The 57,671-nt window shown below is 53.6% G+C and carries 55 protein-coding genes and 7 tRNA genes (2 of these 62 cut by a window edge); 48 read left to right on the top strand and 14 right to left on the bottom strand.

Annotation, left to right across the window (positions count from 1 at the left end):
- The 5 genes from kdpD to potE form a co-directional block, all read left to right on the top strand.
- Positions 1 to 298, top strand: partial view of a two-component system sensor histidine kinase KdpD gene (gene kdpD, locus BH714_RS02405; RefSeq protein ID WP_014169155.1) — the final stretch only. The gene continues 2,390 nt to the left of window position 1, outside the view; the window shows 298 of its 2,688 coding nt (coding positions 2,391–2,688); the start codon falls outside the window, past its left edge; it ends in the stop codon at positions 296 to 298.
- Complete coding sequence (gene kdpE, locus BH714_RS02400) at positions 295 to 972, top strand: two-component system response regulator KdpE (protein ID WP_014169154.1); 678 nt, start codon at positions 295 to 297, stop codon at positions 970 to 972. The genes kdpD and kdpE overlap by 4 nt, the downstream gene beginning before the upstream one ends.
- A gap of 277 nt (positions 973 to 1,249) precedes the next feature.
- Complete coding sequence (gene speFL / locus BH714_RS23965; protein ID WP_106503839.1) at positions 1,250 to 1,354, top strand: leader peptide SpeFL; 105 nt, start codon at positions 1,250 to 1,252, stop codon at positions 1,352 to 1,354.
- 256 nt (positions 1,355 to 1,610) lie between these two features.
- Positions 1,611 to 3,809: an ornithine decarboxylase SpeF gene (gene speF / locus BH714_RS02395; RefSeq protein ID WP_020884975.1), complete on the top strand. Its 2,199-nt coding sequence runs from the start codon at positions 1,611 to 1,613 to the stop codon at positions 3,807 to 3,809.
- On the top strand, positions 3,806 to 5,119 hold the full coding sequence (gene potE, locus BH714_RS02390) for a putrescine-ornithine antiporter (RefSeq protein ID WP_014169152.1): 1,314 nt from the start codon (positions 3,806 to 3,808) through the stop codon (positions 5,117 to 5,119). Before speF ends, potE begins: the two co-directional genes overlap by 4 nt.
- Before the next feature lie 70 nt (positions 5,120 to 5,189).
- Here potE and pgm read toward each other — a convergent pair whose 3' ends face one another.
- Together pgm and seqA are read right to left on the bottom strand one after the other, a co-directional pair.
- Positions 5,190 to 6,830: a phosphoglucomutase (alpha-D-glucose-1,6-bisphosphate-dependent) gene (gene pgm / locus BH714_RS02385; RefSeq protein ID WP_020884976.1), complete on the bottom strand. Its 1,641-nt coding sequence runs from the start codon at positions 6,828 to 6,830 to the stop codon at positions 5,190 to 5,192.
- 24 nt (positions 6,831 to 6,854) lie between these two features.
- Positions 6,855 to 7,403, bottom strand: a complete 549-nt coding sequence (gene seqA, locus BH714_RS02380) for a replication initiation negative regulator SeqA (RefSeq protein ID WP_020884977.1) — start codon at positions 7,401 to 7,403, stop codon at positions 6,855 to 6,857.
- A 183-nt stretch (positions 7,404 to 7,586) separates the two neighbouring features.
- Here seqA and ybfF point away from each other — a divergent pair, with 183 nt between their 5' ends.
- From ybfF to fur, 4 genes are all read left to right on the top strand, one after another.
- The gene (gene ybfF / locus BH714_RS02375) at positions 7,587 to 8,360 is read left to right on the top strand and encodes an esterase (RefSeq protein ID WP_020884978.1); all 774 of its coding nucleotides are present in this window, start codon (positions 7,587 to 7,589) and stop codon (positions 8,358 to 8,360) included.
- Between the two features lie 128 nt (positions 8,361 to 8,488).
- Positions 8,489 to 8,776: a LexA regulated protein gene (gene ybfE / locus BH714_RS02370; protein ID WP_014169148.1), complete on the top strand. Its 288-nt coding sequence runs from the start codon at positions 8,489 to 8,491 to the stop codon at positions 8,774 to 8,776.
- A gap of 155 nt (positions 8,777 to 8,931) precedes the next feature.
- Entirely contained in the window at positions 8,932 to 9,462 is a 531-nt protein-coding gene (fldA, locus tag BH714_RS02365; protein WP_008501067.1) for a flavodoxin FldA, read from the top strand.
- A 288-nt stretch (positions 9,463 to 9,750) separates the two neighbouring features.
- The gene (gene fur, locus BH714_RS02360; RefSeq protein WP_014169146.1) at positions 9,751 to 10,197 is read left to right on the top strand and encodes a ferric iron uptake transcriptional regulator; all 447 of its coding nucleotides are present in this window, start codon (positions 9,751 to 9,753) and stop codon (positions 10,195 to 10,197) included.
- Between the two features lie 108 nt (positions 10,198 to 10,305).
- Here fur and chiQ read toward each other — a convergent pair whose 3' ends face one another.
- From chiQ to nagE, 4 genes are all read right to left on the bottom strand, one after another.
- A complete protein-coding gene (gene chiQ / locus BH714_RS02355) occupies positions 10,306 to 10,635 on the bottom strand; it encodes a ChiQ/YbfN family lipoprotein (protein ID WP_040019004.1) in 330 nt (109 codons plus the stop codon).
- 47 nt (positions 10,636 to 10,682) lie between these two features.
- Positions 10,683 to 12,080, bottom strand: a complete 1,398-nt coding sequence (gene chiP / locus BH714_RS02350; RefSeq protein ID WP_040016940.1) for a chitoporin ChiP — start codon at positions 12,078 to 12,080, stop codon at positions 10,683 to 10,685.
- 446 nt (positions 12,081 to 12,526) lie between these two features.
- Entirely contained in the window at positions 12,527 to 14,194 is a 1,668-nt protein-coding gene (gene glnS / locus BH714_RS02345) for a glutamine--tRNA ligase (protein WP_040016939.1), read from the bottom strand.
- A 169-nt stretch (positions 14,195 to 14,363) separates the two neighbouring features.
- A complete protein-coding gene (gene nagE / locus BH714_RS02340) occupies positions 14,364 to 16,313 on the bottom strand; it encodes a PTS N-acetyl glucosamine transporter subunit IIABC (protein WP_040016938.1) in 1,950 nt (649 codons plus the stop codon).
- Between the two features lie 326 nt (positions 16,314 to 16,639).
- On the opposite strand from nagE, the gene nagB reads away from it, so the two are divergent.
- From nagB to BH714_RS02280, 12 genes are all read left to right on the top strand, one after another.
- A complete protein-coding gene (nagB, locus tag BH714_RS02335) occupies positions 16,640 to 17,440 on the top strand; it encodes a glucosamine-6-phosphate deaminase (protein ID WP_008501061.1) in 801 nt (266 codons plus the stop codon).
- 55 nt (positions 17,441 to 17,495) lie between these two features.
- On the top strand, positions 17,496 to 18,644 hold the full coding sequence (gene nagA, locus BH714_RS02330) for an N-acetylglucosamine-6-phosphate deacetylase (RefSeq protein ID WP_014169141.1): 1,149 nt from the start codon (positions 17,496 to 17,498) through the stop codon (positions 18,642 to 18,644).
- Positions 18,645 to 18,652: 8 nt separating this feature from the next.
- Positions 18,653 to 19,873 carry a DNA-binding transcriptional regulator NagC gene (gene nagC, locus BH714_RS02325; RefSeq protein WP_014169139.1) on the top strand — a complete coding sequence of 407 codons (1,221 nt, stop codon included), beginning with the start codon at positions 18,653 to 18,655 and terminating at the stop codon, positions 19,871 to 19,873.
- A gap of 45 nt (positions 19,874 to 19,918) precedes the next feature.
- Positions 19,919 to 20,671, top strand: coding sequence for a ribonucleotide monophosphatase NagD (gene nagD, locus BH714_RS02320; RefSeq protein ID WP_020884984.1), 753 nt, complete (start codon positions 19,919 to 19,921; stop codon positions 20,669 to 20,671).
- 249 nt (positions 20,672 to 20,920) lie between these two features.
- On the top strand, positions 20,921 to 22,585 hold the full coding sequence (asnB, locus tag BH714_RS02315; protein WP_010428626.1) for an asparagine synthase B: 1,665 nt from the start codon (positions 20,921 to 20,923) through the stop codon (positions 22,583 to 22,585).
- 227 nt (positions 22,586 to 22,812) lie between these two features.
- Positions 22,813 to 22,889, top strand: a tRNA-Met gene (locus tag BH714_RS02310).
- Positions 22,890 to 22,897: 8 nt separating this feature from the next.
- Positions 22,898 to 22,982, top strand: a tRNA-Leu gene (locus BH714_RS02305).
- 23 nt (positions 22,983 to 23,005) lie between these two features.
- Positions 23,006 to 23,080 (top strand) — tRNA-Gln (locus BH714_RS02300).
- A 32-nt stretch (positions 23,081 to 23,112) separates the two neighbouring features.
- Positions 23,113 to 23,187 (top strand) — tRNA-Gln (locus BH714_RS02295).
- Positions 23,188 to 23,204: 17 nt separating this feature from the next.
- Positions 23,205 to 23,281, top strand: a tRNA-Met gene (locus BH714_RS02290).
- A 44-nt stretch (positions 23,282 to 23,325) separates the two neighbouring features.
- Positions 23,326 to 23,400: transfer RNA gene (locus BH714_RS02285), tRNA-Gln, on the top strand.
- A gap of 36 nt (positions 23,401 to 23,436) precedes the next feature.
- A tRNA-Gln gene (locus tag BH714_RS02280) sits at positions 23,437 to 23,511 on the top strand.
- A 95-nt stretch (positions 23,512 to 23,606) separates the two neighbouring features.
- Here the strand turns inward: BH714_RS02280 and ubiF are convergent.
- Positions 23,607 to 24,782 (bottom strand): 3-demethoxyubiquinol 3-hydroxylase, encoded by a 1,176-nt coding sequence (gene ubiF, locus BH714_RS02275; RefSeq protein ID WP_040016937.1) that lies wholly within the window; start codon positions 24,780 to 24,782, stop codon positions 23,607 to 23,609.
- 136 nt (positions 24,783 to 24,918) lie between these two features.
- Between ubiF and miaB the strand changes: the two genes are divergently transcribed.
- The 10 genes from miaB to rihA all read left to right on the top strand — a co-directional run bounded on the left by miaB (position 24,919) and on the right by rihA (position 35,127).
- Positions 24,919 to 26,343, top strand: coding sequence for a tRNA (N6-isopentenyl adenosine(37)-C2)-methylthiotransferase MiaB (gene miaB / locus BH714_RS02270; RefSeq protein WP_020884986.1), 1,425 nt, complete (start codon positions 24,919 to 24,921; stop codon positions 26,341 to 26,343).
- A gap of 164 nt (positions 26,344 to 26,507) precedes the next feature.
- On the top strand, positions 26,508 to 27,554 hold the full coding sequence (locus BH714_RS02265; RefSeq protein ID WP_020884987.1) for a PhoH family protein: 1,047 nt from the start codon (positions 26,508 to 26,510) through the stop codon (positions 27,552 to 27,554).
- Positions 27,551 to 28,018 (top strand): rRNA maturation RNase YbeY, encoded by a 468-nt coding sequence (ybeY, locus tag BH714_RS02260; protein ID WP_040016936.1) that lies wholly within the window; start codon positions 27,551 to 27,553, stop codon positions 28,016 to 28,018. Before BH714_RS02265 ends, ybeY begins: the two co-directional genes overlap by 4 nt.
- A gap of 89 nt (positions 28,019 to 28,107) precedes the next feature.
- The gene (gene corC, locus BH714_RS02255; RefSeq protein WP_040016935.1) at positions 28,108 to 28,986 is read left to right on the top strand and encodes a CNNM family magnesium/cobalt transport protein CorC; all 879 of its coding nucleotides are present in this window, start codon (positions 28,108 to 28,110) and stop codon (positions 28,984 to 28,986) included.
- Between the two features lie 5 nt (positions 28,987 to 28,991).
- Positions 28,992 to 30,530 carry an apolipoprotein N-acyltransferase gene (gene lnt, locus BH714_RS02250; RefSeq protein ID WP_040016934.1) on the top strand — a complete coding sequence of 513 codons (1,539 nt, stop codon included), beginning with the start codon at positions 28,992 to 28,994 and terminating at the stop codon, positions 30,528 to 30,530.
- Positions 30,531 to 30,861: 331 nt separating this feature from the next.
- Entirely contained in the window at positions 30,862 to 31,767 is a 906-nt protein-coding gene (locus tag BH714_RS02245) for an amino acid ABC transporter substrate-binding protein (protein WP_020884991.1), read from the top strand.
- Between the two features lie 155 nt (positions 31,768 to 31,922).
- Entirely contained in the window at positions 31,923 to 32,663 is a 741-nt protein-coding gene (locus BH714_RS02240; protein ID WP_020884992.1) for an amino acid ABC transporter permease, read from the top strand.
- Entirely contained in the window at positions 32,663 to 33,337 is a 675-nt protein-coding gene (gltK, locus tag BH714_RS02235) for a glutamate/aspartate ABC transporter permease GltK (RefSeq protein ID WP_014169128.1), read from the top strand. The genes BH714_RS02240 and gltK overlap by 1 nt, the downstream gene beginning before the upstream one ends.
- Positions 33,337 to 34,062 (top strand): amino acid ABC transporter ATP-binding protein, encoded by a 726-nt coding sequence (locus BH714_RS02230; protein WP_014169127.1) that lies wholly within the window; start codon positions 33,337 to 33,339, stop codon positions 34,060 to 34,062. The genes gltK and BH714_RS02230 overlap by 1 nt, the downstream gene beginning before the upstream one ends.
- Before the next feature lie 120 nt (positions 34,063 to 34,182).
- A complete protein-coding gene (rihA, locus tag BH714_RS02225; RefSeq protein WP_040016929.1) occupies positions 34,183 to 35,127 on the top strand; it encodes a pyrimidine-specific ribonucleoside hydrolase RihA in 945 nt (314 codons plus the stop codon).
- A 79-nt stretch (positions 35,128 to 35,206) separates the two neighbouring features.
- Here rihA and BH714_RS02220 read toward each other — a convergent pair whose 3' ends face one another.
- Positions 35,207 to 35,689, bottom strand: a complete 483-nt coding sequence (locus BH714_RS02220; RefSeq protein ID WP_025204671.1) for a zinc ribbon-containing protein — start codon at positions 35,687 to 35,689, stop codon at positions 35,207 to 35,209.
- A 214-nt stretch (positions 35,690 to 35,903) separates the two neighbouring features.
- Between BH714_RS02220 and leuS the strand changes: the two genes are divergently transcribed.
- The 14 genes from leuS (at position 35,904) to lipA (ending at position 50,867) form a co-directional block, all read left to right on the top strand.
- Entirely contained in the window at positions 35,904 to 38,486 is a 2,583-nt protein-coding gene (gene leuS / locus BH714_RS02215) for a leucine--tRNA ligase (RefSeq protein WP_052445438.1), read from the top strand.
- A gap of 14 nt (positions 38,487 to 38,500) precedes the next feature.
- Positions 38,501 to 39,070, top strand: a complete 570-nt coding sequence (lptE, locus tag BH714_RS02210) for an LPS assembly lipoprotein LptE (RefSeq protein WP_040016927.1) — start codon at positions 38,501 to 38,503, stop codon at positions 39,068 to 39,070.
- A complete protein-coding gene (gene holA, locus BH714_RS02205) occupies positions 39,070 to 40,101 on the top strand; it encodes a DNA polymerase III subunit delta (RefSeq protein ID WP_040016926.1) in 1,032 nt (343 codons plus the stop codon). Before lptE ends, holA begins: the two co-directional genes overlap by 1 nt.
- On the top strand, positions 40,094 to 40,759 hold the full coding sequence (gene nadD / locus BH714_RS02200) for a nicotinate-nucleotide adenylyltransferase (RefSeq protein ID WP_040016925.1): 666 nt from the start codon (positions 40,094 to 40,096) through the stop codon (positions 40,757 to 40,759). The genes holA and nadD overlap by 8 nt, the downstream gene beginning before the upstream one ends.
- Positions 40,760 to 41,029: 270 nt before the next feature.
- Positions 41,030 to 41,347, top strand: coding sequence for a ribosome silencing factor (rsfS, locus tag BH714_RS02195; protein ID WP_003858696.1), 318 nt, complete (start codon positions 41,030 to 41,032; stop codon positions 41,345 to 41,347).
- A gap of 3 nt (positions 41,348 to 41,350) precedes the next feature.
- On the top strand, positions 41,351 to 41,818 hold the full coding sequence (gene rlmH / locus BH714_RS02190; protein WP_003858701.1) for a 23S rRNA (pseudouridine(1915)-N(3))-methyltransferase RlmH: 468 nt from the start codon (positions 41,351 to 41,353) through the stop codon (positions 41,816 to 41,818).
- Between the two features lie 28 nt (positions 41,819 to 41,846).
- Complete coding sequence (gene mrdA, locus BH714_RS02185) at positions 41,847 to 43,748, top strand: peptidoglycan DD-transpeptidase MrdA (protein ID WP_014169119.1); 1,902 nt, start codon at positions 41,847 to 41,849, stop codon at positions 43,746 to 43,748.
- Positions 43,749 to 43,750: 2 nt separating this feature from the next.
- Positions 43,751 to 44,863 (top strand): peptidoglycan glycosyltransferase MrdB, encoded by a 1,113-nt coding sequence (gene mrdB, locus BH714_RS02180; protein ID WP_014169118.1) that lies wholly within the window; start codon positions 43,751 to 43,753, stop codon positions 44,861 to 44,863.
- Positions 44,864 to 44,879: 16 nt separating this feature from the next.
- Entirely contained in the window at positions 44,880 to 45,992 is a 1,113-nt protein-coding gene (gene rlpA / locus BH714_RS02175; protein ID WP_025204674.1) for an endolytic peptidoglycan transglycosylase RlpA, read from the top strand.
- 139 nt (positions 45,993 to 46,131) lie between these two features.
- Positions 46,132 to 47,343, top strand: a complete 1,212-nt coding sequence (dacA, locus tag BH714_RS02170) for a D-alanyl-D-alanine carboxypeptidase DacA (RefSeq protein ID WP_014169116.1) — start codon at positions 46,132 to 46,134, stop codon at positions 47,341 to 47,343.
- A 105-nt stretch (positions 47,344 to 47,448) separates the two neighbouring features.
- Complete coding sequence (ybeD, locus tag BH714_RS02165; RefSeq protein ID WP_003858718.1) at positions 47,449 to 47,712, top strand: DUF493 family protein YbeD; 264 nt, start codon at positions 47,449 to 47,451, stop codon at positions 47,710 to 47,712.
- Between the two features lie 95 nt (positions 47,713 to 47,807).
- Positions 47,808 to 48,449, top strand: coding sequence for a lipoyl(octanoyl) transferase LipB (lipB, locus tag BH714_RS02160; protein ID WP_020885000.1), 642 nt, complete (start codon positions 47,808 to 47,810; stop codon positions 48,447 to 48,449).
- Between the two features lie 291 nt (positions 48,450 to 48,740).
- Positions 48,741 to 49,694 (top strand): YbeF family transcriptional regulator, encoded by a 954-nt coding sequence (locus BH714_RS02155; RefSeq protein ID WP_040016924.1) that lies wholly within the window; start codon positions 48,741 to 48,743, stop codon positions 49,692 to 49,694.
- Positions 49,695 to 49,901: 207 nt separating this feature from the next.
- Positions 49,902 to 50,867, top strand: a complete 966-nt coding sequence (lipA, locus tag BH714_RS02150; protein WP_025204675.1) for a lipoyl synthase — start codon at positions 49,902 to 49,904, stop codon at positions 50,865 to 50,867.
- Positions 50,868 to 50,948: 81 nt separating this feature from the next.
- Here lipA and tatE read toward each other — a convergent pair whose 3' ends face one another.
- Positions 50,949 to 51,152 carry a twin-arginine translocase subunit TatE gene (gene tatE, locus BH714_RS02145; RefSeq protein WP_014169112.1) on the bottom strand — a complete coding sequence of 68 codons (204 nt, stop codon included), beginning with the start codon at positions 51,150 to 51,152 and terminating at the stop codon, positions 50,949 to 50,951.
- Positions 51,153 to 51,278: 126 nt separating this feature from the next.
- Positions 51,279 to 52,067 (bottom strand): deaminated glutathione amidase, encoded by a 789-nt coding sequence (locus BH714_RS02140; protein WP_040016923.1) that lies wholly within the window; start codon positions 52,065 to 52,067, stop codon positions 51,279 to 51,281.
- A 67-nt stretch (positions 52,068 to 52,134) separates the two neighbouring features.
- On the opposite strand from BH714_RS02140, the gene crcB reads away from it, so the two are divergent.
- Positions 52,135 to 52,518, top strand: a complete 384-nt coding sequence (gene crcB / locus BH714_RS02135; protein WP_040016922.1) for a fluoride efflux transporter CrcB — start codon at positions 52,135 to 52,137, stop codon at positions 52,516 to 52,518.
- Between the two features lie 219 nt (positions 52,519 to 52,737).
- Here the strand turns inward: crcB and cspE are convergent, their stop codons facing one another.
- Both cspE and pagP read right to left on the bottom strand, forming a co-directional pair.
- The gene (cspE, locus tag BH714_RS02130; protein WP_002439184.1) at positions 52,738 to 52,947 is read right to left on the bottom strand and encodes a transcription antiterminator/RNA stability regulator CspE; all 210 of its coding nucleotides are present in this window, start codon (positions 52,945 to 52,947) and stop codon (positions 52,738 to 52,740) included.
- 191 nt (positions 52,948 to 53,138) lie between these two features.
- Positions 53,139 to 53,756 (bottom strand): lipid IV(A) palmitoyltransferase PagP, encoded by a 618-nt coding sequence (gene pagP / locus BH714_RS02125; protein ID WP_014169108.1) that lies wholly within the window; start codon positions 53,754 to 53,756, stop codon positions 53,139 to 53,141.
- A gap of 529 nt (positions 53,757 to 54,285) precedes the next feature.
- On the opposite strand from pagP, the gene dcuC reads away from it, so the two are divergent.
- Positions 54,286 to 55,653, top strand: coding sequence for an anaerobic C4-dicarboxylate transporter DcuC (gene dcuC / locus BH714_RS02120; RefSeq protein WP_020885003.1), 1,368 nt, complete (start codon positions 54,286 to 54,288; stop codon positions 55,651 to 55,653).
- A gap of 94 nt (positions 55,654 to 55,747) precedes the next feature.
- Positions 55,748 to 56,557, top strand: a complete 810-nt coding sequence (gene rna, locus BH714_RS02115) for a ribonuclease I (RefSeq protein WP_040016921.1) — start codon at positions 55,748 to 55,750, stop codon at positions 56,555 to 56,557.
- Here rna and BH714_RS02110 read toward each other — a convergent pair.
- A complete protein-coding gene (locus BH714_RS02110) occupies positions 56,551 to 57,168 on the bottom strand; it encodes a flavin reductase family protein (RefSeq protein ID WP_025204679.1) in 618 nt (205 codons plus the stop codon). The genes rna and BH714_RS02110 overlap by 7 nt on opposite strands.
- A gap of 89 nt (positions 57,169 to 57,257) precedes the next feature.
- Positions 57,258 to 57,671 carry the end of an alpha/beta fold hydrolase gene (locus BH714_RS02105; RefSeq protein ID WP_040016920.1) on the bottom strand. It continues 417 nt past the right edge of the window, so only the last 414 of its 831 coding nucleotides appear in the window; its start codon lies beyond the right edge, outside the window; it ends in the stop codon at positions 57,258 to 57,260.

The raw sequence follows: 57,671 nt of genomic DNA, 5'->3' as shown, positions 1-57,671 counted from the left end.
CGCCCGGATTGGGGTGGATGCCACGGTGGAAGATCACACGCTACGGCTTGACGTCTGGGATACCGGGCCGGGTATCCCTGCCGGACAGGAGTTCGCTATTTTCGAGAAATTTGCCCGCGGTAATAAAGAGTCGGCCATTCCCGGCGTGGGTCTGGGTCTGGCGATTTGCCAGGCGATTATTGACGTTCATGGCGGTACCATTTCGGCGGAGAATCGCCCGGAAGGCGGCGCACGTTTTTGTGTTAAACTTCCTCTGGAAGCCCCGCCAGAACTTAATGAATTACCAGAGGATTTGTGATCAACGTTCTGATTGTTGAAGATGAGATCGCCATTAGCCGGTTTCTGCGTGCTGCGCTGGAAGGCGATGGTCTGCGCGTTCATGACGCCGGCACGCTCCAGCGGGGTTTGATTGAAGCGGCCACGCGCAAACCTGATCTGGTGATCCTCGATCTCGGCCTGCCGGATGGCGACGGCATCGATTTTATTCGTGAGGTTCGACAGTGGAGTCAGATGCCCATTCTGGTGCTGTCAGCCCGTACCGAAGAGTCGGATAAAATCGCGGCGCTGGATGCCGGAGCGGATGACTATCTGATTAAGCCTTTTGGTATTGGCGAACTGCAGGCTCGCCTTCGTGTCGCGCTGCGTCGTCACAGCGCCACCACCCCTGCCGACCCAACATACACGTTTGGTGATATTCGGGTTGATCTGGCAGCACGGCGCATTGTTCGCGGTGAAGAGGAAATCCATCTCACCCCCATCGAGTTTCGGCTACTCGCCGTTTTGCTCAATAATCACGGTAAGGTACTCACCCAGCGCCAGCTGTTGAGTCAGGTGTGGGGGCCAAACGCCGTGGAACATAGTCACTATTTACGCATATATATGGGACACCTTCGACAAAAACTGGAAGTTGACCCCGCGCGTCCTCGTCATTTATTAACTGAAACCGGTATCGGTTATCGGTTCATGCTTTGAATAACTATTCAGTTTATTTTTAAATAAAAATCTACCCTCCCATAAAATACGCGAAAAATAATCTCCGGGTTATTTTTTGGTATGTTTATGTCCATTCAGCACATTCATAATACAATCCGTTAACGCAACATCAACATATCAGCATTTTGATCTGCGATATTCATCAAAAGCGAATATTTATTTCTGATTTGATCGGTTAACGGTGATCTGTTTCACAGTTAATCGCTTTTTCCAGGATAAAATGTCCATGCTTTCAATTACTGAAAGGAAATGAAACATGGAAAACAATAATCGTTTAATGCCCCATATAAGGCGGACAACTCATATCATGATGTTTGCCCACCGAAACTGTTTTGACTTTCATATCTTTAATGCCCGGTAGTCCTTCGACTTCTGGCGCACACGCTTACAGGTTATCCTGAAACACCCTATTTTACAGGCCTTTGCCTGTGAACCCGTGCGCTCATTCATCTTAATTCAGGCTCATCCGCGACCGGGCGGACTGAATTCTATTCAGCAAAAAACGCATTACTGATTTTTTTAATCAGCGGCCTCCTTTTGCTGTTTTCCGGCATATTATCGATTTCTTTTCTGCAAGAAATCGAGGGACTGTTATTACCTAAAATAAAGAGAGAAAGATGAAAAGTTTAAAAATTGCAGCCAGCCGCGCCTGCCCTGATTGCTTTACCACTCACCGTGAACTGGTTGATATCAACGCCACGGATTATATTGATGTTGCCGCTATTGTTCTGGCCGTCAGCGATATTTTCACTGGTCGTATAGAAGAAATAGAAGCAACCGGATTTGGCATTCCTGTTTTTGTCGCGACGCATAAAGAAGAAATTATCCCGGCAGAGTATTTATCGCGGATCCACGGCGTATTCGAAGCATCAGACACCAGCAACGACTTCCACGGACGCCAACTGGAAGCGGCCGCGCAGAAGTATGAAACCCAACTGCGTCCGCCGTTTTTCCGGGCTCTGGTCGACTATGTCAAACAGGGTAACAGCGCCTTCGACTGCCCGGGTCACCAGGGCGGGCAATTCTTCCGCCGTCACCCTGCCGGCAATCAGTTTGTCGATTTCTTTGGCGAAACCCTTTTCCGCTCAGACCTGTGCAACGCCGACGTGGCGATGGGCGATCTGCTGATCCACGAAGGGGCACCCTGCATTGCGCAGCAACATGCGGCCAAAGTCTTTAATGCCGATAAAACCTACTTCGTGCTGAACGGAACCTCATCGTCCAACAAAGTGGTGCTCAACGCCCTTCTCACTCCGGGCGACCTGGTCCTGTTCGATCGCAACAACCATAAATCCAACCACCATGGAGCACTTCTTCAGGCGGGCGCAACGCCGGTCTATCTGGAAACCGCACGTAACCCGTACGGCTTTATTGGCGGCATCGACGCCCACTGCTTCGAGGAGAATTATCTGCGTGAGCTGGTGTCCGAAGTGGCGCCGGGCCGTGCCCGCGACGCGCGTCCGTTCCGCCTGGCGGTGATTCAGCTGGGTACCTACGATGGCACCATCTATAACGCTCGCCAGGTCGTGGATAACATCGGCCATCTGTGCGACTACATCCTGTTTGACTCTGCCTGGGTGGGTTACGAGCAGTTTATACCGATGATGGCCGATTGCTCTCCGCTGCTGCTGGAGCTGAATGAAAACGATCCAGGGATCCTGGTCACCCAGTCAGTCCATAAACAGCAGGCCGGTTTCTCACAGACCTCGCAAATCCACAAGAAGGACAGCCACATCAAAGGCCAGCAGCGCTATGTTCCGCATAAGCGGCTGAATAATGCCTTCATGATGCACGCGTCCACCAGCCCGTTCTATCCGCTGTTTGCTGCACTGGATATCAACGCCCGCATGCATGAGGGACAGAGCGGCCGCAACATGTGGATGGACTGCGTGGTGACCGGTATCGAAGCCCGTAAGCTGATCCTGCAGAACTGCCAGTATCTTCGCCCGTTCGTGCCGGAACTGGTTGATGGCCGTCCGTGGGAAAGCTGGGACACCGCTGAGATTGCCACGGATCTGCGCTTCTTCCACTTCGTGCCCGGTGAACACTGGCACGCCTTCGAAGGCTATGCCGAACATCAGTATTTTATCGATCCGTGCAAACTGCTGCTGACCACGCCGGGTATTAACGCCCGGACCGGTGAGTACGAGGATTTCGGCGTCCCCGCCACTATTCTCGCCAACTTCCTGCGTGAAAACGGCATCGTGCCGGAAAAATGCGATCTCAACTCCATCCTGTTCCTGCTCACGCCTGCCGAGGATATGGGCAAACTGCAGCAACTGGTCGCGCAACTGGTGCGCTTCGAAAAACTGCTCGAGACGGATGCCCCTCTAAAAGAGGTGCTGCCTTCTGTCTGTAAACAGTATCCGGAGCGCTATGCAGATTACACCCTGCGCCAGATTTGCCAGGAAATGCATGAGCTGTACGCCCGCCACAACGTGAAGCAGCTGCAAAAAGAGATGTTCCGCAAGTCTCACTTCCCGCGCGTCATGATGAACCCGCAAGAGGCGAACTATGCCTACCTGCGGGGTGAGGTCGAGCTGGTCTCACTGCGCGATGCGGAAGGTCGCATTGCCGCCGAAGGCGCCCTTCCTTATCCACCGGGGGTATTGTGCGTTGTGCCGGGTGAAGTCTGGGGCGGTTCCGTGCTGCGCTACTTTGCTGCGCTGGAAGAGGGTATCAACCTTTTACCGGGCTTCGCGCCGGAACTGCAGGGCGTTTACGTTGAGGAGTGTGACGGTCGTAAGCAGGTTCGTTGTAACGTCATCAAACACGCTGCCGCTCAGCCATCGCTGCTGAAAGGAGAAAAATTATGAGCAAGTCCAATAAAATGGGCGTGGTGCAGCTGACCATTCTCACCATGGTAAACATGATGGGGTCCGGGATCATCATGCTACCCACCAAGCTTGCGGAAGTAGGAACCATTTCGATTATCTCCTGGATGGTGACCGCAGTGGGGTCAATGGCACTGGCCTGGGCATTCGCCAAGTGCGGTATGTTCAGCCGCAAGCCCGGCGGGATGGGCGGCTACGCCGAATATGCCTTTGGCAAATCCGGTAACTTCATGGCCAACTACACCTACGGCGTCTCTTTGCTGATCGCTAACGTGGCGATTGCCATTTCCGCCGTGGGTTACGGTACGGAGCTATTCGGTGTGGCGCTGACCCCGGTGCAAATCGGGCTGGCCACCATCGGCGTGCTGTGGATCTGCACCGTGGCAAACTTTGGCGGCGCGCGCATTACCGGACAGATCAGCAGTATTACCGTCTGGGGGGTCATTATCCCGGTGGTTGGGCTGTGCATCATCGGCTGGTTCTGGTTTAGCCCCACGCTGTACGTCAACTCCTGGAACCCACACCATGTTCCGTTCTTCACCGCAGTGGGCTCTTCCATCGCCATGACGCTGTGGGCCTTCCTGGGGCTGGAATCTGCGTGTGCTAACGCCGAAGTGGTGGAAAACCCGGAGAAGAACGTACCGATTGCCGTGCTTGGCGGTACGCTGGGCGCAGCAGCCATTTACATTGTCTCAACCAACGTGATTGCAGGGATTGTACCGAACATGGATCTTGCCAGTTCCACGGCACCGTTCGGTCTGGCCTTTGCGCAGATGTTTACGCCGGGTGTCGGGAAAGTGATCATGGGGCTGATGGTGATGTCCTGCTGCGGCTCGCTCCTCGGCTGGCAGTTCACCATTGCTCAGGTCTTTAAATCATCCGCTGACGAAGGGTATTTCCCGAAAATCTTCTCCCGGGTCAGCAAAGCAGAGGCACCGGTTCAGGGCATGCTGGCGATTGTTATCTTCCAGAGTGGGTTATCTTTGATGACCATCAGCCCGTCGCTGAACAGCCAGTTCAACGTGCTGGTCAACCTGGCGGTAGTGACCAATATCATTCCATATATTCTGTCGATGGCGGCGCTGGTCATCATTCAGAAGGTGGCGAAGGTGGACGCAGGCAAAGCGAGGGTGGCGAATATTGTGGCGCTGATTGGGGCAATTTACAGCTTCTATGCGCTCTACTCTTCCGGCCAGGAAGCCATGCTGTATGGTGCGATGGTGACCTTTATGGGCTGGACGCTGTACGGTCTGGTATCACCGCGGTTTGAATTGAAAAATAAACACAGTTAATGCAAAAGCAAAACGGCAACCCTGGGGTTGCCGTTTTGATTGCATCGTGAGGGCATCAGCCCACCGCGATTTACGCGTTTTTCAGCACTTCGCTGACAATCTCTACCGCTTCTTTCTCAATCAGCTTACGGTGTTCGTCGCCGAGGAAGCTCTCACAATAGATTTTGTATGCATCTTCCGTACCGGATGGACGCGCGGCAAACCAGCCGTTTTCGGTCATCACTTTCAGACCACCGATTGAGGCACCGTTACCCGGGGCCGCCGTCAGACGGGCCGTGATAGGATCACCGGCCAGCGTGCTGGCACTGACCATCTCCGGAGAGAGTTTAGACAGCGCTGCTTTCTGCGCGGAGGTCGCGCCAGCCTGAATACGGTTATAGCTTGGCGCGCCAAAGCGTGCCGCCAGCTCGTTATAGTGTTCCTGCGGATTTTTACCGGTGACAGCGGTGATTTCCGCCGCCAGCAGGCACATGATGATCCCGTCTTTATCGGTGGACCATGGCGTGCCGTCGAAACGCAGGAAGGATGCGCCCGCGCTCTCTTCACCGCCAAAACCGAAGCTGCCGTCGTGCAGACCGTCAACAAACCATTTGAAGCCTACCGGTACTTCCACCAGCTTACGGCCCAGCGCCTCAACCACGCGGTCAATCATCGCCGAGGAGACAAGCGTTTTACCTACAGCCACCTCTTTGCCCCACTGTGGACGATGCTGGAACAGGTAGTTGATGGCAACCGCAAGATAATGGTTCGGGTTCATCAGCCCTGCCGGGGTGACAATACCGTGGCGGTCATAATCCGGGTCGTTGGCAAACGCCAGGTCGAATTTATCACGCAGCGCCAGCAGGCCCGCCATCGCGCACTCGGAAGAGCAGTCCATACGGATTGCGCCGTCTTTATCCAGGTGCATAAAGCGGAAGGTCTGATCAACGTGATCGTTAACGATGGTCAGGTTCAGCTTGTAATGCTCTGCGATGCGTTTCCAGTATTCGATACCGGAGCCGCCGAGAGGGTCAACGCCCAGCTTCAGACCGGCTTTCTGGATTGCCGCCATATCGACGATATCCGCCAGACCTTCCACAAATGGCTGTACCAGATCCTGCTCTTTCACATGGCCGGACGCCATGGCCGCATCCAGAGAGAGGCGTTTCACCCCTTTCAGGCCATCCGCCAGCAGCGCATTGGCACGATCTTCAACCACTTTCGTGACGTTCGTGTCTGCCGGTCCACCGTTAGGCGGGTTGTATTTGATCCCACCGTCTTCCGGCGGGTTGTGTGATGGAGTGATCACAATCCCGTCAGCCAGCGCGCCGCCTTTTTTGTTGTGGACAAGGATCGCGTTAGAGACCGCAGGGGTCGGCGTGAAGCCGTTATTTTCCTGAACAATGACGTCAACGCCATTCGCCGTCAGCACTTCCAGCACGGAAATGAACGCCGGTTCAGACAGAGCATGGGTATCTTTTCCCACATAGCACGGACCGGTAACGCCGTTTTTAGCGCGCTCTTCCGCGATGGCCTGAGCAATAGCCAGAATGTGCGGTTCGTTAAAGCTATGGCGCGCCGCGCTACCGCGGTGGCCAGATGTACCAAACTTCACTGCGTGTTCTGCGTTGCCCACGACCGGTTTCAGCACGTAATACTGCGCGGTCAGCTGAGCGACGTTAATCAAATCGCTTTGTTGTGCAGGTTGGCCTGCACGGCTGTGATTTGCCATTACCGGGTCCTTCTGATGCAAGGGTTAAATTGTACCGCAAACCTTTTCAATCAATTCCGCCGGGAACTGCATGGACTGCATGATGTGTTCAACCATGCTGCACTTGCGGCCCGTATTGGTATTGGTGATGACCCAGTACGGTGTGCCCGGGACATGTTTAGGTTTGGTTTGGTTGCCATTTTGCAGCAGCGTTTGCTCGTCGCCTGCGAAATAGACGCGGGTACGACCGTGCAGCGACTCGGTCGCTTCAGCAAACGCTTTGTTATCCAGTGAATAGAGTGTAGACAGCACCAGCATGAAGCGGTTAACCGCTTTTTTCTGCTCGGCGTACTCATCAGAGAGCAGCAACTCGCGCATCGCACGTACTTTGTCTTTCACTTGCGCGACGGCAGGTTTTGCTTGTGCAACAACGTTTTGTTGAGACACGACATCTTTAGTGACTGGGGTAGCAGGCTGTGAGGCGGCGGAAATTTTAAGCATGCGCCGTAAAATGTCGGACGCACTCTCCCCGATATGCCGCGTCTGGCTGGCAATATACTGATAGAGTTCGTCATCAACTTCGATTGTTTTCATCTTAATCCAGTGCAATATCTTATCTGAATACAAGTCGTTGGGATTATAAAGTTAAATTCCAACAGCGGATAGCGTCAAACCAGGTTGGCGGCAAAAGTCAGATTAAACTGGAACCTTGCAGCCGGGCGGCAGAATGGTCAACATGATACCCTAACCTGACATACGTAAAAAAAGAACTTTGCCATGAAATTGAATACCCGAGCGCAAACTGCACAATCGCCGAACAATAATTCTCCCATCGTACTGGTTCACGGGCTTTTTGGCAGCCTGGATAACCTGGGGGTGCTGGCGCGCGATCTGGTTACCGATCACGATATTTTGCAGGTCGATATGCGAAATCACGGTCTTTCCGGGCGTTCAGAAGAGATGACCTACGCGGCAATGGCCCAGGATCTGCTCGATACGCTTGATGCCAACCATCTTCAGAAGGTGACGCTCATCGGGCATTCTATGGGCGGCAAGGCGGTAATGGCCCTGACGGCGCTGGCACCGGACAGAATCAACGGTCTGGTCGTGATCGACGTTGCCCCGGTGGATTACGACGTGCGTCGTCATGACGACATTTTTGCTGCCATCAATGCGGTGACAGAGGCTGGGGTTTCAACCCGCCAACAGGCCACAGCCGTCATGCGCGAATATCTTAATGAAGAAGGCGTTATTCAGTTTCTGCTGAAGTCGTTTGTCGACGGCCAGTGGCGTTTCAACGTGCCGGTACTCTGGGCGCAGTACAACAACATCGTCGGCTGGGATACGGTGCCCGCCTGGCAACACCCTACCCTCTTTATTCGCGGCGGTAACTCCCCTTATGTCACCGACGCCTACCGCGACACCTTGCTGGCGCAATTCCCGCAGGCGCGCGCCCATGTCATCGCCGGTGCCGGACACTGGGTTCACGCGGAAAAACCTGACGCCGTGTTACGCGCCATCCGCCGCTATCTCTCTGATACTGCGAATTGATTAAAAAGAGAGCGACTGGAAGGTTGCGGGCTTCCAGTCGTTGGCGTGCCGTTTTTGGTGATGTATGATGGCGCGCTCATCGCCCGGGCAATAGCAGGGCGGCTTGTTTCCCCCGAAGTCTCAGAATCATGGCCAAAGAACAAACGGACCGTACGACACTAGATCTGTTCGCGAATGAGCGTCGACCGGGACGACCGAAAACGAATCCGCTTTCGCGCGATGAACAGCTGCGTATTAATAAACGCAACCAGCTTAAACGCGATAAAAATCGTGGGCTTAAGCGTGTCGAACTGAAGCTCAATGCCGATGCCGTCGATGCGCTTAACGAACTGGCTGAAGCGCGTAATATCAGCCGTAGCGAGCTCATTGAAGAGATGTTGATCGCCCAGCTTGAGACGTTGCGCCGCCAGGCATAAGTCTGAAAATCCCCTTTCTTACCCTTTTCATGTAGCACAGAGTGCAGTCCTGCGCGATAGCTGTTTCCGCGGGGTTGCCAGTTCTGCTATTATTGCCCTTATCCGTGGACAAATTGCGCCACCATACCATTAAGTTTCAAGAGGTTATTTTACTCATGGCAATCATCGGCATTTTCTTCGGCAGTGATACCGGCAATACCGAAAATATCGCAAAAAACATTCAAAAACAGCTCGGTAAAGACGTTGCCGATGTGCATGACATCGCCAAGAGCAGCAAAGAAGATCTCGAAGGCTATGACATCCTGTTGCTGGGTATCCCAACCTGGTACTACGGTGAAGCCCAGTGTGACTGGGATGATTTCTTCCCGACGCTGGAAGAAGTGGACTTCAACGGCAAGCTGGTCGCCCTGTTTGGCTGCGGCGATCAGGAAGACTACGCTGAGTACTTCTGTGACGCGCTGGGCACTATCCGCGATATCATTGAACCGAATGGTGCAGTTATCGTAGGCCACTGGCCGACTGCAGGTTACCACTTCGAAGCGTCTAAAGGCCTGGCCGATGACGACCACTTCGTGGGTCTGGCGATCGACGAAGACCGTCAGCCAGAACTGACCGCAGAGCGCGTTGAGAAGTGGGTGAAGCAGATCCGCGAAGAACTGCACCTGGACGATATTCTTAACGCCTGATTGTTAGTGTGGCGCAACCCCGGTTGCGCCCAGGAACCGGGTCAAACGATTAAATTAATCGCTACAATCTTTTAACTTTTTCGCCCAGACCTGTACAATGTCTCCCAGGTAAAATGGGGTGCCATTGAGTAAGTTTGTCGGTGATACCACGTTTTTATAAGCATACTTTGCCTGAGACTTGCAGTTTTCATTTAGCCATGGCAGTTCTATAATGAGACGCATTATTCCAGGTGCATTTTCTGTCACTTCCTCCAGAAGTGAATCGTTTAGCAACAGGACAGATTCCGCATGACTGACAACAATACCGCATTAAAGAAGGCTGGCCTGAAAGTTACGCTTCCTCGGTTAAAAATCCTTGAAGTGCTTCAGGGTCCAGACAATCACCATGTCAGTGCGGAAGACCTTTACAAGCGTCTTATCGACATGGGTGAAGAGATTGGGCTGGCAACCGTCTATCGCGTGCTGAACCAGTTTGATGACGCGGGCATTGTTACCCGTCATAATTTCGAAGGCGGTAAATCTGTATTCGAACTGACCCAGCAGCAGCACCACGATCACCTGATCTGCCTGGATTGTGGCAAGGTCATTGAATTTAGCGATGATTCCATCGAAGCACGTCAGCGTGAAATCGCTGCTCGTCATGGTATCCGCCTGACCAACCATAGCCTGTATCTGTATGGTCACTGTGCAGAAGGTGATTGCCGCGAAGACGATCACGCACACGACGCCAAATAAGTCGAACTTTCATACTCTGAGCCAGCCGCAAGGTTGGCTTTTTTTTGCCTGTCACCCGGCAAAAAAAAGCCCGGTAAGCACAGCGCCACCGGGCCTTAACACACTTACTTAATTTCCGTTGTTACTGCGTATTTCCTTCCAGATCTGGTCGCAACGCTTCGCCACTTCCTGATCGTTACCGGTTTTACGCGCCTGAATACAGGCCTGATAGTCCATTACGCGAACATTTTCCTGCGTCGCAAACTGCTCATGCGCCTTCTCTTTCTTCAGCACATTCAGCACGCTCTGGCAGGCTTCAATTTTCTCCGGTGAACCTTCAGCGGTGTTAATGCAGGCGCTGTAAGCCTCCTTCAGGCGAGAATTTTCTTTCGGTGCCGGGTCCTGGGCGCAAGCCACCAGCCCCGAGGCCAGCAACGCGACGATTACCATTTTTTTCATCATGTGCAGTCTCCATTCCGGCGGGACGGAACCCGCCGGAGCGTTCATCAGAAGATAGTGAATGGTGCGATAACCATGAATTTCACGTCACGTTCATCCTGGAAGATGTTGCCGTAACCGCCCGCGTAGCTTGGAATATCAGAGTGGTTGTCATACTGCGTGAAGTGCAGCTTGAACATCGTGCCTTTCGCACGTCCGTCCTGCACGGTATAGATGGCATCCAGGCTGTAAGAGGACTCTTTCAGACGGTAGTTCGGATCGTAGTACGCATCCGGTATGGCCATGTCGCCCGGTTTGGCGTCCCAGGCATACGCGTAGGAGGCACCCACAGCCCAGCCCGGCAGGTTCCAGTTTTTCAGGTCATACATTGCGCCGAAGAAGACCGCTTTTTCGCCGTCGGCGTTGAAGTCAGAGCGGTTATCCCACCAGATATCCAGACGACCGTTGGAAGATGCGTAAGTCGGGGTCATACGCTGCAGGAAGTAGCCCTGCTGCCCTTCCGCCTTCACCCATGTTCCTTCCAGACGCAAATCCACCTGACCCACTTTGTAGCCAAAGGTCAGCGCCTGCAGCCAGGCCGTGCCGTCATAAATATCGTTGACGCCACCATCGCTGACTTTGTCTCGCGTGCCGTAGAACTGGTAACTGGTACTCAACGGACTCCCTGCGATATCAAATTTGTAGCTGGCTTTGGCAAAATACTGATCGATATAGCCTTCAGCCTGACCAAAGGCGGCTTCTAACACGAGGTCGTTTTTAAAATCGTACTTCGCACCCAGCGAGTGGAGGTAATCCACTTTGGTTTTTTTATCGTTCTGGTAAAACTTATCCATTTCGATATGCCACGGGGCTTTGTATTCGTTGGTCCACATATAGGAGAAACTCAACGCACCCGCATCACCGTAGTCAAAGTTAGCGCCAGCTTCAGCGCCCTGGTAAGTACCAGGCATAAAACTCCAGTGTGGCGCTAACAGGGTTTGGCCAGTTGGCTGAATATATCCGCCGCGCGCCCAGACTGGACCATATTTGAATTTTGCAGCGGCTTTATACAGACTGATACCGCTTTTATCGCCGGACCAGTCTTCTTTATAGGCCTTATTGCTGGACGAGAAGGCAATTTCGTTCGGGTGTCCGCTGTCGCCATTTTCCGCCATTTCAATTGCCGTGAATGCGGCAATATCCAGGCCGAACATATCGGCGGCATAGCCTGACTGGAAGTCGAGGTTGGCGTTCCAGGTAGAGTGAGAAAGGTTGGTTTTGTATTTGTCTTCGGTAACGTCTTTACGGTCACGTTCACGCTGCCAGTAATAAATACCGCCCGTGAGGGTAGAATCTTCGATGAAACCTGCTGCCTTAGCCTCTGGCGCAATCACCAGGCCTGACATTGCTGTCACACCGGCGATAGCCAGCGCCAGCGCACTACGTTTGCCACTGAACGTACGCATAGATTATTCCTCTTTGACGAATTAAAACGCCTGAACGGCGAAAAAGATAAAAGACCAAAAGGTCAGGGGTAGTCAGAAATACCCTCGAATTAACTACCGCCTTTAGGTTATTTTTCGCGACGCGAATTATCAATGCTTTTCCGTGGGCAAAAGTCAGGATTATGACGAAGTGCACATAATTAGTAGTGCTTTGTAACATTTAGCGGGAGACGAGATTTGGCGGGGCAAGTCATTAAATTTAAGCCAGTAATTGTGTAAATTACTGGTTATTTTCAGGCCTTCACTATTTTCAGAAATATACAAACTTTTTTTAGAAAAATAAGTAGCACCACATTGACCTGAATATTGCGCAGACATTATTTTTGCTCGCGCTTAACGATATGATCATTCAATAAAAAAACGCCGCATTACGCGGCGTTTGTCTCTCATTGACCAGAGCAGCGTTATTATTCGCCGACTTTAGTCCAGGTATCACGCAGACCAACGGTACGGTTAAACACCGGTTTTTCCGAGGTACTGTGACGGCTGTCGAGGCAGAAGTAGCCTTCACGTTCGAACTGGAACGCTTTGCCCGCTTCAGCGGCTTTCAGAGACGGCTCAGCATAACCCTGCTTGATGACCAGAGATTCCGGGTTGATTGTCGCCAGGAAGTCTTCTGCTGCACCTGGGTTAGGCACGCTGAACAGACGATCGTACAAGCGAATTTCAACCGGCAGCGCATGTGTTGCACTTACCCAGTGGATCACGCCTTTCACTTTGCGGCCATCTGCCGGATCTTTGCTCAGGGTTTCAGCGTCGTAAGAGCAGAAGATGGTGGTGATATTCCCTTCCGCATCTTTCTCAACACGCTCAGCTTTGATCACGTATGCGTTACGCAGACGCACCTCTTTACCCAGCACCAGACGCTTGTACTGCTTGTTCGCTTCTTCGCGGAAGTCAGCACGATCGATCCAGATTTCACCGCTGAACGGCACGTCACGGGTGCCCATTTCCGGTTTGTTCGGATGGTTAGGCATGGAGACCATTTCGCTCGCGCCCTGCGGGTAGTTTTCGATAACCAGTTTTACCGGATCGATGACGGCCATTGCGCGCGGCGCGTTGTCGTTCAGATCTTCACGGATGCAGGATTCCAGAGAGGCGATCTCAATGGTGTTATCCTGCTTGGTCACGCCGATGCGCTTACAGAACTCGCGAATAGACGCGGCAGTATAACCACGGCGACGCAGACCCGAGATGGTTGGCATACGCGGATCGTCCCAGCCCTCAACGTGCTTGTCGGTCACCAGCAGGTTCAGCTTACGCTTGGACATCACCGTGTATTCCAGATTCAGACGAGAGAATTCGTACTGACGCGGATGCACCGGGATCGTGATGTTATCCAGAACCCAGTCGTACAGACGGCGGTTATCCTGGAACTCCAGCGTACACAGGGAGTGCGTAATGCCTTCCAGCGCATCGCTGATGCAGTGGGTAAAGTCGTACATCGGGTAAATGCACCACTTGTTACCGGTCTGATGGTGTTCAGCGAACTTGATACGGTACAGAACCGGATCGCGCATCACGATGAACGGTGATGCCATGTCGATTTTGGCACGCAGGCACGCTTTACCTTCCTCGAAGCCACCCGCACGCATTTTTTCAAACAGCGCCAGGTTCTCTTCAACGCTGCGATCGCGGAACGGGCTGTTTTTACCCGGCGCGGTCAGCGTGCCGCGGTATTCGCGGATCTCGTCAGCAGACAGCTCGTCGACATACGCCAGACCTTTATTGATAAGCTCGACCGCATAGGCATACAGCTGATCAAAATAGTCAGAGGAGTAGCAGATATCGCCAGACCAGTTGAAGCCCAGCCATTGCACGTCATTCTTAATAGACTCAACGTATTCGATGTCTTCTTTTACTGGGTTGGTGTCATCGAAACGCAGGTTGCACTGTCCCTGGTAGTCTTGCGCGATGCCAAAGTTCAGGCAGATCGATTTTGCATGACCAATATGCAGGTAGCCGTTTGGCTCCGGCGGGAAACGGGTATGAACTGTGGTGTGCTTACCACTGGCCAGATCTTCATCGATGATCTGACGAATAAAGTTACTCGGGCGGGCTTCAGCCTCACTCATCGTGGATTCCTCAAAGCGTAAACAACGTATAACGGCATATGATCTTATAAGCCGGACGTAGTGACAACCCTTAAAACGTCTCTGAAGAAAATAATGGGGGCAATTGCTGCAAAAAAAAGCGGCGGAGGAAACCCCCCGCCGCTTAAGGCATGACTCTACTCAGGAGCGATTACTTGCCTTTAATCTCATACAGTGGCGTCTGGCCCGCAACGACCTGACCTTTCGCCTGAATTACCAGGCCGCTGAAGTCGTCGATATTGCTGCAAACGACCGGGCTAATCATGGAGCGCGCGTTAGCGTTCAGGTAATCCAGATCCATTTCCAGAATCGGCTGACCTGCCACCACGTCGGCCCCCTCTTCCACCAGGCGAGTAAAGCCCTGACCGTTCAGCGCGACGGTATCGATACCCATATGGACAACGATCTCCGCGCCCTTTTCAGTTTCGAGGCAGAACGCATGGTTGGTGTTGAAGATTTTAACGATGGTCCCGGCAGCCGGTGACACCACGGTTTTGTCCGTTGGTTTCACCGCCACACCGTCACCGACAGCTTTGCTGGCAAACGCTTCGTCAGGCACCTGCTCAATCGCAACCACTTCACCGGTAATCGGTGAAACCAGCGCGGCAATGGTCGTTGCGTTAGGGACGGCCTGCGGTTTTGCCACCGGGGCTTCCGTCACTGGCGCGCTGTTCGCTGCAGAAGCCGCGATCGGTCCACGGGCAACCACTTTCTTCATTTCATCGCCAATCGATTCCGCTTTCGCACCCACGATAACCTGGATGGTCTGCTTGTTCAGTTTCACCACACCGGATGCGCCAAGGCGTTTACACATGGCATCGTTAACGCGCGCAGAATCACCTACCGTCAGGCGCAGACGGGTAATACATGCATCGATAGCTTTCAGGTTATCCGTACCGCCTACTGCGGCAATATAATTAGTTGCCAGCTGGGTCAGCCCTTCTTCGGTATTGCTGTTAGCTTCGCCAGTAACGATGTCGTCTTTCGTATCTTCGCGGCCTGGTGTTTTCAGGTTAAACATACGAATGACTGCGGTGAACAGAACGAAGTAGATAACGAAGAACACCAGACCCATTGCGACCAGCATCCAGACGTTCTTGCTCGCCGCGGGCAGGTTGTACATCAACACGTAGTCGATCGCGCCGGCGGAGAAGGAGAAGCCCGCATGGATACCCAGCAGCGTTGCAACAAACAGGCTAATACCCGTCAGCACAGCGTGCATGAGGTACAGCAGCGGAGCCAGGAACATGAACAGGAATTCCAGCGGCTCAGTAACACCGGTCAGGAACGCGGTGATGGCAACTGACAGCAGCATCCCGCCAACCATTGGACGACGCGCTTTCGGTGCGGCCAGGTACATAGCCAGCGCCGCGCCCGGCAGACCAAACATCATGATAGGGAAGAAGCCCGACATGAACATGCCCGCGGTGCCGTCACCTGCGTAGAAGCGGTTGATATCCCCGTGGAATACCGCGCCCGCGGCGTTGGTAAACTCACCAATCTGGAACCAGGCAATGGTGTTCAGCACCTGATGCAGGCCGGTTGGGATCAACAGACGGTTGATGAAACCGAAGATACCCGCACCCACTGCGCCAGCGGAAACAATCCACTCACCGCCCGCATGGATAGCGTGCTGCACCGGTGGCCAGATGTAGCCAAAGATCGCGGCCAGAATCAGACAGAAGAAGCCTGTCGCAATCGGCACAAAACGTTTTCCACCAAAGAAGCTCAGGAAGTCTGGCAGTTTGATCCCCGCCCAACGGTTATAAACAGCCCCGCCGACCAGACCGGTAATGATACCTGCCAGAACGCCCATGTTAATTTCTGGGTTTATCGTCACCATCGCTTTCGTCAGGATGAAGTAACCGACAGCCCCGGCCAGCGCCGCTGCACCCGCGCTGTCTTTTGACCAGCTGGATGCCACACCGATGGCGAAAATTAGCGCCAGATTGTCAAAAATCGCGCCACCCGCTTGCGCGATAAATGGCACATTAAGCAGATCGGGTTGCCCGAATCGCAGCAGCAGTGCTGCAACCGGTAGCACGGCGATAGGGAGCTGCAAAGCCCTACCGAGGCGCTGGAAAAAACCTAAAATATTCATCCTATTCCCCCTACGAGACCCTTATTAAGGCTCGTGCATAAACTATGTTTTTATTGTGTCGACAACGATAAATACAGTTGATGATTCACTGGCATTGTGAGTGTGTGAAAAATTAATTCGTATCGCAAATTAAACACGTATTTTTTGTGATTTTTGTCACCAAATATCGTTAATAACCCTCCCTTTCTCTGGCTAACAGTGAAAACTTATTTTATCATTCAAAAAATCAAGACGGATTGATCCGGCCTGAAAGGTTCCAGGTTACGCTTAGTTCAGGTTCCGATAGCCATCCGCCCACTCTTCTACTTTAACTCTTGAGGTGAACAATGAGACTGATTCCCCTGGCAACTGCTGAACAAGTCGGTAAATGGGCCGCCCGTCATATCGTTAACCGTATTAACGCGTTCAAACCCACCGCCGATCGTCCTTTCGTTCTCGGCCTTCCTACCGGCGGCACGCCGCTGACCGCGTATAAAGCCCTGGTTGAGATGCATAAAGCAGGCCAGGTTAGCTTTAAACATGTTGTGACCTTCAACATGGATGAGTATGTCGGCTTACCCAAGGATCATCCGGAAAGCTACCATAGCTTTATGCACCGTAATTTCTTTGATCACGTTGATATTCCGGCTGAAAATATTAACCTGCTGAATGGAAACGCGCCTGATATTGACGCAGAATGCCGTCAGTATGAAGAAAAAATCCGTTCCTACGGTAAAATCCACCTGTTCATGGGTGGCGTGGGCAACGATGGTCATATCGCGTTCAACGAACCGGCCTCTTCTCTGGCTTCCCGTACGCGTATTAAAACCCTGACCCATGACACGCGCGTGGCAAACTCCCGCTTCTTTGACGGTGATGTTAACCAGGTTCCAAAATACGCCCTGACCGTAGGTGTAGGCACCCTGCTGGATGCCGAAGAAGTGATGATTCTGGTTCTGGGCGGCGTGAAAGCGCAGGCGCTCCAGGCTGCCGTTGAAGGCAACGTTAACCACATGTGGACCATCAGCTGCCTGCAGCTGCATCCAAAATCAGTCATCGTGTGCGACGAACCGTCCACGATGGAGCTGAAAGTGAAAACGCTGAAATACTTCAACGAGTTAGAAGCTGAGAACATCAAAGGTCTGTAATTGAATAACCGCCTCTTCATCAAGAGGCGGCCGCTTTTTTTAACCGGGGGTCGTTATGTACGCTTTAACCCACGGTCGGATTTATACCGGCCATGATATTCTGGATGACCATGCGATTGTTATCGCCAATGGCCTGATTGAACGTGTTTGCCCACTGGCAGAGCTGCCGCCGGGGATTGAACAGCGCTCACTCAATGGAGCAGTAATCTCCCCCGGTTTCATCGACGTACAGCTGAACGGCTGCGGCGGTGTGCAATTTAATGATACCGCGGAAGCGGTGACGGTCGACACGCTGGAAATCATGCAGAAAGCCAACGAGAAATCGGGCTGCACCAGCTATCTGCCAACCCTCATCACCAGCAGTGATGATCTCATGAAACAGGGTATCCGCGTGATGCGCGACTACCTGGCAAAACACCCTAATCAGGCACTGGGTCTGCATCTTGAAGGACCGTGGCTGAACATCGTGAAAAAAGGGACGCATAACCCGGATTACGTGCGTAAACCTGACGCTGAGCTGGTCGACTACCTGTGTGCCAACGCCGATGTGATCACCAAAGTGACGCTGGCTCCTGAAATCGCGGGACCTGACGTTATCAGCAAACTGGCCGCCGCCGGGATTGTCGTTTCAGCGGGCCATTCAAACGCAACGCAAAAAGAAGCGAAAGCAGGTTTCCGCGCCGGTATTACCTTTGCGACACACCTGTACAACGCGATGCCGTATATCACCGGTCGTGAACCTGGGCTGGTCGGGGCGATTCTCGATGAGCAGGACGTTTACTGCGGCATTATTGCTGACGGCTTGCACGTCGATTACACCAACATTCGCAACGCCAAGCGCCTGAAAGGTGACAAACTCTGTCTGGTAACCGATGCCACCGCACCGGCAGGGGCAAATATTGAGCAGTTCATTTTTGCCGGTAAAACAATATACTACCGCAATGGACTGTGTGTTGATGAAAACGGTACGCTGAGCGGTTCCTCCCTGACGATGATTGAAGGGGTGCGTAACCTGGTTGAACATTGCGGGATTGCGCTTGATGAAGTCCTGCGTATGGCGACCCTTTATCCTGCGCGCGCGATGGGCGTAGATAAACAGCTTGGCGGAATTGCACCAGGTATGGTTGCAAACCTGACGGCATTCACACACGATTATAAAATTATCAAGACCATCGTTAATGGTAACGAGGTCGTCACTGAGTAAGTAAAAGTATGACACCAGGCGGACAAGCTCAAATCGGTAATGTCGATCTCGTTAAACAACTTAACAGCGCGGCGGTTTATCGTCTGATTGACCAACACGGACCAATCTCGCGCATTCAGATAGCCGAACAAAGCCAGCTTGCCCCTGCCAGCGTGACAAAAATTACCCGTCAGCTCATTGAGCGCGGACTGATCAAAGAAGTCGATCAGCAGGCCTCCACCGGAGGCCGCCGCGCCATCTCCATTATTACCGAAACCCGCAATTTTCAGGCGATCGGCGTCCGTCTTGGTCGTCATGACACCACCCTTACGCTCTATGATCTGAGCAGCAAAGCCATCGCGGAAGAACACTACCCGCTTCCGGAGCGCACTCAGGAGACGCTGGAACACGCGCTGCTGAATACCATTGAACACTTTATCGAGAGCTGTCAGCGCAAAATCCGTGAACTGATTGCGATCTCGGTGATCCTGCCAGGCCTGGTAGACCCCGAAAGCGGCGTGATCCGTTATATGCCCCATATAAAGGTTGAGAATTGGGGGCTGGTAGATGCGCTGGAAAAACGCTTTAAAGTGACCTGTTTCGTGGGGCACGACATCCGCTCTCTGGCCCTGGCAGAGCACTACTTTGGTGCGAGCCAGGATTGTGAAGATTCGATTCTGGTGCGCGTACACCGGGGGACAGGGGCAGGCATCATCTCTAACGGCCGCATTTTTATTGGCCGCAACGGTAACGTCGGTGAGATTGGTCATATTCAGGTAGAGCCGCTTGGCGAACGCTGCCACTGCGGAAACTTTGGCTGTCTGGAGACGATTGCCGCCAACACGGCGATTGAACAGCGGGTGCGCCATCTGCTTGAACAGGGTTACCAGAGCCGCGTCACGCTGGACGATTGCAAGATAGGGACTATCTGCAAAGCCGCCAACAAAGGCGACGCGCTGGCCTGTGAAGTTATTGAGCAGGTGGGTCGCCATCTGGGTAAAACCATCGCCATCGCCATCAACCTGTTTAACCCGCAAAAAGTGGTGATCGCCGGTGAGATTGTGGAGGCCGAGAAGGTCCTGCTGCCCGCCATTGAAGGCTGCATTAACACTCAGGCGCTGAAAGCCTTCCGCCAGAACCTTCCCGTCGTTCGTTCTAAGCTTGACCATCGCTCAGCGATAGGCGCATTTGCGCTGGTTAAACGCGCCATGCTCAACGGTATTCTGTTGCAACATTTGCTGGAAAGTTGATCGGGTCTTATAGTAACGCCTTCTTTTTTTGATGTCGGAATGTCCATGACCATTAAGAATGTAATTTGTGATATCGACGGCGTGCTGATGCACGACAACGTTGCTGTACCAGGTGCTGCGGAATTTCTTCACCGCATCATCGACAAAGGAATGCCTCTGGTTCTTCTCACGAACTACCCTTCTCAGACCGGTCAGGACCTGGCAAACCGCTTTGCCACAGCAGGCGTCAACGTGCCGGACAGCGTGTTTTATACCTCTGCCATGGCCACCGCTGATTTCCTCAAGCGCCAGGAAGGAAAAAAGGCCTACGTGGTGGGTGAAGGGGCGCTGATCCACGAGTTATATAAGGCAGGGTTTACCATCACAGATGTGAACCCGGACTTTGTGATCGTTGGCGAAACGCGCTCCTATAACTGGGAGATGATGCACAAAGCCTCCTACTTTGTTGCCAACGGTGCGCGTTTTATTGCCACCAACCCGGATACCCACGGCCGTGGTTTTTACCCTGCCTGCGGCGCGCTGTGTGCCGGTATCGAAAAGATCTCTGGCCGGAAACCGTTCTACGTGGGCAAGCCCAGCCCGTGGATCATCCGTGCCGCGCTGAACAAGATGCAGGCACACTCTGAGGAAACGGTGATTGTCGGCGACAACCTGCGCACCGATATCCTGGCCGGATTCCAGGCGGGCCTGGAAACCATTCTGGTGCTTTCCGGTGTCTCCACGCTCGACGATATTGACGCCATGCCCTTCCGCCCGAGCTGGATTTATCCCTCCGTCGAAGAAATTGATATTATCTGATCCCAAACCACGCCTCAGCGCGTGGTTTTTTATTTTCACGCCCGATAAACAACCTCACATCTAACAAAACAGCCGATTTATTGCATAATCATCAATAAAAGCGTTCATGATGTACTCGTTTTTCACTATTCGGCAATCAGCATTGCACTATTTCCGTTTTATCCCGTAAAACCCTTGCGCGCCCTCCCCCTTTGCGGCATTTTCATAAGCAAGCAACATTACAAAGCAACAGGGTTAACGGAGAAGGTTATGTGTTCAATTTTTGGCGTACTGGATATTAAAACTGACGCAGGCGAACTGCGTAAAAAGGCACTCGAATTGTCCCGCCTGATGCGCCATCGCGGCCCGGACTGGTCCGGCGTTTACGCCAGCGATAAAGCCATCCTGGCACACGAACGTCTGTCCATTGTTGACGTCAACGCAGGTGCGCAGCCGCTGTATAACGAGAAAAAAACACACGCGCTGGCTGTCAACGGTGAAATCTATAACCATCAGGCGCTGCGCGCCGAGTACGGCGACCGTTACGCCTTCCAGACCGGTTCTGACTGTGAAGTGATCCTGGCGCTGTATCAGGAGAAAGGCCCGGAATTCCTCGATGATCTGCAGGGTATGTTTGCCTTCGCCCTGTACGACAGCGAAAAAGATGCCTATCTGATTGGCCGCGACCATATTGGTATTATCCCGCTGTATATGGGTCACGATGAACACGGCAACTTTTATGTCGCCTCAGAAATGAAAGCCCTGGTGCCGGTTTGCCGCACCATTAAAGAGTTCCCGGCAGGAAGTTATCTGTGGAGTAAAGACGGCGAGATCCGTCAGTACTATCAGCGCGACTGGTTCGACTATGATGCGGTTAAAGACAACGTGACTGATAAAGCCGAACTGCGTCAGGCGCTGGAAGATTCTGTTAAAAGCCACCTGATGTCAGATGTGCCTTACGGCGTACTGCTCTCCGGCGGGCTGGACTCGTCCGTGATCTCCGCGATCACCAAGAAATTCGCCGCGCGTCGTGTTGAAGATCAGGAACGTTCAGAAGCCTGGTGGCCGCAACTGCACTCCTTTGCTGTGGGCCTGGAAGGCGCACCGGATCTGAAAGCCGCGCAGGAAGTGGCAAACCATCTCGGTACCGTGCACCATGAGATCCACTTCACCGTGCAGGAAGGGCTGGATGCGATCCGCGATGTTATCTACCACATCGAAACCTACGATGTGACCACCATTCGCGCTTCCACGCCGATGTACCTGATGTCGCGTAAGATCAAAGCGATGGGCATTAAGATGGTGCTCTCCGGTGAAGGGTCTGACGAAGTGTTTGGCGGCTACCTCTATTTCCACAAAGCGCCGAACGCAAAAGAGCTGCACGAAGAGACAGTACGTAAACTGCAGGCGCTGCATATGTTTGACTGCGCACGCGCCAACAAAGCGATGTCCGCCTGGGGTGTGGAAGCCCGTGTTCCCTTCCTGGATAAGAAATTCCTCGACGTGGCAATGCGCATCAACCCGCAGGACAAAATGTGCGGCAACGGCAAAATGGAGAAACATATCCTGCGTGAATGTTTCGAATCCTACCTGCCGGCGAGCGTGGCATGGCGTCAGAAAGAGCAGTTCTCTGACGGTGTCGGGTATAGCTGGATCGACACCCTAAAAGAGGTGGCGGCAAAACAGGTTTCCGATCAGCAACTGGAAACCGCGAGCTTCCGCTTCCCGTACAACACGCCAGGCTCCAAAGAAGCGTATCTGTACCGCGAAATCTTTGAAGAGTTGTTCCCGGTGCCGAGTGCGGCGGAGTGTGTTCCGGGCGGCCCGTCCGTTGCCTGTTCTTCGGCTAAAGCCATTGAATGGGATGAATCTTTCAAGTCAATGAACGATCCATCAGGACGTGCGGTAGGCGTACACCAGTCTGCCTATAAGTAGTCGAAAAGCATCCAATCAGGTCCTGCGGGGCCTGATTTTTTTTGCCCCCTTTTTCACTCCCCAAAAACGATAAATAAACAATAATTGCCGAATATTCGGTCACGCTGTTCGCAACCTAACCAAACAGTCACATTCCGGCTATTTTCGTTGAAAAAGGTGTTGACGCTGCAAGGGTCTATACGCATAATGCGCCCCGCAACGCCGATAAGGTAACGCGAAAAAAAGATGGCTACGTAGCTCAGTTGGTTAGAGCACATCACTCATAATGATGGGGTCACAGGTTCGAATCCCGTCGTAGCCACCATCTTTTTTGCGGGAGTGGCGAAATTGGTAGACGCACCAGATTTAGGTTCTGGCGCCGCAAGGTGTGCGAGTTCAAGTCTCGCCTCCCGCACCATTCCCAGGTAAGCGTTGCACGGATGGGGTATCGCCAAGCGGTAAGGCACCGGTTTTTGATACCGGCATTCCCTGGTTCGAATCCAGGTACCCCAGCCATATTTCTTCGATTTTGCGGTTCTCCGCGGTATTGGGGTATCGCCAAGCGGTAAGGCACCGGTTTTTGATACCGGCATTCCCTGGTTCGAATCCAGGTACCCCAGCCATCGAAGATTGCAGTACTGGCTACGTAGCTCAGTTGGTTAGAGCACATCACTCATAATGATGGGGTCACAGGTTCGAATCCCGTCGTAGCCACCAAATTAATCATCTGTCGAATGATTCGATAGACGAGAAAAAATTGTTGGGGTATCGCCAAGCGGTAAGGCACCGGATTCTGATTCCGGCATTCCGAGGTTCGAATCCTCGTACCCCAGCCAATTTAAAAAGTCGTTAAGCACATTGTTTAACGCAATTGGGGTGTCGCCAAGCGGTAAGGCTCTGGTTTCTGATACCAGCATTCCGGGGTTCGAATCCCTGCACCCCAGCCACTTAGTAACAAAAAAGCCCGCTCTGCGGGCTTTTTTGTTTTTGTTGGATTATGTACCGCATCCGAAAGCCCTCTCCCGCAGGAGAAGGCCCCAGATTAAAGGCCTAACGCGTACTTCAGCGCCTGACGCTTCAGCCCACCGGCACGCTCCGCCGCCATCAACCCAATGTTACGCAGAATGCGCACCGGACCAAGATCGTTACTGAACCCGGCGTAAAACAGATCCATCCCCGACTGCATGATAAAGTTATCCGCCATACGTCGCGTCTGGTAACGTTTCAGTACCGGATGGCTGGCCCAGGCCTCCGCGTGAGCGCGCGCATTGCCCAGCACATCCAGTAAAGCCTCAACGTCACGGTATCCCAGGTTCACGCCCTGCCCCGCCAGCGGGTGAATGGTGTGTGCCGCATCCCCCACCAGCGCCAGCCCTGCACGGGCATACTGCAATGCATGGCGACGGGTAAGCGGAAACGCCCCGGCGGCAACCGGCATGACGTTGCCCAGACGGCGTGGGAAGTGCTGATGGATCTCTCGCTGCAGCTGCTCCATTGAAAGCCCCTGCAACTGACGAATGCGCGCCGGTTTGTCATACCACACCAGCGACGCCCAGCGATCAAACAACGGTAAAAAGGCATGCGGGCCGTTCGGGGTAAAGTGCTGCCAGGTGCTCTCACCCGGGTCATTCTCACACTGCACGGTGATCAGCATGCACGCCTGCTGGTACTGCCAGGCATGAATGCCAATTCCCGCCATTTGCCTGACCTGTGAGTTGGCACCATCCGCTCCGACAACCATCCTCGTGGCCAGCTCATCACCCTTATCCAGCTCAAGCAAATACCCGCCTTCGTGGGGATGCAGTGCTTTAAGTGACGCCGGGACGCGCAGCGCCACTTTCGGATGCGCCTCCAGGGCCTGCCAGAGCGCCAGCTGGAGGACCGTGTTTTCCACCATATAGCCCAGACGGGGCAGCTTCAGTTCAGCGGCATCAAACGCGACATGCGCATTCTCCCACTCCCAGGTTTCGAGACGGCTGTAAGGGTGCGCGCGCATCCCGAGCACGGCATCCCAGACGCCCAGCCCGCGCAGTAGATCGACAGAGGCGGCGCTGATAGCTGAAATTCGCACATCCGGCTTTGCCATCGGGTCAAACGCAACAGGGGCAGCCTGCTCGATAACCGTCACCTCAAATCCCTGCTGCGCCAGCCCCAGCGCGAGTGCGCCACCGACCATACCGCCGCCGACAACGGCAATTTCGGTTTGTTGGAGAGTCATGGTCAATTATCCTTAATGGTATATACCTTAAGTTTACCGGATTTTTTCGGTCTTGAGGTTGACAACCTTCATACTGGTCACAACCGCAGCAAAGCATTACAATACGCGCCCTGCATTCCTGAGCATGAGCAAGTCGATGACAAAAAAACTCCATATAAAAACCTGGGGCTGTCAGATGAACGAATACGATTCATCCAAGATGGCCGATCTGCTGGATGCCACGCACGGGTATCAACTGACTGACAACGCGAACGAAGCGGACGTGTTGCTGCTCAATACCTGTTCGATCCGTGAGAAGGCGCAGGAGAAGGTGTTCCATCAACTGGGCCGCTGGAAGCTTATCAAGCGCAAAAGACCCGATGTGATCATTGGCGTGGGTGGCTGTGTGGCCTCGCAGGAAGGCAAACTGATCCGCCAGCGTGCTCACTATGTTGATATTATTTTTGGCCCGCAGACGCTGCACCGTCTGCCGGAGATGATCAACGCCGTTCGCGAGAATCGCCGCCCGGTGGTTGACGTAAGCTTCCCGGAAATCGAAAAATTTGACCGTCTGCCAGAACCACGCGCGGATGGTCCAACAGCCTACGTCTCCATTATGGAAGGCTGTAACAAGTACTGCACCTATTGTGTCGTACCGTATACCCGCGGCGAAGAAGTGAGCCGTCCGACCGACGACATTCTGTTTGAAGTGGCGCAACTGGCGGCACAGGGTGTGCGTGAAATTCATCTGCTGGGCCAAAACGTCAACGCCTGGCGCGGCGAGAACTACGACGGTACCACCGGCAGCTTTGCAGAACTGCTGCGCCTGGTGGCCGCGATCGACGGCATCGACCGCCTTCGCTTCACCACCAGCCACCCGATGGAATTTACCGATGACATCATTGATGTGTATCGCGACACGCCAGAGCTGGTGAGCTTCCTGCATCTGCCGATTCAGTGCGGTTCCGACCGCGTGCTGAACCTGATGGGACGTCCACATACGGTACTGGAGTACAAATCCATCATCCGCAAGCTGCGTGAAGCCCGTCCTGACATCCAGATTAGCTCCGACTTTATCGTTGGCTTCCCGGGCGAAACCACGGATGACTTTGAGCGCACGATGAAGCTCATTGGCGAAGTGAATTTTGACGTCAGCTACAGCTTTATCTTCTCAGCGCGTCCAGGTACTCCTGCGGCCGATATGGTCGACGATGTGCCGGAAGAAGAAAAAAAGCAGCGTCTGTATATTCTGCAGGAGCGTATCAACCAGCAGGCCAACGCCTGGAGCCGTCGTATGGTCGGCACCGTCCAGCGTATTCTGGTGGAAGGCACTTCCCGTAAGAGCATTATGGAGCTGTCAGGACGCACCGAAAATAACCGCGTCGTGAACTTTGAAGGCACGCCAGACATGGTCGGTAAATTTGTGGACGTGGAGATTGTCGACGTGCTGACCAACTCCCTCCGCGCGAAAGTGGTCCGTACCGAAGACGAAATGGGTCTGCGCATCGCACAATCGCCGGAATCCGTCATGTCCCGCACCCGCAAAGAAAGCGACGCTGGCGTCGGCATTTACCAGCCATAACGCCATCCGGCCTGCCGTTTCGGCAGGCCTTGTATTTCCTCTCATCGCCCCCAATATCTTCCGCAACGCTTGCGCCTTTATTCTATGGCGTGAATAATTTCGGTAATGACCGTTTTATTACGCCAGGTGGCACCGGGTCAGTTAATCAATCAAAGAGGAACAGTTTGAACATAGATACGCGTGAAATTAGCCTTGAGCCAGCAGACAACGCTCGCCTGCTGAGCCTGTGCGGGCCGTTTGATGACAACATCAAACAACTGGAGCGACGTCTGGGTATCGAAATCAATCGTCGCGATAATCATTTCAAACTCACCGGACGCCCTCTCTGCGTCAACGCCGCTGCGGATATTCTGCGTAGCCTGTATGTGGATACCGCCCCAATGCGCGGTGAAATACAGGATATCGAGCCAGAACAGATCCACCTCGCGATCAAAGAGGCGCGCGTGCTTGAGCAAAGCGCAGAAAGTGTGCCGGACTATGGCAAGGCCATCAATATTAAGACCAAACGTGGCGTCATTAAGCCGCGTACGCCAAACCAGGCGCAGTACATCGCCAACATTCTCGACCATGACATCACCTTCGGTGTGGGCCCGGCGGGTACGGGTAAAACCTATCTGGCCGTTGCCGCGGCGGTTGATGCGCTCGAACGCCAGGAGATTCGTCGCATCCTGCTGACCCGTCCGGCGGTGGAAGCGGGTGAAAAACTGGGCTTCCTGCCAGGCGATCTGAGCCAGAAGGTTGACCCTTACCTTCGTCCGTTATACGACGCGCTGTTCGAGATGCTCGGCTTTGAGAAAGTTGAGAAGCTGATTGAGCGTAACGTGATTGAAGTTGCCCCGCTCGCCTATATGCGCGGCCGTACGCTGAATGATGCATTCATTATTCTCGATGAAAGCCAGAACACCACCATCGAACAGATGAAAATGTTCCTGACACGTATCGGCTTTAACTCAAAAGCGGTCATTACCGGTGACGTCACGCAGATTGACCTGCCGCGCAGCACCAAATCGGGTCTGCGCCATGCCATTGAAGTTCTGGCCGACGTCGACGAAATCAGCTTTAACTTCTTCCACAGCGAAGACGTGGTCCGTCACCCGGTTGTGGCGCGCATCGTTAACGCTTATGAAGCATGGGAAGAAGCAGATCAGAAGCGTAAGGCCGAACTGGCCGCAGAACGTAAGCGCGAAGCGCAGGAGCAAGAACAAAAATGAGTCAGGTGATCCTCGATTTACAACTGGCATGTGACGATAATTCCGGCTTGCCAGAAGAGGCGCAGTTTCAGACATGGCTGGATGCGGTTATCCCCCCGTTTCAGGAAGAATCAGAAGTCACGATTCGTCTGGTGGATGAAGCCGAAAGCCATGAGCTTAACCTGACCTACCGCGGGAAAGATAAGCCGACCAACGTGCTCTCTTTCCCCTTCGAAGCCCCACCGGGAATTGAGATGCCGCTGCTGGGCGATCTGATCATCTGCCGCCAGGTCGTGGAACAGGAAGCTAAAGAGCAGCAAAAACCGCTGGAAGCCCACTGGGCGCATATGGTGGTACACGGTAGCCTGCATCTGCTCGGCTACGACCATATTGAAGATGACGAAGCGGAAGAGATGGAGTCCCTCGAGACAGAGATAATGCTTGCTCTGGGCTATGAGGATCCGTACATTGCCGAGAAAGAATAGTCAGTCGACCGACTGACTAACATGCCGCCGCGTAGGGAAATAGCGCGGTGGTAAACGTTGAACTAACAAGAGAACCCTTAACAAACGCCATGAGCGACGACAATTCACACAGTAGCGACACGACAAACACCAAAAAGGGATTTTTCTCCCTCATTCTGAACCAGCTTTTCCACGGCGAACCTAAAAACCGTGACGAACTGCTGGAGCTGATTCGTGATTCCGGGCAAAACGACCTTATCGATGAAGATACGCGCGAAATGCTCGAAGGGGTAATGGACATCGCCGACCAGCGCGTTCGCGACATCATGATCCCCCGCTCGCAGATGATCACCCTGAAACGTAACCAGACTCTGGACGAGTGCCTCGATGTGATCATCGAATCCGCACACTCGCGTTTCCCGGTCATCAGCGAAGACAAAGATCACATTGAAGGGATTTTGATGGCTAAAGATCTGCTGCCGTTTATGCGCAGCGATGCCGAAGCCTTCAGCATGGAAAAAGTGTTACGCCAGGCCGTGGTTGTGCCGGAAAGTAAACGTGTGGATCGGATGCTGAAAGAGTTTCGCTCTCAGCGCTACCACATGGCGATTGTTATTGATGAATTTGGTGGCGTTTCCGGTCTCGTCACGATCGAAGATATCCTTGAGCTGATCGTGGGCGAAATCGAAGATGAGTATGACGAAGAAGAAGATATCGACTTCCGTCAGCTTAGCCGTCACACCTGGACCATTCGCGCGCTGGCCTCGATTGAGGACTTTAACGACGCCTTTAGTACCCATTTCAGCGATGAAGAGGTCGATACTATTGGCGGGCTGGTGATGCAGGCCTTTGGCCACCTTCCGGCACGCGGCGAGACCGTTGACATCGACGGTTACCAGTTCAAAGTGGCAATGGCCGACAGCCGACGTATTATACAGGTTCATGTCAGAACGCCGGACGACTCACCGGTGCCAAAACTGGAAGATTAATGTAAATGGCATTTGCCCCATTACTTGAACGCCAGCGCGTACGTTTGCTGCTGGCGCTGTTACTCGGAGCCAGCGGAACGCTGGCTTTTTCTCCTTACGATATCTGGCCTGCAGCCATTCTCTCCCTGATGGGACTTCAGGGTTTAACCCTGAATCGTCGTCCCGTCCAGGCGGCAGCGATTGGCTACTTCTGGGGACTGGGGCTGTTTGGCTCCGGCATCAACTGGGTCTATGTCAGCATCGCCCAGTTTGGCGGTATGCCAGGACCCGTTAACGTCTTCCTCGTGGTGCTGCTGGCCGCTTATCTCTCGCTCTATACCGGCCTGTTCGCGGGTATCCTTTCTCGCCTGTGGCCAAAAACCACCTGGCTGCGCGTTGCCATTGCTGCGCCGGTTGTCTGGCAAATTACCGAGTTCCTTCGCGGCTGGGTACTGACCGGCTTCCCGTGGCTGCAGTTCGGTTACAGTCAGATTGATGGCCCGCTAAAGGGGCTTGCTCCGGTAATGGGCGTTGAAGCGATTAACTTCCTGTTGATGGTGGTGAGCGGACTGCTGGTCCTGGCGCTGGTCACACGTAGCGGGAAGACGCTGGTCGTGGCGCTGGTGTTGTTTGCCCTGCCTTTCCCACTGCGTTATATCCAGTGGTACAGCCTGGTGCCAGAGCGCACTACACAGGTTTCAATGGTGCAGGGGAATATCCCTCAGTCAATGAAATGGGACGAGAAAGAGCTGCTGAACACGCTGAAGATCTACGCTAACGCCACCGAGGCGGTCATGGGTAAATCGCAGCTGATCATCTGGCCAGAGTCGGCGATTCCGGATCTGGAAATTAACCAGCAGCCGTTCCTGAACATGATGAACGATCTACTGCTGGCTCGCGGCAGTACGCTGGTTACCGGGATTGTCGATGCGCGTCTGAATCAGCAGAACCGCTATGACACCTACAACACCATCATTACGCTGGGTAAAGACAGCGAATACAGCTACAACTCCACTGACCGGTATAACAAGAATCACCTGGTACCGTTTGGCGAATTTGTACCGCTGGAGTCCATTCTGCGCCCGTTAGCACCGTTTTTTGACCTGCCGATGTCCTCATTCAGCCGTGGTCCGTACGTTCAGCCCCAGCTGCATGCGCACGGTTTTGCCCTGACAGCGGCCATCTGCTACGAAATTATCCTCGGCGAGCAGGTGCGCGATAACTTCCGTCCGGACACTGACTTCCTGCTGACTATCTCCAACGATGCCTGGTTTGGTAAGTCGATTGGCCCGTGGCAGCACTTCCAGATGGCACGGATGCGCTCCCTGGAGCTGGCGCGCCCGCTGCTGCGTAGCACCAACAACGGCATTACCGCCGTGATTGGCCCGCAGGGCGAAATCCAGGCCATGATCCCGCAGTTCACCCGTGAAGTGCTGACGACCAACGTCACGCCTGCGACGGGCCTGACGCCTTATGCCCGCACCGGCAACTGGCCGCTGTGGATCCTGACCGCGCTGTTCGGATTTGGCGCGGTGCTGATGAGCTTGCGTCAGCGTCGTCGATAATTTCCCCTCCCTTCCCCTCTCCCGTTGGGAGAGGGCATTTCTGGCACGTCTCTTGCTTTATTTCCCCACGTAAACGCAGTTTGGCTTAACGTGCAACTTCGTCGCACCAGCGTAGATCACCGGTAGCACCGAAACGGTGCAACGAGAGATATTTGCCTCTGATTGGTGCGGCGCGCTTCGCAAAAATAAACAATAACGCAGCAAAATCTTTACATTAAGCCAGACTAAATGTTAACAAGCTTGCATAACACTGCACTCGCATAGCGCGAGATATAACAACATCACAATGGGTATCAATGCGTCACTGGCGCTGATAAGAAAGGAGTTGGGTATGCAATTACGTAAACTGGCCACAGCAATGCTGGTTATGGGGATGTCGGCAAGCGTCGTTCACGCTGAAGATGCTCCGGCTGCCGGGAGCACTCTCGACAAGATTGCCAAAAACGGCGTGATCGTGGTCGGCCACCGTGAATCTTCTGTCCCGTTCTCTTACTACGACAACACGCAAAAAGTCGTGGGCTATTCACAGGATTACTCCAACGCTATCGTTGAAGCTGTGAAGAAAAAGCTGAACAAACCTGACCTGCAGGTGAAGCTGATTCCAATCACTTCACAAAACCGTATTCCACTGCTGCAAAACGGCACGTTCGATTTTGAGTGCGGTTCCACCACCAACAACCTTGAACGTCAGAAACAGGCTGCCTTCTCTGACACCATCTTCGTCGTGGGCACCCGCCTGCTGACCAAGAAAGGCGGCGAGATCAAAGACTTTGCAGATCTGAAAGGTAAAGCCGTTGTTGTTACCTCCGGTACCACTTCCGAAGTGTTGCTGCACAAGCTGAACGACGAGAAGAAAATGGATATGCGCATCATCAGCGCGAAAGATCATGGCGACTCTTTCCGTACCCTGGAAAGTGGCCGTGCTGTGGCGTTTATGATGGATGATGCCCTGCTGGCAGGCGAACGTGCAAAAGCGAAGAAACCAGACAACTGGGATATCGTCGGCACGGCGCAATCTAAAGAAGCGTACGGCTGTATGCTGCGTAAAGACGATCCGCAGTTCAAGAAGCTGATCGATGACACCATCGCTCAGGTTCAGACCTCCGGTGAAGCGGAAAAATGGTTTGATAAATGGTTCAAGAACCCGATTCCACCCAAAAATCTTAACATGAACTTCGAACTGTCTGACGACATGAAAGCGCTGTTCAAATCACCAAACGACAAGGCTCTTAACTAATTAGAACAACAGGGGCGGGATCTCCTGCCCTCTCGATTGTCGGGAAGCATGGACAGACTATACGTTGAGTGGTCGTTCCCCACTCAGCGCGAAAAATGAGCTTCTCACCAATCTTCGAGGGTAGCGCTGCTACCCTTTTTTTTCTGGAGTTTATTATGTCAATAGACTGGAACTGGGGCATATTCCTGCAACAAGCCCCGTTCGGCAACACCACCTATCTTGGCTGGCTGTGGAGCGGTTTTCAGGTTACCGTCGCCTTATCGATCACGGCGTGGATTATCGCGTTTCTTGTCGGTTCACTGTTCGGTATTTTACGCACCGTGCCTAACCGTTTTCTCTCATCTCTCGGCACCCTGTATGTGGAACTGTTCCGTAACGTTCCGCTGATTGTGCAATTTTTCACCTGGTATCTGGTCGTCCCGGAACTGCTGCCGGAAAATATTGGCATGTGGTTTAAGTCGGAACTGGATCCGAACGTGCAGTTCTTTGTCTCCTCCATGCTCTGCCTGGGGCTCTTCACCGCCGCGCGCGTTTGCGAGCAGGTGCGTGCCGCCATTCAGTCACTGCCGCGCGGACAAAAAAATGCTGGCCTGGCGATGGGCCTGACGCTGCCACAAACTTACCGCTACGTACTGCTGCCTAACGCTTACCGCGTCATTGTTCCACCGATGACGTCTGAGATGATGAACCTGGTGAAAAACTCGGCCATCGCCTCGACCATCGGTCTGGTGGATATGGCCGCACAGGCGGGCAAGCTGCTGGATTATTCCGCCCACGCGTGGGAATCCTTCACGGCGATCACACTCGCCTATGTTCTGATTAACACTTTCATCATGCTGGTGATGAACCTGGTTGAACGCAAAATCCGCCTGCCGGGCAATCTGGGGGGCAAATAATGTACGAATTTGACTGGAGTTCTATCGTTCCATCCATGCCTTACCTGCTGGATGGCCTGCTGATCACCTTAAAAATCACTGTGATTGCTATTGTGGTGGGTATCGTCTGGGGCACCCTGCTCGCGGTCATGCGCCTGTCGGCCTTTAAACCGTTCGCCTGGTTTGCCACAGCCTACGTTAACGTTTTCCGCTCCATCCCCCTGGTGATGGTACTGCTGTGGTTTTACCTGATTGTTCCCGGCTTTCTGCAAAACGTGCTGGGGCTGTCGCCGAAAACCGATATCCGCCTGATCTCCGCGATGGTCGCGTTCTCAATGTTTGAGGCTGCTTACTATTCAGAGATTATCCGAGCGGGTATTCAGAGTATTTCCCGTGGGCAGTCCAGCGCCGCGCTGGCGCTGGGGATGACGCACTGGCAATCCATGCAGCTCATTATTCTGCCGCAGGCGTTTCGCGCCATGGTTCCCCTCCTGCTGACCCAGGGCATCGTACTGTTCCAGGATACCTCTCTGGTCTACGTACTGAGCCTGGCAGACTTCTTCCGTACCGCGTCTACCATCGGTGAACGTGATGGTACGCAGGTCGAAATGGTGCTCTTCGCGGGTGGCGTCTATTTTGTGATTAGTTTAAGCGCGTCGCTGTTGGTCAGCTGGCTGAAGAAAAGGACTGTATAATGATTTCCCTGAAAAATGTTTCTAAATGGTATGGGCACTTTCAGGTGCTGACCGACTGCTCAACCGAAGTGAAAAAAGGTGACGTGGTGGTGGTATGTGGGCCGTCCGGCTCTGGTAAATCCACGCTGATCAAAACCGTTAACGGCCTGGAGCCGGTGCAGCAAGGAGAGATCCTCGTCAACGGCACCAAAGTCAATGACAGGAAAACCAACCTTGCTCAGCTGCGTTCCCACGTCGGCATGGTGTTCCAGCACTTTGAGCTGTTTCCGCACCTCTCCATTATTGAGAACCTGACGCTGGCGCAGGTAAAAGTGCTGAAACGCGATAAAAAGCTCGCGCGCGATAAAGGTCTGAAGCTGCTGGAACGCGTGGGGCTCTCTGCGCATGCTGATAAATTCCCGGCGCAGCTCTCTGGCGGTCAGCAGCAGCGTGTGGCTATTGCCCGGGCCCTGTGTATGGATCCGGTCGCCATGCTGTTTGATGAACCGACTTCCGCTCTCGATCCCGAGATGATCAACGAAGTGCTGGACGTAATGGTTGAGCTGGCGCACGAAGGGATGACGATGATGGTGGTGACCCACGAAATGGGCTTTGCCCGCAAAGTGGCGAACCGCGTGATCTTCATGGACGAAGGAAAGATTGTTGAAGACTCGCCGAAAGAAGAGTTCTTCGCCAATCCTAAATCCGAGCGAGCAAAAGACTTCCTCGCCAAAATCCTGCACTAATCTCCCCGGTGCGCAATCTGCGGATTGCGCACTGCTTCACGCTTTAACTCTCTTCTTCTCGTCGGCGTCACATTGCAGCGTTAACCTTGTCACAAAATAATGCTACGTATGGAGCACGCTATGGCACAACCTATCCTTCTCGATTGCGACCCGGGTCATGATGACGCGATCGCCCTCGTCCTTGCACTTGCCTCCCCTGAACTGGACGTCAAAGCCGTTACGTCCTCTGCCGGAAACCAGACACCGGAGAAAACGCTGCGTAACGTCCTGCGTATGCTGACGTTGCTCAAACGCACCGATATACCGGTCGCCGGTGGTGCCGTCAAACCGCTCATGCGCGATCTGATCATTGCCGACAACGTGCACGGTGAAAGTGGGCTGGATGGCCCGGCACTGCCCGAACCGGGGTTTGAAGCGCAACCCTGCACCGCCGTAGAGCTGATGGCGAAAGTGCTGCGTGAAAGCGCGGAACCGGTCACGCTGGTGGCCACCGGCCCGCAAACCAACGTTGCGCTGCTGCTCAACAGCCATCCGGAATTGCACAGTAAAATCGCCCGAATCGTGATCATGGGCGGCGCAATGGGACTCGGGAACTGGACGCCAGCGGCGGAGTTCAACATTTTTGTCGATCCGGAAGCCGCAGAGATTATCTTCCAGTCTGGCCTGCCGATTGTCATGGCCGGCCTGGACGTCACCCATCGCGCACAAATAATGGCGCACGACATTGCGCGCTTTCGTGCCATTGGCAACCCGGTGGCGACAACCGTCGCAGAGTTGCTGGACTTCTTTATGGAGTATCACAAAGCCGCGAAATGGGGTTTTCACGGCGCGCCGCTGCACGATCCGTGCACCATTGCCTGGCTGCTCAAACCGGAGATGTTTACCACGGTAGAACGGTGGGTAGGCGTGGAAACCCAGGGGAAATACACTCAGGGTATGACGGTAGTGGACTACTATTCGCTGACGGGCAATCAACCCAACACCACGCTGATGGTGGATATCGACCGTGAAGCGTTCGTGGATTTGCTGGCGGAAAGACTCAACTATTACAGTCAGGCCCGGTAAGCGATGGCCGCCGGGCATGGTAAACTGCTCTGCGGCCTGATGCCCTCCCCCTGGCCTGCAGGGAGAGGGCGGCTTTTACTTAGGGTTCAAACGGCCGACGCTGGAACTGATCGTGTCCACACTTTGGACACAGCGGCAACACATCCGGCGTATAGACCGCAATGTGGTGATGGCATTTCTCGCACACCAGATTCCCCAGCCCGACCACTTCTCCGCTGTGATAGACCCCGTGGTGGTTGAGGTCCTGAAAGACTTCACGCCACTCCAGCTGCGTTTTATCGGTGATATCCGCCAGCTCCTGCCACAGGCTTTCTTTAATTACCCGCATAAAGACACTGTCGGTAACCTCGTTCTGACTCTCTTCGTAGCTTCGCGCAAACTCTTCCAGGTCGCGGCGTACGGCGCGCGTCACCTCTTCCACTTCGGTTCGCGTTAACTCACCCGTTTGCGTCACGCGGGCCCGCGCCTGTTCCACCAGCGCATCGATATCACGCTCGCCGTTACGCAGCCGTTCCGTCAGTGTTGTCACCAGTTCTCGGTAAAATTGAGCAACCTTGTTCATCATTTTGCCTCCCGGGTAAGTAACTGACTCTAATAATAGACCTTATTTCGCCACCGCTTTGCCAGGTGAACCACAGACCCGACAAATTCCTCACGCGCGCATTTGTGCGAAAGGCTGTTTTGGCGCGGGCGTTTGGGCTATGCTATGCGGATCTGAATTACCACATCCATTGGCTACATTTGTAGCTGTATTGAAAACAGGACCACTGGCTGCCATGCAAGAGCAATACCGCCCGGAAGAGATAGAATCAAAAGTCCAGCAACACTGGGACGAGAAGCGCACCTTTGAAGTAACCGAAGACGAGAGCAAAGAGAAGTATTACTGCCTGTCGATGCTTCCCTATCCTTCTGGTCGACTACACATGGGCCACGTGCGTAACTACACCATTGGTGATGTGATTGCCCGCTACCAGCGTATGCTCGGCAAAAACGTCCTGCAGCCTATTGGCTGGGATGCGTTTGGTCTGCCTGCAGAAGGCGCGGCGGTCAAAAACAACACAGCACCTGCCCCGTGGACGTACGACAACATCGCGTACATGAAAAACCAGCTCAAAATGCTGGGCTTTGGCTATGACTGGAGCCGCGAGCTGGCGACCTGCACCCCGGAATACTACCGCTGGGAGCAGAAATTCTTCACCGAGCTGTACAAAAAAGGCCTGGTGTACAAGAAGACCTCTGCCGTTAACTGGTGTCCGAACGACCAGACCGTACTGGCGAACGAGCAGGTTATCGACGGCTGCTGCTGGCGTTGTGATACCAAAGTTGAGCGTAAAGAGATCCCACAGTGGTTTATTAAAATCACCGCCTACGCTGACGAGCTGCTGAACGATCTGGATAATCTGGATCACTGGCCTGATACCGTCAAGACCATGCAGCGTAACTGGATCGGCCGTTCAGAAGGCGTGGAGATCACCTTCAACGTTGAGAACGACGATCGGACCCTGACCGTCTACACTACCCGTCCGGACACCTTCATGGGTGCGACCTATCTGGCCGTGGCCGCTGGTCACCCGCTGGCGCTGAAAGCCGCGGAAAACAACCCGGAACTGGCGGCCTTCATCGACGAGTGCCGCAACACCAAAGTGGCCGAAGCCGACATGGCGACGATGGAGAAGAAAGGCGTTGATACCGGCTTTAAGGCTATCCATCCCCTGACGGGCGAAGCAATCCCTGTCTGGGCAGCCAACTTCGTGCTGATGGAGTACGGTACGGGCGCCGTCATGGCCGTTCCAGGCCACGATCAGCGTGACTACGAATTTGCCACCAAATATGGCCTGACCATTAAACCTGTCATCCTCGCGGCTGACGGTTCTGAGCCAGACCTCTCCGCACAAGCCCTGACCGAAAAAGGCACGCTGTTCAACTCGGGTGAATTCAGCGGTCTGAGCTTTGAAGATGGCTTCAACGCGATTGCCGACAAGTTAGCGTCGCTGGGCGTCGGTGAGCGTAAAGTCAACTACCGCCTGCGCGACTGGGGTGTCTCTCGCCAGCGCTACTGGGGAGCACCTATCCCAATGGTGACGCTGGAAGATGGTACCGTGATGCCAACGCCAGAAGATCAACTCCCGGTGATCCTGCCGGAAGATGTGATCATGGACGGTATCACCAGCCCAATCAAAGCCGATCCTGAGTGGGCAAAAACGACCGTTAACGGCCAGCCAGCGCTGCGTGAAACTGACACCTTTGATACCTTTATGGAATCGTCATGGTACTACGCGCGTTACACCTGCCCGCAGTATCAGGAAGGCATGCTGGATTCCGATGCAGCAAACTACTGGCTGCCTGTGGACATCTACATCGGTGGTATTGAACACGCCATCATGCACCTGCTCTACTTCCGCTTCTTCCACAAGCTGATGCGCGACGCAGGCATGGTCAACTCTGACGAACCAGCAAAACAGCTGCTGTGTCAGGGAATGGTGCTGGCCGATGCCTTCTACTACGTCGGGGCGAACGGCGAGCGTAACTGGGTGTCTCCGGTTGACGCGATCGTTGAGCGCGACGAGAAAGGCCGTATCGTGAAGGCGAAAGACGCCGAAGGTCATGAACTGGTTTATACCGGCATGAGCAAGATGTCGAAGTCTAAAAACAACGGCATCGACCCTCAGGTGATGGTTGAGCGTTACGGCGCAGATACCGTGCGTCTGTTTATGATGTTTGCCTCTCCGGCTGACATGACCCTGGAATGGCAGGAATCGGGCGTTGAAGGGGCTAACCGCTTCCTGAAGCGTGTCTGGAAACTGGTTTACGAGCACACCTCTCAGGGTGATGCTCCGGCAGTGAACGTCGCGGCACTGACTGAAGATCAGCAGGCGCTGCGTCGTGATGTTCATAAAACGATTGCAAAAGTGACCGATGATATTGGTCGTCGTCAGACCTTCAATACCGCAATTGCGGCTATTATGGAACTGATGAACAAGCTGGCAAAAGCCCCGCAGGACGGCGAGCAGGATCGTGCCTTAATGCGTGAAGCGCTGCTGGCCGTCGTTCGCATGTTGAACCCGTTCACCCCGCACGTCAGCTTCACCCTCTGGCAGGAGCTGAAAGGCGAAGGCGATATCGACAACGCACCGTGGCCAGTGGCTGACGAATCCGCGATGGTGGAAAACACCACGCTGGTTGTGGTCCAGGTTAACGGCAAAGTTCGCGGTAAAATTACCGTGGCGGTCGATGCTACCGAAGAACAGGTTCGCGAACGCGCAGGCCAGGAACATCTGGTTGCGAAATATCTTGAGGGCGTTACCGTACGTAAAGTGATCTACGTACCGGGTAAATTGCTGAATCTGGTCGTTGGCTAAGCGCGGGAGGAAACGTGCGACAACTGGCAACAATACTCTTATCTCTGGCGGTGCTTGTCACCGCTGGTTGTGGCTGGCATCTGCGCAATACCACGGCAGTGCCTGCTGAAATGAAAACGATGATTTTCGACTCATCAGATCCGAATGGTCCACTCAGCCGGGCAATTCGAAACCAGCTGCGTCTTAACGATGTTGAGTTGATTGAGAAAGGGACGTTACGTCAGGATGTTCCATCCCTGCGCGTTCTGAGCTCAGCCTTAGCTCAAGACACGGCGTCCATTTTCCAGGACGGCCGTACCGCAGAGTATCAGATGGTCCTGTCGGTTAATGCCGCCGTCCTGATCCCGGGTAAAGACATCTACCCAATCAGCACGAAAGTGTACCGTTCGTTCTTCGATAACCCGCAGACGGCTCTGGCAAAAGACGCCGAGCAGCAGATTATCATCAAAGAAATGTACGACAAGGCCGCAGAGCAGCTGATCCGTAAGCTGCCGGGCGTTGCCGCGTCAACGAAACAGGGTTCTGACATCATCGAAAAACCGGATGCCACCACGCCTCCTGTTTCTGCCTCCATGGGTAACTGATGATCAGGCTGTATCCTGAACAACTCCGCGCGCAGCTCAATGAAGGGCTGCGCGCGGCGTATCTGCTTCTCGGAAACGATCCGTTATTACTTCAGGAAAGCCTGGATGCCGTCCGACAGGCGGCGGCCGCGCAGGGCTTTGATGAACACCACACCGTCCAGTTGGATAACAACACCGACTGGAATGCCCTCTTCTCGCTTTGCCAGGCGATGAGCCTCTTCGCATCGCGCCAGACCATCCAGATCCTGCTGCCGGAGAATGGCCCTAACGCGGCCATCAATGAACAGCTGGCAACGCTGGTCAGTCTGCTGCACAGCGATCTGCTGTTTATTGTGCGCGGCAACAAGCTCACCAAAGCGCAGGAAAACGCGGCCTGGTTTACCCAGCTCGCGGCCAATGCGGTTATGGTGACCTGTCAGACGCCTGAGCAAGCCCATCTGCCAAAATGGGTCGCGACAAGAGCGAAGCAAAACAATCTTCAGCTGGACGACGCCGCAAACCAGCTCCTCTGTTACTGCTATGAAGGCAACCTGCTGGCACTGGCGCAGGCGCTGGACAGGCTCTCCCTGCTCTGGCCAGACGGTAAGCTGACACTGCCACGCGTGGAGCAGGCCGTTAACGATGCCGCGCACTTTACGCCCTTCCACTGGGTGGATGCGCTGCTGGCAGCGAAAAGCAAACGCGCCCTGCATATATTGCAACAGCTGCGTCTGGAAGGTAGCGAACCGGTTATTTTGCTGCGCACCCTTCAGCGTGAATTATTACTGCTGATTACGCTCAAGCGTCAGTCTGCACATACGCCATTACGTTCGCTGTTTGATAAACATCGGGTGTGGCAAAACCGTCGGGCGATGACCACCGAGGCCATCAACCGCCTGAGTCATGAACAGCTGCGTCAGGCCGTGCAGCTTCTGATGCGCGCTGAGCTTACGTTGAAACAAGATTATGGTCAGTCGGTCTGGGCGGAGCTGGAAAGTCTCTCTCTGCTGCTCTGCCATAAGGCGCTGGCAGACGTATTTATCGATGGATAGTATGCATTCTTTACAGGCCCTGTACGGTGGTACCTTCGACCCGGTCCATTACGGACATCTGAAGCCGGTTGAAATTCTGGCGAATCTGATCGGCCTTCAGCGCGTAATCATCATGCCCAATAATGTGCCGCCACACCGTCCGCAACCTGAGGCGAGCAGCGAGCAGAGAAAAGAGATGCTCGCTCTGGCGATCGCGGATAAACCGCTTTTTAGCCTTGATGAGCGAGAATTGCGCCGCAACACACCGTCCTGGACGTCGCAAACGCTGCAGGAGTGGCGAGCCGAGCAAGGGCCGGACACGCCGCTGGCCTTTATTATTGGTCAGGACTCCCTGCTCAATTTTCCCACCTGGCACCAGTATGAAACGATCCTGCAAAACAGCCACCTGCTTGTCTGTCGCCGTCCGGGCTATCCGCTGACCATGCGAGAAGAGCAGTACCAGCAGTGGCTTGAGGCGCATCTCACAGACAATATTGAAGACTTGCACAACCAGCCTGCCGGGAAGATTTATCTGGCAGAGACGCCGTGGTTCGATATTTCTGCGACCCTCATTCGCGAGCGTCTGCAGCAGGGATTAGCCTGTGACGATCTGCTGCCATCAGCTGTGCTGGACTACATTCACGCGCATGGGTTGTATCAGAAAAGCGCAGACGCATAGCGGGGGTGCATGAAAAAGCGGCGTAATGATTATCCTGCCTTGACAGGTTAAGCCATACTGTTATCCTCCGCTGCCAGACTTTCCCGCCGATCATTGCTTTACAGAAATTGTTTTACAAAAATGGCGATGCAATCTCAGGCGGAGGGTGGGATGATACCCGCCTTCAAAAGCCCGGCCGGAGACATTTGTCCCGACACTGGCGTCAGTTCAGGTATACTGTCTGGCCACGAATTCATAGTTATACAATCTCATTCACCCCAGGGGGAAAACTTGCAGGGTAAAGCACTCCAGGATTTTGTTATCGACAAAATTGATGACCTGAAAGGTCAGGACATCATCGCTATCGACGTTAAGGGTAAATCCAGCATCACCGACTGCATGATTATCTGCACCGGTACTTCAACGCGTCATGTTGTTTCGATTGCCGACCACGTTGTTCAGGAATCGCGTGCAGCAGGCCTGTTACCGCTTGGCGTTGAAGGCGAAGCGACCGCTGACTGGGTGGTTGTCGATCTCGGCGATGTGATTGTCCATGTCATGCAGGAAGAGAGCCGTCGCCTGTATGAGCTGGAAAAACTCTGGGGTTAATGCGTGAAGTTGCAACTGGTCGCCGTCGGCACCAAAATGCCGGACTGGGTACAAACCGGTTTTACTGAATATCTGCGTCGTTTTCCAAAAGACATGCCGTTCGAACTGGTGGAAATTCCCGCCGGGAAACGCGGCAAGAACGCCGATATCAAACGTATTCTCGATAAAGAGGGAGAGCTGATGCTGGCTGCCGCAGGCAAAAACCGCATCGTCACCCTCGATATTCCAGGTAAACCCTGGGATACGCCGCAGCTGGCGCACGAACTGGAGCGCTGGAAGCAGGATGGTCGTGACGTCAGTCTGTTGATTGGCGGGCCTGAAGGGTTATCTCCTGCCTGCAAAGCGGCGGCAGAACAAAGTTGGTCTCTCTCCGCGCTGACGCTTCCCCACCCGCTCGTTCGGGTACTGGTGGCAGAAAGCCTGTATCGCGCGTGGAGCATTACTACCAACCACCCATATCACCGCGAGTAGTGACTGACCAGGGTAGATTAAGCAGCGGATGAAACTACAGAATTCTTTTCGCGACTATACGGCTGAGTCCGCGCTGTTTGTGCGCCGGGCGCTGGTCGCCTTTACGGGGATTTTGCTGCTTACCGGCGTGCTGATCGCCAACCTCTATAATCTGCAAATTGTCCGCTTTACCGATTATCAGACGCGTTCAAACGAAAACCGTATCAAGCTGGTGCCCATCGCGCCCAGCCGCGGCATTATTTACGACCGTAACGGCACTCCGCTGGCGTTAAACCGCACCATTTATCAAATCGAAATGATGCCGGAAAAAGTCGATAATGTGCAGGATACGCTTGAAGCGCTAAAAGGCGTTGTCGATCTGACCGACGATGATATCGCCGCGTTCAAAAAAGAGCGTGCCCGCTCCCACCGTTTCACCTCAATCCCGGTTAAAACGAACCTGACGGAAGTCCAGGTGGCCCGCTTTGCCGTGAACCAGTATCGTTTTCCCGGCGTGGAAGTGAAAGGTTACAAGCGTCGCTACTACCCTTATGGTTCCGCGCTAACGCATGTCATTGGTTACGTTTCCAAGATCAACGATAAAGACGTTGAACGCCTCGATAAAGACGGCAAACTGGCGAACTACGCAGCGACGCACGATATCGGTAAGCTGGGGATCGAACGCTACTACGAAGATGTCCTGCACGGGCAGACCGGCTATGAAGAGGTTGAAGTTAACAACCGTGGCCGCGTCATTCGCCAGCTCAAAGAAGTGCCACCGCAGGCGGGGCATGACGTCTACCTGACGCTCGACCTCAAGCTGCAGCAGTATATTGAAACCTTACTGGCGGGCAGCCGTGCTGCCGTTGTCGTCACCGACCCGCGTTCCGGCGGCATTCTGGCGATGGTGTCCATGCCAAGCTACGACCCGAACCTCTTTGTCGATGGTATCTCCAGCAAAGACTATTCCGGTCTGCTAAATGACCCGAATACGCCACTGGTGAACCGCGCCACACAAGGGGTTTACCCGCCAGCGTCAACGGTAAAACCGTACGTGGCGGTCTCTGCGCTGAGCGCGGGCGTCATCAACCGCAATACCAGTCTGTTTGACCCGGGCTGGTGGCAATTACCAGGCTCTGAAAAACGCTATCGCGACTGGAAAAAATGGGGTCATGGTCACCTCAACGTTACCAAATCGCTGGAAGAGTCTGCGGATACCTTCTTCTACCAGGTTGCGTATGACATGGGCATTGACCGCCTGTCAGAGTGGATGAGCAAATTCGGCTATGGACATTACACCGGCGTTGACCTTTCAGAAGAACGCTCCGGTAACATGCCAACCCGTGAGTGGAAGCTGAAGCGCTTTAAGAAGCCGTGGTATCAGGGTGATACCATTCCGGTGGGTATTGGTCAGGGCTACTGGACGGCGACCCCGATTCAGATGAACAAAGCGATGATGATCCTCATCAACGATGGCGTAGTGAAAGTTCCGCACCTGCTGCAAAGTACGGTTGAAGACGGCAAAAAAGTGCCGTGGATCCAGCCGCATGAAGCCCCGGTGGGTGACATTCATTCCGGTTACTGGGAAATTGCCAAAGACGGTATGTACGGCGTGGCGAACCGCCCGAACGGGACCGCACATAAGTATTTCGCCGGCACACCGTATAAAGTGGCCGCCAAATCCGGTACTGCGCAGGTCTTCGGTCTGAAAGCCAATGAAACCTATAACGCGCACCGCATTGCTGAACGTCTGCGTGACCATAAGCTGATGACGGCCTTTGCCCCTTATGATAACCCGCAGGTTGCGGTGGCGATGATTCTGGAAAACGGCGGCGCAGGTCCGGCCGTGGGGACCATCATGCGCCAGATCCTCGACCACATTATGCTGGGTGATAACAACACCGAACTGCCGGCTGAAAACCCGGCCGCCGCTGCGGCGGAGGACCAATAATCATGACGGATAATCCAAATAAAAAATCGCTGTGGGATAAAATCCACATCGACCCAGCCATGCTGCTGATCCTGCTGGCTCTGCTGGTTTACAGCGCCCTGGTTATCTGGAGCGCCAGCGGCCAGGACATCGGCATGATGGAGCGCAAAATCGGCCAGATCGCGATGGGTCTGGTCATTATGGTGGTCATGGCGCAGATCCCGCCGCGGGTCTATGAAGGCTGGGCACCGTATCTGTACATATTCTGTATTGTGCTGCTGGTTGCGGTAGATGCCTTTGGGGCCATCTCTAAAGGCGCGCAGCGCTGGCTGGATCTGGGCGTTGTCCGCTTCCAGCCCTCTGAAATAGCCAAAATAGCGGTTCCCTTGATGGTGGCGCGTTTTATTAACCGTGACGTCTGCCCGCCTTCGCTGAAAAATACCGCCATTGCGCTGGTGCTGATTTTCCTGCCGACGCTGCTGGTTGCGGCGCAGCCTGACCTCGGCACCTCGATTCTTATCGCCCTCTCCGGCCTGTTTGTCCTGTTCCTGTCGGGTTTAAGCTGGCGTCTGATTGGCATTGCAGTCGTGCTGGTGGCAGCGTTCATCCCGATTCTCTGGTTCTTCCTGATGCATGATTACCAGCGACAACGCGTCATGATGCTGCTCGATCCGGAAACCGATCCGCTGGGTGCGGGCTATCATATTATTCAGTCCAAGATTGCGATCGGTTCCGGCGGCCTGCGCGGTAAAGGCTGGCTGCACGGCACCCAGTCCCAGTTGGAGTTCTTACCGGAACGCCACACCGACTTTATCTTTGCGGTTCTGGCGGAAGAGCTGGGCCTGGTTGGCATCCTGATTCTGCTGGCGCTGTATGTGCTGTTGATCATGCGAGGGCTGTGGATCGCCGCACGTGCGCAAACCACCTTTGGCCGCGTGATGGCAGGCGGGTTGATGCTGATTTTATTCGTTTATGTCTTCGTAAATATTGGTATGGTGAGTGGTATTCTGCCGGTTGTTGGCGTCCCGCTCCCGCTGGTGAGCTACGGAGGCTCGGCACTGATCGTGTTGATGGCCGGGTTTGGTATCGTGATGTCGATCCATACCCACAGAAAAATGTTGTCAAAAAGCGTATAAAAATAAGGGGATCGGAATGCGTAAGCAGTGGCTGGGGATCTGCATTGCGGCAAGTTTACTTGCGGCCTGCACAAGTGATGATGGTCAGCAACAGGCAACCGTCGCGCCGCCGCAGCCTGCGGTTTGTAATGGCCCGATCGTTGAAATCAGCGGTGCCGATCCCGTTTATGAACCGCTCAATGCCAGCGCGAATCAGGATTACGAGCGCGACGGCAAAAGCTACAAAATTGTTCAGGATCCCTCCCGCTTTAGCCAGGCTGGCTTTGCCGCCATTTATGATGCCGAGCCAGGCAGCAACCTGACGGCGACCGGAGAAGCGTTCGATCCGATGCAACTGACGGCGGCTCACCCGACCCTGCCTGTCCCGAGCTACGCCCGTATCACCAACCTGGCGAATGGTCGTATGATCGTGGTACGCATTAACGATCGTGGTCCCTACGGTAACGACCGGGTGATCTCCCTGTCACGCGCGGCTGCAGACCGCCTGAACACCTCGAACAATACCAAAGTCCGTATTGACCCGATTATCGTGGCGCAGGATGGCACCCTCTCCGGGCCAGGTACCGCGTGTACGACGGTGGCGAAACAGACTTACGCCCTTCCTGACCGCCCGAACCTGGACGGCGGCATGGGAAGCGTCTCTTCTCCGGCAGAGCCTTCTCAGCCAGCAGGAGAAGTGCGCCCAATCAGCAATGATACGTTGCAGAGCGAAGACACGACGGGTGCGCCAGTAAAGAGTAGCGGCTTCCTTGGCGCGCCGACAACGTTAGCCACCGGCGTGCTGGAAGGCAGCGAACCTACGCCAGCACCAGCTCCTGTTGCCGCTCCTGCCACAGAGCCTGCGCCCGTAACGGCTCCGGCGACGGCGCAAAGCACACCGGTTGCGGCTCCAGCGGCGGCCAGTGGCGGCTTTGTGGTTCAGGTTGGGGCGGTAAGCGATCAGGCCCGTGCGCAGCAGTATCAACAGCGTCTGAGCCAGCAGTTTGGTGTTCCGGGACGCGTTGCGCAAAACGGCGCAGTATGGCGTATTCAGATGGGGCCGTTTGCCAGCAAATCGCAGGCAGCGTCTCTGCAGCAGCGCCTGCAAAATGAAGCCCAACTACAATCATTTATCGCTGTAGCGAAATAATGAACTGGCGGCATCCAAAGTGTCAATTTGTGTAAAACACATTCACAAACTCATGCTTAAAGTCGGATGCCTGCCTGAATAGCATTTGCTATAGTAAGGCACTTTTTTTAATTCCATCACGGATGTCGTTGTTCTGACCATGAAGACCACTTTTTCTGCTCGTTTTGTGCAGCGCATGGCGCTGACCACGGCCCTTTGCGCAACTGCTCTCTCTGCAGCTCACGCCGATGACCTGAATATCAAGACCATGATCCCTGGCGTTCCGCAAATCGACGCGGAATCGTATATCCTGATCGACTACAACTCTGGCAAAGTGCTGGCTGAACAGAATGCCGACGCCCGCCGCGATCCGGCCAGCCTGACCAAAATGATGACCAGCTACGTTATCGGCCAGGCCATGAAAGCAGGGAAGTTCAAAGAAACGGATCTGGTCACCATCGGTAACGATGCGTGGGCAACCGGCAACCCGGTATTTAAAGGTTCATCATTGATGTTCCTGAAACCGGGCATGCAGGTTCCTGTTTCTCAGCTGATCCGTGGTATTAACCTGCAATCCGGTAACGATGCGTGCGTGGCAATGGCCGATTTCGCCGCAGGAAGCCAGGATGCCTTCGTCGGTCTGATGAACAGCTACGTCACCGCGCTGGGTCTGAAGAACAGCCATTTCCAGACCGTACATGGTCTGGACGCAGATGGTCAGTACAGCTCCGCACGTGATATGGCGTTGATTGGTCAGGCGCTGATCCGTGACGTGCCGAACGAATACTCCATCTATAAAGAGAAAGAGTTCACCTTCAACGGTATCCGTCAGACCAACCGTAACGGCCTGCTGTGGGATAACAGCCTGAACGTTGACGGCATCAAAACTGGCCATACCGATAAAGCTGGCTACAACCTGGTTGCTTCTGCCACCGAAGGCCAGATGCGTCTGATCTCTGCCGTGATGGGCGGTCGTACCTTCAAAGGTCGTGAGACGGAAAGCAAGAAATTACTGACCTGGGGCTTCCGTTTCTTCGAAACAGTGAACCCGTTGAAAGCCGGTAAAGAGTTTGCTTCTGAGCCAGTCTGGTTCGGTGATAACGACCGTGCTTCCCTTGGCGTGGATAAAGATCTGTACCTGACCATTCCTCGTGGTCGCATGAAAGATCTGAAAGCCAGCTACGTGCTGAACACCACTGAGCTGCACGCGCCACTGCAGAAAAACCAGGTGGTGGGCACCATCAACTTCCAGCTGGATGGTAAAACCATCGATCAGCGTCCGCTGGTTGTTCTGCAAGAAATCCCGGAAGGCAATTTCTTCGGCAAAATCATTGATTACATTAAATTGATGTTCCATCACTGGTTTGGCTAAAAATTGAACACTTGAAAGTGTGATTTTGATCCCCATATACTAGATATCCTGATAACTCCCACCTGTCGTGGGAGTTATTCTTTTTGACGTTACGCCGGAGCTGACATGAAAACCAAACTTAACGAACTGCTTGAATTCCCTACCCCGTTTACCTACAAAGTAATGGGTCTGGCGAAACCTGAGCTGGTTGATCAGGTGGTTGAAGTGGTACAGCGCCATGCGCCGGGTGACTACTCTCCGTCAGTAAAACCAAGCAGCAAGGGCAACTACCACTCGGTATCCATTACCATTACCGCAACCCACATTGAGCAGGTTGAGACGCTGTACGAAGAGCTCGGCAATATCGAAATTGTTCGTATGGTGCTGTAGTCCCTCTGCGGTTACCCGGTTTGCCGGGTAACCCGCCTCCCCGCTTGTGATATACTCTCCCTCACCTTTTGTCCCTCGTCTTCGGAGACGTCCTTTTGTATCAGGATAAAATTCTTGTCCGTCATCTCGGGCTGCAACCTTACGAGCCTGTCTCCCAGGCCATGCATGATTTCACCGATTCACGCGATGACACCACCCCTGATGAGATCTGGCTGGTTGAACACCTGCCGGTATTTACACAGGGACAGGCGGGAAAAGCGGAACATTTATTGATGACGGGTGATATCCCGGTAATTCAAAGCGATCGCGGTGGGCAGGTCACGTACCACGGGCCCGGGCAGCAGGTGATGTACGTTCTGCTGAACCTTAAGCGCAGAAAGCTCGGCGTTCGCGAACTGGTTACCCTGCTGGAACAAACCGTGGTTAACACGCTGGCGGAATACGGTATTGAAGCCCATCCGCGTGCCGATGCGCCGGGCGTCTATGTGGGAGAAAGTAAGATTTGCTCACTGGGGCTGCGTATCCGCAAAGGCTGCTCCTTCCACGGGCTGGCACTGAATATTAATATGGATCTTACCCCTTTCCAGCGCATAAACCCCTGCGGCTACGCCGGAATGGAGATGACGCAAATGCGCCAGTGGGTTGAAAGCGCAACGCCAGAGAATATTCGTCCTGTGCTTTTGAAGAACGTTTTAGCCCTACTTAACAATCCATCTTACGAATATATCACTGCTTAATACATCATGCATCATGGCTCGATTATTTGACGGGCCACTGTTTATTTACCGCTTTTACGCTTTACAATAATCCGCTTATTCTATATTTTCGAAGCGCCCGAATATTACCGCTACATATTATTTAGCCTCCAGCCAGAACTGCATACAGGGCGTAAGTAACTTGCGTGATAATCACACAACTGTTTGTTTTTGATAAACAAGTGAAACAAAACCAACACTTTACGAATCTCTACAAGCATAATAAATAAATTCAACTATCATTCATAATGTGAATGTATACGGAGTGAAAGCGTGGAGTATAATAATTTACCAGCCAAACGACTGAATGACCCAGGTGGTGAGGACAAGCCACAAATTTTTCGGACTTTACGTAATATTGATCTCAATTTGTTGACTATTTTTGAGGCAGTATATGTCCATAAGGGTATCGTTAATGCTGCGAAAATTCTTAATCTCACGCCTTCAGCAATAAGCCAGTCAATTCAAAAACTGCGCGCTATATTTCCCGACCCGTTATTTATTCGTAAGGGCCAGGGGGTTACGCCGACGGCCTACGCCACCCATCTGCATGAGTACATCAGCCAGGGGCTGGAGTCGATTCTGGGCGCGCTGGATTTAACCGGCAGCTATGACAAACAGAGAACCATCACTATCGGCTGCACCCCGTCTGTCGGCGTGCTGGTGATGCCCGCTATTTTTCAGGCGATAAAAGAGCATGTTCCCCAGCTCCTGCTGCGAAATGTGCCGCTCAACGAGCCTGATATTCAGCTTGCTCAGTTTCAGACCGACCTGATTATAGAAAGCGGCAGCTTTAGCGCCCGAGCGCTCGGACAACATGTCCTGTATGCGGATAACCTGGTGCTGGTGTGCCGTCAGCAGCATCCCGCCCTGAGCGGGCCGTTGACCATTGAAAATCTGCGCAACTACGATCATTCGTCTTTCATGACCGAAGGACAGTCCAACCATGCGCTGCGTCAGCGAATCGATGAGATATTCCCGGAACGCCAGATCAGCTTCAGTAGTTACAATATGTTCACCACTGCCTCCCTGCTTGGCAGCAGCGACATGCTCTGCATCATGCCTTCGCGTCTGTATACCTTGTTGCGTAAATGTTGGCCGCTGGAGAGCATTCCTCTCAACCAGCTCAATGCGGAATCTATCGAGATTTCACTGCATTACAACAAACTCAGCTTGCGCGATCCGGTGCTGGAAAACGTTATCCGCGTCATCCGACAGGCCTTCTGACAGGTTGATACAGCACAAGCCCCTGCCCCCTGCCGGGCAAAACGCACAAAACAACAACTATTTTACAAATTGGCGACCTGGCAGGCTGCTTTACCGACCGTTTCAATGATATACTGCCTGTCGTTCGTTCAAAAATAGTTGATAAATACAACATTCCCTTGAATAGAAACGCTTTCCTTCGATATTCGCAACTGGAACACGCACGCTATGAGTAAACCCATTGTGATGGAACGCGGTGTTAAATACCGCGATGCCGATAAAATGGCCCTTATCCCGGTTAAAAACGTGGCTACAGAGCGCGAAGCGCTGTTAAGAAAACCGGAATGGATGAAAATCAAACTTCCGGCTGACTCTTCGCGTATCCAGGGGATCAAAGCGGCGATGCGCAAGAACGGCCTTCACTCCGTCTGTGAAGAAGCCTCTTGCCCGAACCTTGCTGAATGTTTCAATCACGGTACCGCGACGTTTATGATTCTGGGTGCCATCTGTACCCGCCGCTGCCCGTTCTGCGATGTGGCTCATGGCCGCCCGGTAGCGCCCGACGCCAACGAACCTCAGAAACTGGCACAGACCATCGCCGATATGGCGCTGCGTTATGTCGTTATTACCTCCGTTGACCGTGACGATCTGCGTGATGGCGGTGCTCAGCACTTCGCTGACTGCATTACCGCTATTCGCGAGAAAAGCCCGAACATCAAAATTGAGACGCTGGTTCCAGACTTCCGCGGCCGTATGGATCGCGCGCTGGACATCCTGACCGCGACGCCACCAGACGTGTTTAACCACAACCTGGAGAACGTGCCACGTCTCTACCGTCAGGTACGTCCTGGTGCGGACTATAACTGGTCTCTGAAGCTGCTGGAGCGTTTTAAAGAAGCGCATCCCCATATTCCCACCAAGTCAGGCCTGATGGTTGGTCTCGGTGAAACGAATGCTGAGATCATCGAAGTGATGCGCGATCTGCGCCGCCACGGTGTGACCATGCTGACGCTGGGACAGTATCTGCAGCCAAGCCGCCACCACCTGCCCGTGCAGCGCTACGTGAGCCCGGATGAGTTTGATGAGATGAAAGCCGAAGCGCTGGCGATGGGCTTTACCCACGCAGCCTGCGGCCCATTTGTTCGCTCCTCTTACCATGCCGATATGCAGGCAAAAGGCGAAGAAGTGAAATAAGACTGTAATATTCACTTACAGTAATACAAAAAAACCGGCCTCTTGAGCCGGTTTTTTTTCGCAAGCCCTCAGGCATTGCCGTTACTCTTTGTGAGAAAGCTTCTCTGCCGGGATGTCACCCTCGGCGCTTTTCTTCGCAGCCGCATCATCGTCGTTCATCGCTTTCTTAAAGCCTTTGATGGCGGCACCCAGGTCACCACCCAGCGTGCGTAACTTCTTGGTACCAAACAGCAGGACGACCAGTGCGGCAACCACCAGCAGTTTGGTAATACTAATCTCACCCATAGATACCTTCTTTACATAAACCAGGCTGCATTCAGCGCCAAAAACCTGATTGTATTAACGGTCATTTGACGCGTGCACACAATAGCAATCTGTAACAAGGTGAATCAAGCATTGTTGAAAAAAACATCACAATAATTGCGGTGGCGCAAACCGACGGTTGCGAAGAACCGGTAATTGCTGCCGTGCAAGCGTAATCCTCTCCCGCTGTAACTCTGTCATCAGCAAAACCGGGGCTTCCGCCGCAGCGGCTATCGTAACACCCAGCGGATCCACCACCCTGCTCTGCCCAATGTTCTTATTGCCGCACTCCCCCGAGGCCACAACATAACAGGTAGTATCCAGCGCACGCGCTGTAAGGAGCGTTGCCCAGTGCTGCTCTTTAAGCGGCCCCTTGACCCACGCGGCAGGCACTACCAGCACGTCAGCCCCCTTTAACGCGAGCGTAAGTGCCAGCTCAGGAAAACGCAGGTCGTAGCAGGTCATCAACCCAATCTTAAAGCCATCGACATCAAGCAGCGGTGGGATACTGTCTCCCGGATCCACCCGCCGTGATTCCTGAATGCTGAAGGCATCATAAAGATGGAGTTTGGCATAGCGCGCAACGATCGCGCCGTCACGGATGGCCACGAGCGTATTTACCGCTCGTCCTGCCGTCGAGGGGACATGCACCGTAAAGAGGGTGGTCAAACCATTGCCCGCACTTTCCGCCAGCAGGTGCTGTAAAAATCCGCCGTCCAGGGGCTGGGCAGACTTCACCGACAGGTCCGGGTCGTTGTCATCTCTTGCCAGCAGCGCCTCCGGCAGCACCAGCAAGGAAGCTTCTTTCAGGCGGGCCTGCCTCATCAGAGAGACACATTTATCTGCATTCTCTTGCCAGTCAGGCGTAACCGCAAACTGTCCTACCGCAACATACATATTTGTCCCCTCAGCAAAAACCGCGTTAAACTCGCCACTCTTACACATCAAATAGCAGGTATTTACAGTGTTACAACTACTTTTAGCCGTTTTTATTGGTGGGGGTACGGGTAGCGTTGCGCGGTGGTTTTTGAGTATGCGTTTTAATCCCCTGCATCAGGCTATTCCAATGGGTACGCTGGCGGCTAACCTGATAGGTGCTTTCATTATTGGCGTGGGGCTGGCCTGGTTTAACCGTATGACGCATATCGATCCCGTGTGGAAGCTATTGATTACCACCGGCTTTTGCGGCGGTTTAACCACCTTCTCAACGTTCTCGGCGGAAGTGGTTTTCCTGTTTCAGGAAGGGCGTGTCGGCTGGGCGCTCCTGAACATTGCGATTAATATGCTCGGCTCCTTTGCGATGACGGGGATCGCATTCTGGCTATTTTCTTCCGCCACGACGCACTAACAGACGCTGCGTTAATGTTGGCTTAATTTTTCTCTGTCACTCTGAACGCAATACTGAACGAGGGTGACAGAATGAAACAGAACCTGATGAGCGCAGGTGTGGTGTTGTTGAGCGTGCTGATCGTTGCCAGCTTCCTCAAAATGTATCTGCTTAGCTGATTCCACGCGAAAAAAACCCGCTCAGTGAGCGGGTTTTGAAATTCTTGCTGACGCGTCTGAATTACAGAGCGATTACGTTAGCAGCAGAAGGGCCTTTGGCACCGTTAGTGATTTCGAACTCTACACGCTGACCTTCAGCCAGAGTTTTGAAACCATTAGACTGGATTGCAGAGAAGTGTACGAACACGTCTTTGCTGCCATCTTCAGGAGTAATGAAACCGAATCCTTTGGACTCATTAAACCACTTAACGTTACCTTTAATCTTAGACATCAAAATTACCTTTACATTAAAAAACGACACAAATGCTGTGTCGGGTACCAGTACATCAATTGTGGGACCTTTTGTCCAGCGGTTCTTTGATAAAAAGTGACTAAAGTCGCGTTAATTTCTGCTGACGGTTTTTTATCTCAACGGAATCAACGGCTGCACATTTTTTTCACCACCACGTGACGTTTTTTCAGTTAAAACTGAAAACGCATCCAGGCGAAGTAAACGTTACCGTTGTTGTATGTCCCCGGGATATAGGTCATCTGGAACGTTGCCGGACCATAGCCGATAGAGGCCAGAGGTAGCAGCACCGGAATCGGAATGTAGTTCCAGTTGTCGCGTGCGGTCACACCGGCGGTGTAGCCCAGCCCCACATGGAAGTTTTCATCGGCTAACGGACGCCAGGTTTTCTCCCAGCCATAACCCCCGATCGGTTCCCATTTGTTAAAGGAATCTTTAAAGGCCATCAGATAGATGCCATGCCAGTTCCCTTTTTCGTCCCAACGCGACTGACCAAAACCAGCCCCCCACGGGCGCTCGTTATATTTGTCAGTCTTTTCTTTGTCATAGGCAAAACGCGCATGCCACGTTATTGCCGGAACATACAGGTCATAATGCTCTGGCGCAGTCCAGGTCTGCGACACATTATCAGTGAAGGTGGAGAACCAGCCTTTATCGGTTGCATTGCTCTCGGCGTGTGCAACAGACGACAATGCTAACTGCCCAAAAATAAACAACAAAATGAGGAAAAATTTATTACGTACAATCACAATGCAATTACCATTCTTAGTATTCGAGGCAAAGTTTACCATAAAATAGTTTAATCAAAGCTTAACAGCATCAGCGTTATTCCTAATTAATCAGCGTCTTCCTGGGAATATTCTGAGAGGAACATACCTTCACGCCATAATAAGCACAACAAAAGTAAGCCTTTATTAGGCTTTAATACGCTGGATAACCCAACCAACGCCAGCAATGACGGTCTCCAGGGCCCGTCCTGGAGGGCTGCCGGCAGCCCTCCAGGGCCCGTCCTGGAGGGCTGCCGGCAGCCATTAAAAACCCAGTTCCCAAAGGGTTTTTGCCTTTTCTTTCTGCGGCGAATTTAAACCCACAAAATATTTAACAACCCATTATCATTTAATTGACATATAGTGATATCTCTACCGGTCAATATGCGCATGAGATAAATGCCGGAGCGATGGCAAAAATACCGTTAATATCTTCTTTAGTAGTCTGTTTATTGATTTTAATCAGCAAGGACAGAACATTAATTCGGCACATTTCATCCTTCTTTTTTATTGATTATTTGTGCTCTCGGGCAGCAAGGATACAGGGGAAACCATGCTTACGTTTATCGAGCTCCTTATCGGAGTCGTCGTCATTGTCGGTGTAGCGCGCTACATCATTAAAGGTTACTCGGCCACAGGGGTGTTATTTGTCGGCGGGCTAACCCTGCTCATTATCAGCGCCATCATGGGCCATCAGGTGTTACCGGCCAGCGCAGACAGTACGGGCTACACCGCCACTGACATTGTTGAATACATTAAAATCCTGCTCATGAGCCGCGGTGGCGACCTGGGTATGATGATCATGATGCTGTGCGGTTTTGCGGCGTACATGACCCATATCGGCGCGAATGATATGGTGGTTAAACTGGCGTCCAAACCGCTGCAGTACATTAACTCCCCCTATCTGCTGATGGTCGCGGCCTATTTCCTTGCCTGCCTGATGTCCCTCGCCGTGTCGTCCGCCACCGGTCTGGGCGTACTGTTAATGGCCACCCTGTTCCCGATCATGGTTAACGTCGGTATCAGCCGCGGCGCGGCCGCCGCGATTTGCGCCTCGCCGGCCGCCATTATTCTTTCCCCCACCTCCGGTGATGTCGTGCTCGCAGCCAAAGCCGCTGAAATGTCGCTTATCGACTTTGCGTTCAAAACCACGCTGCCCATTTCTATCGTCGCCATTGTCGGCATGGGCATCGCGCACTTCTTCTGGCAGCGTTATCTCGATAAGAAGGAGAACATCAGCCACGAGATGCTGGACGTGAGTGAAATCACCACCACCGCGCCAGCGTTTTATGCCATTCTGCCGTTCACACCTATTATTGGCGTGCTTATTTTTGACGGTAAATGGGGCCCGCAGCTGCACATCATCACCATTCTGGTGATCTGCATGCTGCTGGCCGCACTGCTGGAGTTTGTGCGTGGGTTTAACACGCAGAAAGTCTTCTCGGGTCTGGAAGTGGCCTATCGCGGTATGGCGGATGCGTTTGCAGGAGTCGTTATGCTGCTGGTTGCAGCAGGCGTCTTCGCCCAGGGTCTGAGCACCATCGGCTTTATTCAGAGCCTGATTTCCATCGCCACCTCGTTCGGCTCGGCCAGTATTATCCTGATGCTGGTTCTGGTAGTGCTGACCATGCTCGCCGCCATGACCACCGGTTCAGGTAACGCGCCGTTCTACGCCTTCGTTGAGATGATCCCGAAACTGGCTCACTCCTCAGGCATTAACCCGGCCTATCTCTCCATCCCCATGCTGCAGGCGTCTAACCTCGGTCGCACCATTTCGCCGGTATCGGGTGTGGTTGTAGCCGTTGCCGGGATGGCAAAAATCTCGCCTTTCGAAGTGATCAAACGCACCTCCGTCCCCGTGATTGTAGGGCTGATTATCGTGATTATTGCCACGCAGGTGCTGGTACCCGGCGCAGCTTAAGCTAAATTCCTGATATCCAGAAAGCGCCTACGGGCGCTTTTTGTGCTTTAATAATTTCCAGAAATTATTCATGCTCATTCGATCAGGAAATCACATGTTCAGGAAGGATATCGTTATTCCGTCTGGCGCAATCGCGCTGGCACTCTGTGTATTCTCCGCACAGGCCGACCCACTCAAGGCAACGCAGTATGGCGATTTCGATCGCTACGTTCTGGCTCTTTCCTGGCAAACCGGGTTCTGCCAGAGCATGGCCGACCGTAACCGCAACGAGCCCGAAGAGTGCCGTTTACAAAAAGAGAGTGATAACAAAACCGATTTTCTGACCGTGCACGGATTATGGCCGGGGCTGCCAAAATCTGTTGCCGCACGGGGTGTAGATGAACGTCGCTGGATGCGTTTTGGCTGCGCGACCCGTCCAATCCCGAACATGCCGGAGGTGAAGGCCAGCCGCAAATGCGCTGCCGCCGAAACCGGACTGTCGCTTTCAGGTGCTGCGAAGCTGAACAGCGTTATGCCAGGTGCTGGCGGTAACTCCTGCCTGGAACGCTACGAATATGCCAAACACGGCGTATGCTTTGGTTTTGATCCTGACGCGTATTTCGGCACAATGGTGCGCATGAATCAGGAGATAAAAAACAGCGCGGTCGGCAAGTTCCTCGCCGATAACTATGGAAAAACCGTAAGCCGCAGCGACTTTGACAGCGCCGTGGCCAAAGGCTGGGGCAAGGAGAATGTCAAAGCGTTCAAGCTTACCTGTAATGGCAACCCGTCCTACCTGACCGAAATGCAGATCTCACTGAAGGCAGAGACCATTAATAATCCGCTTTCTGCGACCTCATTTGCTCCGCAGCCACACCCGGGTAACTGCGGAAAACAATTCGTCATTGATAAAGCCGGTCACTGATTGACGATCGGTCGGGTCATGTCAAACCGGTGCTCGTCACTGATGCCATAGTAAGCCGTCGGCCCACCCGCACGCAGGATGGGCTGCGCTTTCGCCGTCTGATAAATCCCCTCTTCCAGCAACGTTTCGGCGATGTGAATACCCACCACTTCGCCGAGCACCAGCCAGGTATCAACCGGTGTGCCGTCGGCCCCGGTAAGCTGAATACACTGCGACAGGCGACACTCAAAGTTAACCGGGCTTTCTGCCACCCGCGGGGCGTTCACCAGCTGGCTGGCCGCTGGCGTTAACCCCGCAAAGGTAAATTCATTTTCATCGTGGGGAAGCATAGCCGAGGTCGCATTCATCGCTTCAGCCAGATCGCGCGTCGCCAGGTTCCAGACAAACTCGCCGGTTTCGGTAATATTACGCACGCTGTCTTTCCAGCCGTTGCTGGAAAAACCGATGATGGGCGGACGATAGTTAAAGCAGTTAAAGAAGCTATACGGCGCGAGATTCAGCTGACCGGCGTTGTCGCACGAGGAGATCCAGCCAATCGGGCGTGGGCCAATAATCGCGTTCAGTGGGTCATGCGGCAGGCCGTGTCCCAGAGAAGGTTGATAGAAATACATAGTGCTCTCTTAATGGTGGGGCAGACACGAATTGCGTTTCGCTCAGTACCCTGGATCAGGACACTCAGCGTAACGCAATCCGCCAGGAATTAAGACTGAATAAATTTCAGCAAATCGTCATTGATCTGGTGCTTATGCGTGGTGCATATGCCGTGAGAACCCCCGGCATAGACCTTCAGCTCAGCGTTCGGCAGGATCTCTGCAGCCACCCGACCACAGGTCTCGATCGGGACTATCTGGTCGTCATCGCCGTGGATCACCAGCGTCGGGATAGTCATCTTTTTCAGATCTTCACGCAGATCGGTTTCAGAAAACGCTTTTACGCAGTCATACAGCGCCTTGATCGACCCCTGAAGCCCCTGCTCAACGAAGCTCTCCCGCATCGCTTTGGACTCTTTCGCCCCCTGGCGGTTATAGCCATAAAACGCCTCGGTTAGCGCATAGAAGAAAGCTGCGCGATCGTTAATCACGCCTTCCCGAATACCATCAAACACCTCTTTCGG

Source organism: Enterobacter ludwigii, from assembly GCF_001750725.1.
GTDB lineage: Bacteria > Pseudomonadota > Gammaproteobacteria > Enterobacterales > Enterobacteriaceae > Enterobacter > Enterobacter ludwigii.
This window is presented reverse-complemented; position numbering and strand designations above follow the sequence as displayed.

Excerpts from the sequence above, each read along its gene's own strand:
- speFL (WP_106503839.1), top strand. The coding sequence starts at position 1,250 with ATGGAAAACAATAATCGTTTAATGCCCCATATAAGGCGGACAACTCAT.
- speF (WP_020884975.1), top strand. The coding sequence starts at position 1,611 with ATGAAAAGTTTAAAAATTGCAGCCAGCCGCGCCTGCCCTGATTGCTTT.
- potE (WP_014169152.1), top strand. The coding sequence starts at position 3,806 with ATGAGCAAGTCCAATAAAATGGGCGTGGTGCAGCTGACCATTCTCACC.
- pgm (WP_020884976.1), bottom strand. The coding sequence starts at position 6,830 with ATGGCAAATCACAGCCGTGCAGGCCAACCTGCACAACAAAGCGATTTG.
- seqA (WP_020884977.1), bottom strand. The coding sequence starts at position 7,403 with ATGAAAACAATCGAAGTTGATGACGAACTCTATCAGTATATTGCCAGC.
- ybfF (WP_020884978.1), top strand. The coding sequence starts at position 7,587 with ATGAAATTGAATACCCGAGCGCAAACTGCACAATCGCCGAACAATAAT.
- ybfE (WP_014169148.1), top strand. The coding sequence starts at position 8,489 with ATGGCCAAAGAACAAACGGACCGTACGACACTAGATCTGTTCGCGAAT.
- fldA (WP_008501067.1), top strand. The coding sequence starts at position 8,932 with ATGGCAATCATCGGCATTTTCTTCGGCAGTGATACCGGCAATACCGAA.
- fur (WP_014169146.1), top strand. The coding sequence starts at position 9,751 with ATGACTGACAACAATACCGCATTAAAGAAGGCTGGCCTGAAAGTTACG.
- chiQ (WP_040019004.1), bottom strand. The coding sequence starts at position 10,635 with ATGAAAAAAATGGTAATCGTCGCGTTGCTGGCCTCGGGGCTGGTGGCT.
- chiP (WP_040016940.1), bottom strand. The coding sequence starts at position 12,080 with ATGCGTACGTTCAGTGGCAAACGTAGTGCGCTGGCGCTGGCTATCGCC.
- glnS (WP_040016939.1), bottom strand. The coding sequence starts at position 14,194 with ATGAGTGAGGCTGAAGCCCGCCCGAGTAACTTTATTCGTCAGATCATC.
- nagE (WP_040016938.1), bottom strand. The coding sequence starts at position 16,313 with ATGAATATTTTAGGTTTTTTCCAGCGCCTCGGTAGGGCTTTGCAGCTC.
- nagB (WP_008501061.1), top strand. The coding sequence starts at position 16,640 with ATGAGACTGATTCCCCTGGCAACTGCTGAACAAGTCGGTAAATGGGCC.
- nagA (WP_014169141.1), top strand. The coding sequence starts at position 17,496 with ATGTACGCTTTAACCCACGGTCGGATTTATACCGGCCATGATATTCTG.
- nagC (WP_014169139.1), top strand. The coding sequence starts at position 18,653 with ATGACACCAGGCGGACAAGCTCAAATCGGTAATGTCGATCTCGTTAAA.
- nagD (WP_020884984.1), top strand. The coding sequence starts at position 19,919 with ATGACCATTAAGAATGTAATTTGTGATATCGACGGCGTGCTGATGCAC.
- asnB (WP_010428626.1), top strand. The coding sequence starts at position 20,921 with ATGTGTTCAATTTTTGGCGTACTGGATATTAAAACTGACGCAGGCGAA.
- ubiF (WP_040016937.1), bottom strand. The coding sequence starts at position 24,782 with ATGACTCTCCAACAAACCGAAATTGCCGTTGTCGGCGGCGGTATGGTC.
- miaB (WP_020884986.1), top strand. The coding sequence starts at position 24,919 with ATGACAAAAAAACTCCATATAAAAACCTGGGGCTGTCAGATGAACGAA.
- ybeY (WP_040016936.1), top strand. The coding sequence starts at position 27,551 with ATGAGTCAGGTGATCCTCGATTTACAACTGGCATGTGACGATAATTCC.
- corC (WP_040016935.1), top strand. The coding sequence starts at position 28,108 with ATGAGCGACGACAATTCACACAGTAGCGACACGACAAACACCAAAAAG.
- lnt (WP_040016934.1), top strand. The coding sequence starts at position 28,992 with ATGGCATTTGCCCCATTACTTGAACGCCAGCGCGTACGTTTGCTGCTG.
- BH714_RS02245 (WP_020884991.1), top strand. The coding sequence starts at position 30,862 with ATGCAATTACGTAAACTGGCCACAGCAATGCTGGTTATGGGGATGTCG.
- BH714_RS02240 (WP_020884992.1), top strand. The coding sequence starts at position 31,923 with ATGTCAATAGACTGGAACTGGGGCATATTCCTGCAACAAGCCCCGTTC.
- gltK (WP_014169128.1), top strand. The coding sequence starts at position 32,663 with ATGTACGAATTTGACTGGAGTTCTATCGTTCCATCCATGCCTTACCTG.
- BH714_RS02230 (WP_014169127.1), top strand. The coding sequence starts at position 33,337 with ATGATTTCCCTGAAAAATGTTTCTAAATGGTATGGGCACTTTCAGGTG.
- rihA (WP_040016929.1), top strand. The coding sequence starts at position 34,183 with ATGGCACAACCTATCCTTCTCGATTGCGACCCGGGTCATGATGACGCG.
- BH714_RS02220 (WP_025204671.1), bottom strand. The coding sequence starts at position 35,689 with ATGAACAAGGTTGCTCAATTTTACCGAGAACTGGTGACAACACTGACG.
- leuS (WP_052445438.1), top strand. The coding sequence starts at position 35,904 with ATGCAAGAGCAATACCGCCCGGAAGAGATAGAATCAAAAGTCCAGCAA.
- holA (WP_040016926.1), top strand. The coding sequence starts at position 39,070 with ATGATCAGGCTGTATCCTGAACAACTCCGCGCGCAGCTCAATGAAGGG.
- nadD (WP_040016925.1), top strand. The coding sequence starts at position 40,094 with ATGGATAGTATGCATTCTTTACAGGCCCTGTACGGTGGTACCTTCGAC.
- mrdA (WP_014169119.1), top strand. The coding sequence starts at position 41,847 with ATGAAACTACAGAATTCTTTTCGCGACTATACGGCTGAGTCCGCGCTG.
- mrdB (WP_014169118.1), top strand. The coding sequence starts at position 43,751 with ATGACGGATAATCCAAATAAAAAATCGCTGTGGGATAAAATCCACATC.
- rlpA (WP_025204674.1), top strand. The coding sequence starts at position 44,880 with ATGCGTAAGCAGTGGCTGGGGATCTGCATTGCGGCAAGTTTACTTGCG.
- dacA (WP_014169116.1), top strand. The coding sequence starts at position 46,132 with ATGAAGACCACTTTTTCTGCTCGTTTTGTGCAGCGCATGGCGCTGACC.
- ybeD (WP_003858718.1), top strand. The coding sequence starts at position 47,449 with ATGAAAACCAAACTTAACGAACTGCTTGAATTCCCTACCCCGTTTACC.
- lipA (WP_025204675.1), top strand. The coding sequence starts at position 49,902 with ATGAGTAAACCCATTGTGATGGAACGCGGTGTTAAATACCGCGATGCC.
- tatE (WP_014169112.1), bottom strand. The coding sequence starts at position 51,152 with ATGGGTGAGATTAGTATTACCAAACTGCTGGTGGTTGCCGCACTGGTC.
- BH714_RS02140 (WP_040016923.1), bottom strand. The coding sequence starts at position 52,067 with ATGTATGTTGCGGTAGGACAGTTTGCGGTTACGCCTGACTGGCAAGAG.
- cspE (WP_002439184.1), bottom strand. The coding sequence starts at position 52,947 with ATGTCTAAGATTAAAGGTAACGTTAAGTGGTTTAATGAGTCCAAAGGA.
- pagP (WP_014169108.1), bottom strand. The coding sequence starts at position 53,756 with ATGGTAAACTTTGCCTCGAATACTAAGAATGGTAATTGCATTGTGATT.
- dcuC (WP_020885003.1), top strand. The coding sequence starts at position 54,286 with ATGCTTACGTTTATCGAGCTCCTTATCGGAGTCGTCGTCATTGTCGGT.
- rna (WP_040016921.1), top strand. The coding sequence starts at position 55,748 with ATGTTCAGGAAGGATATCGTTATTCCGTCTGGCGCAATCGCGCTGGCA.
- BH714_RS02110 (WP_025204679.1), bottom strand. The coding sequence starts at position 57,168 with ATGTATTTCTATCAACCTTCTCTGGGACACGGCCTGCCGCATGACCCA.